At 71.1% G+C, this 57,671-nt stretch carries 40 protein-coding genes, 3 rRNA genes and 3 pseudogenes (1 of these 46 running past the window's edge); 16 read left to right on the forward strand and 30 right to left on the reverse strand.

The genetic code is table 11. The features are described from left to right. Positions 1-3,252: 3,252 nt before the first annotated feature. A pseudogene (pyrG, locus tag ABD946_RS18215) lies at positions 3,253-4,620 on the reverse strand (CTP synthase); the annotation flags it as partial. Positions 4,621-5,265: 645 nt separating this feature from the next. Here pyrG and ABD946_RS18220 point away from each other — a divergent pair. Next, entirely contained in the window at positions 5,266-7,233 is a 1,968-nt protein-coding gene (locus ABD946_RS18220) for a glycoside hydrolase family 15 protein (RefSeq protein ID WP_345284829.1), read from the forward strand. Positions 7,234-7,299: 66 nt separating this feature from the next. Here the strand turns inward: ABD946_RS18220 and ABD946_RS18225 are convergent, their stop codons facing one another. Then, entirely contained in the window at positions 7,300-7,929 is a 630-nt protein-coding gene (locus tag ABD946_RS18225) for a TetR/AcrR family transcriptional regulator (RefSeq protein WP_345284831.1), read from the reverse strand. Positions 7,930-8,017: 88 nt separating this feature from the next. Here ABD946_RS18225 and ABD946_RS18230 point away from each other — a divergent pair, with 88 nt between their 5' ends. Then, positions 8,018-9,538 (forward strand): MFS transporter, encoded by a 1,521-nt coding sequence (locus ABD946_RS18230; protein ID WP_345284833.1) that lies wholly within the window; start codon positions 8,018-8,020, stop codon positions 9,536-9,538. 152 nt (positions 9,539-9,690) lie between these two features. Here the strand turns inward: ABD946_RS18230 and ABD946_RS18235 are convergent, their stop codons facing one another. The 3 genes from ABD946_RS18235 to yczE all read right to left on the reverse strand — a co-directional run bounded on the left by ABD946_RS18235 (position 9,691) and on the right by yczE (position 13,437). Beyond that, on the reverse strand, positions 9,691-10,854 hold the full coding sequence (locus tag ABD946_RS18235) for a glycosyltransferase family 4 protein (protein WP_345284835.1): 1,164 nt from the start codon (positions 10,852-10,854) through the stop codon (positions 9,691-9,693). Positions 10,855-10,965: 111 nt separating this feature from the next. Continuing rightward, entirely contained in the window at positions 10,966-12,699 is a 1,734-nt protein-coding gene (recN, locus tag ABD946_RS18240) for a DNA repair protein RecN (RefSeq protein ID WP_345284919.1), read from the reverse strand. An 87-nt stretch (positions 12,700-12,786) separates the two neighbouring features. Further along, positions 12,787-13,437 (reverse strand): membrane protein YczE, encoded by a 651-nt coding sequence (gene yczE, locus ABD946_RS18245; RefSeq protein WP_345284836.1) that lies wholly within the window; start codon positions 13,435-13,437, stop codon positions 12,787-12,789. 110 nt (positions 13,438-13,547) lie between these two features. On the opposite strand from yczE, the gene yczR reads away from it, so the two are divergent. Further along, on the forward strand, positions 13,548-15,023 hold the full coding sequence (yczR, locus tag ABD946_RS18250) for a MocR-like transcription factor YczR (RefSeq protein WP_345284838.1): 1,476 nt from the start codon (positions 13,548-13,550) through the stop codon (positions 15,021-15,023). 196 nt (positions 15,024-15,219) lie between these two features. On the opposite strand, the gene ABD946_RS18255 is transcribed toward yczR, so the two are convergent. From ABD946_RS18255 to ABD946_RS18270, 4 genes are all read right to left on the reverse strand, one after another. Further along, on the reverse strand, positions 15,220-16,122 hold the full coding sequence (locus ABD946_RS18255) for an NAD kinase (protein ID WP_345284840.1): 903 nt from the start codon (positions 16,120-16,122) through the stop codon (positions 15,220-15,222). Positions 16,123-16,237: 115 nt separating this feature from the next. Beyond that, positions 16,238-17,044, reverse strand: coding sequence for a TlyA family RNA methyltransferase (locus ABD946_RS18260; protein ID WP_345284921.1), 807 nt, complete (start codon positions 17,042-17,044; stop codon positions 16,238-16,240). A 20-nt stretch (positions 17,045-17,064) separates the two neighbouring features. Further along, on the reverse strand, positions 17,065-17,244 hold the full coding sequence (locus tag ABD946_RS18265; protein WP_345284842.1) for a hypothetical protein: 180 nt from the start codon (positions 17,242-17,244) through the stop codon (positions 17,065-17,067). Beyond that, a complete protein-coding gene (locus ABD946_RS18270; RefSeq protein ID WP_345284844.1) occupies positions 17,237-17,887 on the reverse strand; it encodes a hypothetical protein in 651 nt (216 codons plus the stop codon). Before ABD946_RS18270 ends, ABD946_RS18265 begins: the two co-directional genes overlap by 8 nt. A 106-nt stretch (positions 17,888-17,993) precedes the next feature. On the opposite strand from ABD946_RS18270, the gene ABD946_RS18275 reads away from it, so the two are divergent. Beyond that, positions 17,994-18,341, forward strand: coding sequence for a sterol-binding protein (locus tag ABD946_RS18275; RefSeq protein ID WP_345284846.1), 348 nt, complete (start codon positions 17,994-17,996; stop codon positions 18,339-18,341). 61 nt (positions 18,342-18,402) lie between these two features. Here ABD946_RS18275 and ABD946_RS18280 read toward each other — a convergent pair whose 3' ends face one another. Further along, the gene (locus tag ABD946_RS18280) at positions 18,403-18,981 is read right to left on the reverse strand and encodes a TetR/AcrR family transcriptional regulator (RefSeq protein ID WP_345284848.1); all 579 of its coding nucleotides are present in this window, start codon (positions 18,979-18,981) and stop codon (positions 18,403-18,405) included. Positions 18,982-19,053: 72 nt separating this feature from the next. On the opposite strand from ABD946_RS18280, the gene ABD946_RS18285 reads away from it, so the two are divergent. Further along, a complete protein-coding gene (locus tag ABD946_RS18285; protein ID WP_345284850.1) occupies positions 19,054-19,632 on the forward strand; it encodes a dihydrofolate reductase family protein in 579 nt (192 codons plus the stop codon). A gap of 55 nt (positions 19,633-19,687) precedes the next feature. Here ABD946_RS18285 and ABD946_RS18290 read toward each other — a convergent pair whose 3' ends face one another. Next, the gene (locus ABD946_RS18290; protein ID WP_345284852.1) at positions 19,688-20,716 is read right to left on the reverse strand and encodes an HAD-IIA family hydrolase; all 1,029 of its coding nucleotides are present in this window, start codon (positions 20,714-20,716) and stop codon (positions 19,688-19,690) included. Between the two features lie 56 nt (positions 20,717-20,772). Next, positions 20,773-21,231, reverse strand: coding sequence for a tetratricopeptide repeat protein (locus ABD946_RS18295; RefSeq protein ID WP_345284854.1), 459 nt, complete (start codon positions 21,229-21,231; stop codon positions 20,773-20,775). Positions 21,232-21,326: 95 nt separating this feature from the next. Here ABD946_RS18295 and ABD946_RS18300 point away from each other — a divergent pair, with 95 nt between their 5' ends. Then, the gene (locus tag ABD946_RS18300) at positions 21,327-22,679 is read left to right on the forward strand and encodes a DUF1015 family protein (RefSeq protein WP_345284856.1); all 1,353 of its coding nucleotides are present in this window, start codon (positions 21,327-21,329) and stop codon (positions 22,677-22,679) included. 83 nt (positions 22,680-22,762) lie between these two features. On the opposite strand, the gene ABD946_RS18305 is transcribed toward ABD946_RS18300, so the two are convergent. The 6 genes and pseudogenes from ABD946_RS18305 to ABD946_RS18330 all read right to left on the reverse strand — a co-directional run bounded on the left by ABD946_RS18305 (position 22,763) and on the right by ABD946_RS18330 (position 31,865). Then, entirely contained in the window at positions 22,763-23,683 is a 921-nt protein-coding gene (locus ABD946_RS18305) for a tetratricopeptide repeat protein (protein WP_425558651.1), read from the reverse strand. A gap of 486 nt (positions 23,684-24,169) precedes the next feature. Then, positions 24,170-24,991 (reverse strand): annotated as a pseudogene (locus tag ABD946_RS18310) (hypothetical protein); the annotation flags it as partial. Between the two features lie 219 nt (positions 24,992-25,210). After that, positions 25,211-25,327: ribosomal RNA gene (gene rrf, locus ABD946_RS18315) — 5S ribosomal RNA — on the reverse strand. 87 nt (positions 25,328-25,414) lie between these two features. Next, a 23S ribosomal RNA gene (locus ABD946_RS18320) occupies positions 25,415-28,537 on the reverse strand. Positions 28,538-28,810: 273 nt separating this feature from the next. Further along, positions 28,811-30,332 (reverse strand): 16S ribosomal RNA (locus tag ABD946_RS18325). Together the 16S, 23S and 5S rRNA genes form the textbook arrangement of a ribosomal RNA operon. Positions 30,333-30,860: 528 nt before the next feature. Then, complete coding sequence (locus tag ABD946_RS18330; RefSeq protein ID WP_345284858.1) at positions 30,861-31,865, reverse strand: stage II sporulation protein M; 1,005 nt, start codon at positions 31,863-31,865, stop codon at positions 30,861-30,863. A gap of 146 nt (positions 31,866-32,011) precedes the next feature. Here ABD946_RS18330 and ABD946_RS18335 point away from each other — a divergent pair, with 146 nt between their 5' ends. Continuing rightward, entirely contained in the window at positions 32,012-32,998 is a 987-nt protein-coding gene (locus tag ABD946_RS18335; protein ID WP_345284860.1) for an RDD family protein, read from the forward strand. Here ABD946_RS18335 and ABD946_RS18340 read toward each other — a convergent pair. The 7 genes from ABD946_RS18340 to ABD946_RS18370 form a co-directional block, all read right to left on the reverse strand. Continuing rightward, entirely contained in the window at positions 32,995-33,627 is a 633-nt protein-coding gene (locus ABD946_RS18340; RefSeq protein WP_345284862.1) for a hypothetical protein, read from the reverse strand. The genes ABD946_RS18335 and ABD946_RS18340 overlap by 4 nt on opposite strands. Positions 33,628-33,751: 124 nt before the next feature. Beyond that, a complete protein-coding gene (gene ahcY, locus ABD946_RS18345) occupies positions 33,752-35,185 on the reverse strand; it encodes an adenosylhomocysteinase (protein WP_345284864.1) in 1,434 nt (477 codons plus the stop codon). 273 nt (positions 35,186-35,458) lie between these two features. Continuing rightward, on the reverse strand, positions 35,459-36,424 hold the full coding sequence (locus tag ABD946_RS18350; protein ID WP_345284866.1) for a cation diffusion facilitator family transporter: 966 nt from the start codon (positions 36,422-36,424) through the stop codon (positions 35,459-35,461). Positions 36,425-36,564: 140 nt separating this feature from the next. Continuing rightward, on the reverse strand, positions 36,565-37,782 hold the full coding sequence (locus ABD946_RS18355) for an SIS domain-containing protein (protein WP_345284868.1): 1,218 nt from the start codon (positions 37,780-37,782) through the stop codon (positions 36,565-36,567). Between the two features lie 130 nt (positions 37,783-37,912). Continuing rightward, the gene (locus ABD946_RS18360) at positions 37,913-38,098 is read right to left on the reverse strand and encodes a Trm112 family protein (protein ID WP_345284870.1); all 186 of its coding nucleotides are present in this window, start codon (positions 38,096-38,098) and stop codon (positions 37,913-37,915) included. A gap of 96 nt (positions 38,099-38,194) precedes the next feature. Next, complete coding sequence (locus tag ABD946_RS18365) at positions 38,195-39,577, reverse strand: phosphomannomutase/phosphoglucomutase (protein ID WP_345284872.1); 1,383 nt, start codon at positions 39,575-39,577, stop codon at positions 38,195-38,197. 102 nt (positions 39,578-39,679) lie between these two features. Further along, positions 39,680-40,096, reverse strand: a complete 417-nt coding sequence (locus ABD946_RS18370) for a DUF3499 domain-containing protein (protein ID WP_345284874.1) — start codon at positions 40,094-40,096, stop codon at positions 39,680-39,682. Positions 40,097-40,175: 79 nt separating this feature from the next. Here ABD946_RS18370 and ABD946_RS18375 point away from each other — a divergent pair, with 79 nt between their 5' ends. Then, the gene (locus ABD946_RS18375; RefSeq protein ID WP_345284876.1) at positions 40,176-40,625 is read left to right on the forward strand and encodes a metallopeptidase family protein; all 450 of its coding nucleotides are present in this window, start codon (positions 40,176-40,178) and stop codon (positions 40,623-40,625) included. A gap of 71 nt (positions 40,626-40,696) precedes the next feature. Here ABD946_RS18375 and ABD946_RS18380 read toward each other — a convergent pair whose 3' ends face one another. The 3 genes and pseudogenes from ABD946_RS18380 to ABD946_RS18395 form a co-directional block, all read right to left on the reverse strand. Beyond that, positions 40,697-42,400: a DUF5719 family protein gene (locus ABD946_RS18380; protein ID WP_345284878.1), complete on the reverse strand. Its 1,704-nt coding sequence runs from the start codon at positions 42,398-42,400 to the stop codon at positions 40,697-40,699. Between the two features lie 9 nt (positions 42,401-42,409). Continuing rightward, a pseudogene (locus ABD946_RS42780) lies at positions 42,410-46,172 on the reverse strand (glycosyltransferase). A 258-nt stretch (positions 46,173-46,430) separates the two neighbouring features. Next, the gene (locus ABD946_RS18395) at positions 46,431-46,703 is read right to left on the reverse strand and encodes a WhiB family transcriptional regulator (protein ID WP_145790473.1); all 273 of its coding nucleotides are present in this window, start codon (positions 46,701-46,703) and stop codon (positions 46,431-46,433) included. Between the two features lie 674 nt (positions 46,704-47,377). On the opposite strand from ABD946_RS18395, the gene ABD946_RS18400 reads away from it, so the two are divergent. The 4 genes from ABD946_RS18400 to ABD946_RS18415 are packed head-to-tail and all read left to right on the forward strand — an operon-like array spanning position 47,378 to position 50,614. Further along, positions 47,378-47,989: a cysteine dioxygenase gene (locus tag ABD946_RS18400; RefSeq protein WP_345284882.1), complete on the forward strand. Its 612-nt coding sequence runs from the start codon at positions 47,378-47,380 to the stop codon at positions 47,987-47,989. A 44-nt stretch (positions 47,990-48,033) separates the two neighbouring features. Beyond that, on the forward strand, positions 48,034-48,993 hold the full coding sequence (cofD, locus tag ABD946_RS18405) for a 2-phospho-L-lactate transferase (protein WP_345284884.1): 960 nt from the start codon (positions 48,034-48,036) through the stop codon (positions 48,991-48,993). A gap of 5 nt (positions 48,994-48,998) precedes the next feature. Next, positions 48,999-50,312, forward strand: a complete 1,314-nt coding sequence (locus tag ABD946_RS18410; RefSeq protein WP_345284926.1) for a coenzyme F420-0:L-glutamate ligase — start codon at positions 48,999-49,001, stop codon at positions 50,310-50,312. Next, positions 50,309-50,614 carry a VOC family protein gene (locus tag ABD946_RS18415; protein WP_345284886.1) on the forward strand — a complete coding sequence of 102 codons (306 nt, stop codon included), beginning with the start codon at positions 50,309-50,311 and terminating at the stop codon, positions 50,612-50,614. The genes ABD946_RS18410 and ABD946_RS18415 overlap by 4 nt, the downstream gene beginning before the upstream one ends. On the opposite strand, the gene ABD946_RS18420 is transcribed toward ABD946_RS18415, so the two are convergent. Together ABD946_RS18420 and ABD946_RS18425 are read right to left on the reverse strand one after the other, a co-directional pair. Further along, positions 50,586-51,494, reverse strand: coding sequence for a DNA-3-methyladenine glycosylase family protein (locus tag ABD946_RS18420; protein WP_345284888.1), 909 nt, complete (start codon positions 51,492-51,494; stop codon positions 50,586-50,588). The two genes, ABD946_RS18415 and ABD946_RS18420, sit on opposite strands and share 29 nt — an antisense overlap. Before the next feature lie 180 nt (positions 51,495-51,674). After that, complete coding sequence (locus ABD946_RS18425) at positions 51,675-52,739, reverse strand: peptidoglycan recognition protein family protein (RefSeq protein ID WP_345284890.1); 1,065 nt, start codon at positions 52,737-52,739, stop codon at positions 51,675-51,677. A 101-nt stretch (positions 52,740-52,840) separates the two neighbouring features. On the opposite strand from ABD946_RS18425, the gene ABD946_RS18430 reads away from it, so the two are divergent. From ABD946_RS18430 to ABD946_RS18445, 4 genes are all read left to right on the forward strand, one after another. Next, on the forward strand, positions 52,841-53,635 hold the full coding sequence (locus ABD946_RS18430; RefSeq protein ID WP_345284892.1) for a TIGR03089 family protein: 795 nt from the start codon (positions 52,841-52,843) through the stop codon (positions 53,633-53,635). Positions 53,636-53,671: 36 nt separating this feature from the next. Continuing rightward, positions 53,672-54,952 (forward strand): LCP family protein, encoded by a 1,281-nt coding sequence (locus ABD946_RS18435; protein WP_345284894.1) that lies wholly within the window; start codon positions 53,672-53,674, stop codon positions 54,950-54,952. 132 nt (positions 54,953-55,084) lie between these two features. Next, the gene (locus ABD946_RS18440) at positions 55,085-56,752 is read left to right on the forward strand and encodes an LCP family protein (RefSeq protein WP_345284896.1); all 1,668 of its coding nucleotides are present in this window, start codon (positions 55,085-55,087) and stop codon (positions 56,750-56,752) included. A gap of 134 nt (positions 56,753-56,886) precedes the next feature. After that, positions 56,887-57,671, forward strand: partial view of an LCP family protein gene (locus ABD946_RS18445; RefSeq protein WP_345284899.1) — the 5' portion only. Its footprint extends 763 nt past the window's final position; only the first 785 of its 1,548 coding nucleotides appear in the window; it begins with the start codon at positions 56,887-56,889; the stop codon falls past the right edge of the window.

Raw genomic sequence — 57,671 nt, forward strand, 5'->3', positions numbered from 1 at the left:
CGCGAGAATGACCAAACAGAGGACCTTAGAACAGCCGTGGGTGGAAGTCACACAGACCACTAGTAACCGCTACGAAAGCACACCTGGTGCGAGGATCAATCCCCACAATAGTGCATAGGACGTAGCCCAAGTTTTGCAAAGCTATTACAGAAGCACTGGACAACTAGTGCGTCATGTCAATGGGGAACTGCGCGTACATAAAAATTAAGTGGCCGGAATAATCTATTAAGCGGGTCTTATACAACGTATAGTACACAGGATTGAAGTGGGAAACCCGACTTAAGAAGCCGACGACAGGCAGCGTGTCGAAGTAGTCAATTGGTCCGGAGTTTGTAAGGGGATAAGCGAGACTGTGGTGTGCGCGGCGTGGTGACTGCAGATACATACTCACCGACCTGTCTTGTGCTGCAGACGATGGTATGGACAAAAGAAAGGCCAATGGTGAGTAATGAAGTGGCGCCCTCCTACGCAGGTTCTACAGGACGCCGGCTAGGTGCCATCAGAGGGTGGTTCAGGGACAGGCGCCTGGTGGAAGGTCTGGGTGGGATAAAGCTGGAGGATATAACGTTCATGGGTCACGAAAGAAGTTAAGAAGTGGATGCGGCGACCGTGTCGCAACCGTGTAAGATGCCACGGGCAGTCACAGAAGGACTACCTGAGACCGAGGGGCTCGGTGACAGCTGTGCACTCAGAGAGCGAGCCAGATACGCTGTGTGAGGGATCTGCCGAAGAGAAACACATTCGCTTCCATGTCCGGAACAAAAGGGCCACCTAGCAGGCTGGAGGAAGATTAACGTTTCAAGCGCACAGAAGAACAGGTGGGCAGGCTCAAAGGTACACCGTGGCCCTAAATTGGTGACGGCGAGTAGCCGCGTAGCGGTACTAGAGGGAAATTTTAAATGGCCACAACCGCGTGCGCCTAAGACCTGAGTGTATCTTACTGGAAAGCCCTAGGTCTGCGTATTCAAGGCGACCCAAGCGTGCCCACGAATGCACATGAATAGTCGTGTGTTAAGGTTAGGATTAAGTCAGAGCAAAAAATGAGAAACACTAAAGACTACTAGAGCAGGTGTATCTCATTGAAGTACAAATTAATGATAAGCAGGCCAAGTTGTAGACAGCGACAAAAAAATAAGGAGGGTTACTGAGCACGCGAGTGCGTAGGGTTCCTGCGGAGAGGAGCGCTGGGCCGCGTTGGCGCGGTACGAGTCGGGATTAATCCGAGCGTTTCGGTAACGGAGTCTTCCAGTGAGGCGCGAAGGCACAGAAAGCGGAGAGTGACGAGTGGCCACGTTCCGCCGCCGACAGCCTGAATCGATGGCGGGATGGACGCTTTCATGAACGGAATAAGAAACCGGCAGCTGTGCAAACATCGAGTTCCGTTCCGTACACGCAGCAATGCGGCCTCGGCCAAGAGTTAGTAAGCAGAAGAAAAAAAAAGTGAATGTCATTGACCGAGGGAAAATGACAGAAGGACCTATTACGCCGATCTCGGGACACAGACTCTATTTCGCGAGTGGGCTACTTCAGAAACCAGCAATAAAAGTAGGCTTTGTGCACCTCCCCGCTGGAAGCGGCGTGCAAAAAGAAGCTTACCGGGGATTTCAGATCTCCACCGTGCACGAAAAGCATGAGTATGGACGAAAAAGGCAACACAGGGGCTAGGATTGGGCCGCACGGCGGTCCTAACGGGAGGCTACGCTGTCAAAACCGCCAGCCTGGGCCTAGGAGGACTCAAACTCAAGCGGAACGGGCCAGTTGCCAGTTTGACTACGACTGCTCGACGGTTAGGAGCGGATCAGGCCCATCAGAGAAACACGTCGCCGAGTCTACTCTGAGTTATATCCAGACCATGGACTATAATGCAATTATATGCCTAATATCGCGACGCACACTATTGGGTGGGAGCGTGTTAGTCGTGTGCAACGTGCACTTGGGCATGTAGGCTGGTAGGCTGCCAGTCACACGGCTTGTCAGTGCCAGGAGGACAGAAAAAATACTGGCGCGAGTCCTGGTCACAGCCAAAGCGTGACGCAGAAAATTCGATGCACCCCTAGGCTCCTTCTCTACGGAAAATGGTGCCGGAGTAGTCTGTCCTGATTCGACTGGGGGGGGAGGGGGGGACATTCTAATCGTTATCCTGTCAACTACGTTAGGTAGTAGTTAAAATGAGTGAATGGTGTTCCTCCGGTTACCAGATTCGTAATCAGTGAAAGGATACGAGTATATGCCTCCTCGAAAGAAATAACTAAGTGTTAAGACATGTATTAAATAAAAGGAAACGAATAGCGAAGTAAGTATGTGTCCACGAAAGAGTGGATAATGATTAACACCACCCGTTCAGCTGTGCGGGACTGAACCTTCGTCACTCAGACATTACACCCCAACATCTAACGTCTGGCCGTAAATGGCGCTACAACGCCAAGGCGGCCAGACTAAGTCCCCGCCGCACTACCGTAGATTAGAACAGCGCTACCCAGGCGTTGGGGATACATCCTGTTGATGAGTTTCTCGTAATGATAATAGCAAGACGACTTCTAGATGTAAAGTATTCAAACCACGTGTGCCAGAACTGACTCCAGCGCGTACATACGTGGTTCATTAAGGATCTTGATGGCCAGTGAGCGGCCAACCAAAGACATAAACGGCAGGCGAGAAGAGCAGGGGTGCGGTGGCGGGATACGTAGGCGGGAACTATGATACAGGCTCGGGGCGACGTATCGGCCTAGGGGTGGCGGACCATTGTAGCGGGGGTTGGACCATCAAGCGCGCGTGGAGGTGAAGCGAATAGTCGTGTGCCCGTATATCCGTCAGGCAACACCCATGAGTCAACTCCTTCGAGAGGAGAGAGGAACCATGGAAGAGACTGGACTAGACCTAAAGGAGACCGGGCAGGATACATACTAAATTCTCGGGGGGTTATCAAGGGTACGCGGGGTAAAGGCGTTTTGTTGCGAGAGAGCTGTCCGTCGTGAGAGGTAGTGCGATTCTGTGCGTGTAATTGGGTGGCGCATCAGATTATAGAGTCTCAGACGGTATCTAGAAGAAGAGCTGAGCATCCAGCTGCTCGACCATGTGACGCCCAAAAAGATCTAGGTTAAAAAAAAAGCGGAGACGGATCGAGAAGGACCCATTGATAATATCCAGGCACCCAATCTATAGGACCGGGACCGTGACGTTAAAGGTCAGCAGTAAGTAAGCGCGGTCTGCCTACGGACGCATTCAAGATGCACGAGGGGTGGAGGGGGGGGGGGGGTACCGGGGGCGGGGGGGGGAGGGAGGCAGGTCGCCCTTGCCGTCGACGATCGCCAGCTGCTCGGCCATGGTGGAGACGACCGGGTACTTGGCGGCCGCGTCGAACTCGGTGGAGTTGGCGTCCGGCAGGCCGGCCAGGTTCCGCGCCGCCTCGATGACCACGCACTGCAGGCCCAGGCACAGGCCCAGCAGCGGGATGCGGTTCTCGCGGGCGTAGGTGATGGCCGCGACCTTGCCGTCCACACCGCGGTCGCCGAAGCCACCGGGGATGCAGATCGCGTCCACGTCGCCGAGCTGCTCCTGCGCGCCCTCGGGGGTCAGGCAGTCGTCGCTGGTGACCCACTTGATCTCGACCCGCGCGTTGTTGGCGAAGCCGCCCGCGCGCAGCGCCTCGGTGACCGAGAGGTAGGCGTCCGGGAGGTCGATGTACTTGCCGACCAGCGCCACCTTGACGATGTGCTGGGGCTCGTGGACCCGGCGCAGCAGGTCGTCCCAGGTGGTCCAGTCCACGTCGCGGAACGGCAGGTCCAGGCGGCGCACCACGTACGCGTCCAGGCCCTCGCCGTGCAGCACCTTGGGGATGTCGTAGATCGACTTGGCGTCGATGGCCGCGACCACGGCCTCCTCGTCCACGTCGCACATCAGCGAGATCTTGCGCTTGATGGCCTGCGGGACCTCGCGGTCGGCGCGCAGCACGATCGCGTCCGGCTGGATGCCGATGTTGCGCAGCGCGGCGACGGAGTGCTGGGTCGGCTTGGTCTTCAGCTCGCCCGAGGGGCCGATGTACGGCAGCAGGGAGACGTGCACGAAGAAGACGTTGTCCCGGCCGACCTCGTGGCGGACCTGGCGGACGGCCTCCAGGAAGGGCAGCGACTCGATGTCGCCGACGGTGCCGCCGACCTCGGTGATCACCACGTCGACGTCCTCGGTCGCCATCCGGCGGATCCGGGACTTGATCTCGTTGGTGATGTGCGGGATGACCTGGACGGTGTCGCCCAGGTACTCACCGCGGCGCTCCTTGGCGATGACCGTCGAGTACACCTGGCCGGTGGTGACGTTCGCCGAGCCGTGCAGGTTGGTGTCGAGGAAGCGCTCGTAGTGACCGATGTCGAGGTCGGTCTCGGCGCCGTCGTCGGTGACGAAGACCTCACCGTGCTGGAACGGGTTCATGGTGCCCGGGTCCACGTTGAGGTACGGGTCGAGCTTCTGCATCGTCACGCGCAGGCCGCGTGCCTTGAGCAGGGCACCGAGGCTGGAGGCGGTGAGGCCCTTGCCGAGCGACGAGGCGACACCCCCGGTGACGAAGAGGTGCTTGGTCGTCACGGCGCGGCCGTTCGCTGCCTTGCCGGAATGGGGCTGTGCCAAGAGGGGGCTCCCGTGGGTCGCGTGTCGAGGTGTAACGCCGGTGGAGCGGCCACCGGGGGAGCCGGCTCACGACGAGGAGTTCGCACTCGGCCGGGAGCCTCTCGGCTGCTCCGGCGGGGTCGTCGGGGTCGGCGGTTCCGGGGCGTCTGCCCACCAGTCCACGGGATACCAGGGTATCAGCGGGCCGGACCTGACGGCGTCCCGGGCGGTGTGGCCCGTCCGTGTGACGTTCATCCACCGTTCCCTCGACACTGAACGGACTGGCCCGGAAGGATCAACTCCGGGTGGTCCGTGTGGATCATCCGGGCTGACCCGTTCGGACCAGTTTGCGGGCAATCAGTGGGACTGCGTCGGGTTCGGGCGACTTGCGCGTGCCCTGCCCGAGCCGCCCGAAGTATCCTGCACGGACGCATCGCCGACAGCACAGCACGCGGAGGGCGAGGGGGCCGGACGACGCCCTTTCGGTCCCCGATGCGCGACCGGATCCTCCCGCACCAGTTCTCGCCCGTCCCAGGCCAGGGGCCCACCACGGCCCCGCCCCGGTGGCCACTAGCCGCCCGCCCGGGACGGCTCCGGTCCCGCAGCGGCCGCGCGCGCCCGTCGCCGGTGCCCGCCGAGCACATCTTGCGAACTGGAGAACCGAACGTGGCCGGCCGTATCGAGGACTACGCACTCATCGGGGACATGCAGACCGCCGCCCTGGTCAGCAGGGACGGGGCCGTGGACTGGCTCTGCCTTCCCCGGTTCGACTCGCCGGCGGTGTTCGCCGGGCTGTTGGGCACGGACGAACACGGCTTCTGGCGGATCGGCCCCGCCGAGCCGGTCGGCGCCGCCGCCGTCCCCGCCTCCGCCGCTCCCGTCCCCCGTTCGGCCCACTCCTACCCGGGCGAGGAGAAGCAGCCCCCGGCGACGGCCGCCGCCCCCGCGGTGCCCGCCGACCGGCGCCGCTACCGGGGCGACTCGCTCGTCCTGGAGCAGGAGTGGGACGCCCCGGGCGGGACCGTCCGGGTGATCGACTTCATGCCGCCCCGTCCGCTCACCGGGCCGGACGCGGTGCCCCAGATGATCCGGATCGTGGAGGGGGTCTCCGGCCGGGTCCGGATGCGCTCGGCGCTGCGGATGCGCTTCAGCTACGGCCGGGTGGTGCCCTGGGTGCACCGGGTCGAGCAGGCCGACGGCGGGCACCGCACGGTGGCGGTGGCCGGGCCCGACTCGGTCTGGCTGGACGGCGAGGCCGAGACCTACGGCCGGGACCTGACCACCTACGCCGACTTCACGGTGACCGAGGGCGAGCGGATCGCCTTCGCGCTCACCTGGCAGGCCAGCCACCTGCCCGCCCCCGACGCCCCGGACGCCGAGGCCGCGCTCAAGCACACCGCCGAGTTCTGGCGCGAGTGGGTCGCCCAGTGCACCTACCAGGGTCCGTACCGGGAGCCGGTGGTCCGCTCGCTGATCACCCTCAAGGCGCTCACCTACGCCCCCACCGGCGGCATCGTGGCCGCCCCCACCACCTCGCTGCCCGAGGACATCGGCGGCGAGCGCAACTGGGACTACCGCTACACCTGGCTGCGGGACGCCGCGATCACCCTCTCCTCGCTGCTGCGCACCGGCTACCGCGAGGAGGCCCGGGCCTGGCGCGAGTGGCTGCTGCGGGCCGTCGCGGGCGACCCGGAGAACCTGCAGATCATGTACGGCATCGCCGGCGAGCGGGAGCTCAAGGAGTTCGAGCTCGACTGGCTGCCCGGCTACGAGGGCTCCCAGCCCGTCCGGGTCGGCAACGGCGCGGCCAACCAGCTCCAGCTGGACGTCTACGGCGAGGTGGTCGAGGCCCTGCACCTGGCCCACATGACCGGCCTCACCCGCAACGACCACGCCCACCTGCTGCAGCTCAAGCTGATCAGCTACATGGAGCAGCACTGGCGCGAGCCGGACGAGGGCATCTGGGAGGTGCGCGGCCCGCGCCGGCACTTCGTGCACTCCAAGGTGATGGCCTGGGTCGCGGTGGACCGCACCATCAAGCTGATCGAGCAGACCCCGACCGAGGGCCCGCTGGAGCGCTGGAAGCAGCTGCGCGACGAGATCCACCGGGACGTCTGCGAGAAGGGCTACGACCCGGAGCGCAACACCTTCACCCAGTACTACGGCGGCAAGGAGCTGGACGCCTCGCTGCTGCTGATCCCCCAGGTCGGCTTCCTGCCGCCGGACGACAAGCGCGTCATCGGCACCATCGAGGCCATCCAGCGCGAGCTCTCCACCGAGGACGGCTTCGTGCTCCGCTACCCGACCCACGACGACCAGGGCAACAACGTGGACGGCCTCTCCGGCCACGAGGGCGCCTTCCTGGCCTGCTCGTTCTGGCTGGCCGACGACCTGGCGATGATCGGGCGGGTGCAGGAGGCCCGGGAGCTGTTCGACAAGCTGCTCGCGCTGCGCAACGACCTCGGGCTGCTGGCCGAGGAGTGGGACTCCCGCGCCCAGCGGCAGGTCGGCAACTTCCCGCAGGCCTTCAGCCACGTCCCGCTGATCGACACCGCGCTGCGGCTGACCGCCTGCGCCGGGGCCTACCTCTCGGCCCAGCCGGACGGGCGGGAGCGGGAGCAGGCCACCCTCTGACGCCCCCTCAGGAGTGACCCCCGGGCGCCCGGCCGACGACTCGCCGGGCGCCCTCCCCGTGCCCCCTCAGCCCTCCGGGTCGGTGATCATCCCCAGCCGGCGGACCAGCTGCTCCACCGTGTCGGTGGGCGGCCAGGGGAAGTCCGGCAGCGCGGCCCGCAGGGTGACCTGGCCGTGCAGCGCCGTCCAGAGCGCGATCGCGTCGCCGAACGGGTCGGTGCTGGCCGAGCGCCCGGCCTCGACCACCGCCTCCAGGTTCCGCACCAGCGCCATCAGGGCGTCCAGCCCGTTCGGCCCGTCCTGCCGCTCACAGGCGCCGGCCGTGATCTTGTGGGAGCCGAAGACGATCCGGTAGCAGGCCGGCTCCCGGATGCCGAACTCCACGTACGCGGCGCAGCCCGCCAGCAGCCGCTCCACCGGGTCGGTCACCCCGGCCGTGGCCGCCCCGGTCATCGCGCCCAGCCGGCCCAGCGCCTCGGTGACCACGGCCTCGACGATCGCCTCCCGGTCGGGGAAGTGCCCGTAGATCGAGGGCGCGGCGATGCCGACCTCGCGGGCCACCGCGCGCAGGGTGACCGCCTCCTTGGAGCCCTCGCGCTCGATCACGGCGATCGCCGCCGTGACGATCTCCTCGCGCAGCCGGGTGCCCTCACCCCGGCGGTTCCTGGGCCTGGCCGGTGCCTCCTGCTGCTCCATGGGCGTGACTTTACACCCGTTAGGTCAGCGCGCTAGCGTCTCCGACGACAGCTAACAGCCGTAAGGTTACGAGAGTTAGGGGACTCCCGTGAGCACGTCCGCCCTGCCCGACCCACGCCGTTGGCGCGCCCTGGCCGCGCTCTGCTCCTCGCTGGTGGTCGTCACCATCGACAACACGGTGCTCAACACCGCCCTGCCGGCGCTCGCCGATGCCCTGCACGCCTCCACCGCCGACCTGCAGTGGATCAACAACGCCTACACCCTGGTCTTCGCCGCGATGCTGATCACCGCCGGCGGCCTCGGCACCCGGATCGGCCAGCGGCGCTCGCTCACCGCCGGGCTCGCGGTCTTCGCCCTGGCCTCGGCCGTCGCCGCCCTCTCCGACTCGGCCGCGCAGCTGATCGCCCTACGGGCCGTGATGGGCCTGGCCGCGGCCTTCGTGATGCCCGCGACCCTCTCGGTCATCGTGACGCTCTTCGACGAGCGCGAGCGGCCCAAGGCCATCGCCGTCTGGTCCGCCACGGCCGGGCTCGGCATCGTGATCGGCCCGATCGCGGGCGGCCTGCTGCTGGAGCACTACTCCTGGAGCAGCGTCTTCTGGATCAACGTCCCGCTGGTCGCCGCCGCCCTGGCCGCCGCCCTGCTGCTGGTCCCGGCCCTGCCCGGCCGCCCCACCGGCCGGCTGGACGTGCCCGGCCTGCTGCTCTCCGCCCTCGGCCTGGCCGCCCTGGTCGACATGATCATCCAGGGCCCGGAACGCGGCTGGCTCTCCGCCACCTCCCTGCTGGAGGCCGCCGCCGCGGTGGTCCTGCTGGGTGCCTTCGCCCGCTGGGAGTTGACCACCCCTCAGCCGATGGTCGACCTGCGGATGTTCGCCGTCCGCTCGGTCAGCCTGGCCGGGGCGATGCTCGCGGTCACCTTCTTCGCCCTGTTCGGCCTGCTCTTCGTCTACACCCAGTACCTCCAACTGGTGCACGGCTTCAGCCCGTTCAAGGCGGGCCTGGGCGCCCTGCCGTTCGCCCTGGCGATGGCCGCGACCTCCGCCACCAGCGCCGCCACCGCCGCCCGCTTCGGCACCCGGCTCGCGATCACGGGCGGCCTGCTGCTGATGGCCCTCGGCCTCGCGGGCATCTCACTCACCGAGGTCGACACCCCGTACGGGCTCCTCTGCGTCGCGATGGCCGTGGTCGGCGCCGGGATGGGCCTGGTGATGGCCCCGGCCAGCGCCACCGCAGTCGCCGCGATCCCCCGGGAGCGGGCCCCGATGGTCAGCGCCTTCAACGGGGTGGCCCGCGAACTCGGCGGCGTGCTCGGCATCGCCGTGGTCGGCACCGTGGTCTCCGCCGCCTACCGCGACCGGCTCCCGGACGTCCCGGCCCCGGCCGCCGCGGACCTCCCCTCCGCCCACGCCGTCGCCGCCCACCTCCCGCCCGAGGCCGCCGCCCGGCTCACCTCGGCCGCCGACCACGCCTTCACCACCGCCATGCACAGCGGCACCTGGACCTGCGCCGCCATCGCCATCGCCGGAGCGGCGGCCGCGTACGCGTTGATCCGGCCGGACCGCGCGGTGCCCGTGCCGGAGCCCGACGTGGCTGCCGCGCGGCGTTAGGTGGTGGTCACCCCGGGGGCGCGAGGAACTGCGCGCTGCGGGAGGCGTCGACCTGGTTGCCGGGTACGGAGGCTCACGTGCAACTGAGTCTCCGCACCCGGCACTTGGGTCATTTTCTTCCGATTCGCGCAGTTCCTCGCGCCCCTGGTGGCTCAGCTCCGCTGTACGAGCTCGTCGTACGTGCTGAGGACCTGGGCGACGGTGTCGGACTCCTCGGGCCAGGTGGCCGCCTGCTGGTGGGCCGCCTCGACCAGGGCCGCCCGCCGGGCCGGGTCCGCGAGCAGGCCCCCCACGGCACCGGCCAGGGCGGCGGGGTCCCCGTACGGCACCAACGCCACGGCCTCGCCGACCAGTTCGGGGATCCCACCGACCGAGGTGGCGACCACCGGGACGCCGGCCCGGACCGCCTCCTGGACGACCAGCGACCGCGCCTCCCAGCGGCTGCTGACCACCACCAGGTCGGCCGCCGCCAGGAGGTCCGGCACGTCCGTGCGGTGCCCGAGCAGCTCGACCGGGAGCTTCTCGGCGGCGATCCGCTCCCCCAGCTGCTCGCGCTCCGGCCCGTCGCCGGCGATCAGCACCAGCGGGTCGCCCTCGCCGAACTCCGGCAGCCGCGCCGCGTCCAGCAGCAGCCCGAAGGACTTCTGCGCCACCAGCCGCCCGATCGCCAGCACCAACGGCCGGTCGGGCCCGCCGCCGAGCAGCGCGGCCCGCGCGGCCTCGCGGCCGAGCTCGGCGGGCGGCATCGGCGGCGCCGCCACCGGCCCCAGCCGGGCGTCGGTGGCGCCCAGCTCACGCGCCCGGGCCACCAGGTCGGACGAGGCCCCGAGCACCAGGTCCGCGGAGCGGGCCACCCGACGCTCCATCAGGCGCTGCAGCCGCCGGTCGAGTCCGGTGGCCAGCATCGCGTGGTGGGAGGTCACCACCAGCGGCGTCTCCGGCCGCAGGCCGGGGAAGCGGCCGGCGGTGCGCAGCGCCAGGTCGGAGAGCAACCCGGCGCGCAGGCCGTGCGCGTGGACGATGTCCGCGCCGGTGAAGGCGCGCCGGAGCTCGCCGATGGCGGTGGCGTCGCTGCGCGCGCCGGAGGTGGGGGTGATGTCGACCGGGTGGAAGCGCGCGCCGGTGCGCCCGAAGCCGAACAGCGCGTCGGTGCCGGCGGGGGCGCAGACGGTGACCACCACGCCGTGCGCGACCAGGCCCTGGGCCAGCGAGCGCACATGGGCGCCGATGCCCCCGCTCCCTGCGGAGAGCACCAGCACCACGTGCAGCTGCCCCGTCTCGGTGCCCTTGGTGGCGCGGGTGGCGGAATGGTCCACGTCGTCTCGCTCCGACTCGATCACGGCCTGGTCAGTCAGTGTCCAGCCGCCACCATGCCAGGTAAGGCGCCCCTTTGGACAGTCGGCGGCTCCCGTGTCGACCACACCCCGTCAGTGCTGCCGGGGCCCCCGGGCGGCCGCGAGCAGTTCCTCCGCATGGGCACGGCCGAGCTCGGAGTCCTCCAGACCGGCCAGCATCCGGGAGAGTTCGCGCACCCTCTCCTCGTCGGAGAGCACCTTGACGCCGCTCCGGGTCACCGTGCCGTCGTTGGTCTTCTCGACCACCAGGTGCCGGTCGGCGAAGGCCGCGACCTGCGGGAGGTGGGTGACCACCACGACCTGGGCGGACTCGGCGAGCTTGGCCAGCCGGCGGCCGATCTCGACCGCCGCCTTGCCGCCGACACCGGCGTCCACCTCGTCGAAGAGGTACGTCGGCACCGGGTCGGCGCCGGCGAAGACCACCTCGACCGCGAGCATCACCCGGGAGAGCTCACCGCCCGAGGCACCCTTGGCGATCGGCCGGGGCGAGGCGCCGGGGTGCGGGGCGAGCAGCACCTCGACCTCGTCCACCCCGTGCTGGCCGAACGCGACGGTGCGGCCGTCGAGTTCGAGCCCGTCCGGGTCGTCGGCGCGGCTGAGGTCGAAGGTGACCCGGGCGTGCGGCATGGCCAGCTCGGCCAGCTCGGCCGAGACCGCCTCGGCGAAGCGGCCGGCCGCGGCCTGCCGGGCGGCGGACAGCTCGGCCGCCAGATCGGTGAGCCCTGCCCGCAGTTCCGCGTGACGCTCCGTCAACTCGACGATCCGGTCGTCGTCGCCGTCCAGCTCCGCCAGCCGGGCTGCCGAGGTCTCGGACCACTCCAGCACCTCGGCCAGGGTGTTCTCCTCACCGGCGTACTTGCGCAGCAGCTGGGCCAGCACGGCCCGGCGGTCCTCGACGGCGGCGAGGCGGACCGGGTCGGCGTCCAGGTCGTCGGCGTAGCCGGCCAGGTCCTGGGCGACGTCGGCCAGCAGGTAGCCGACCTCGTTCAGCCGGTCGGAGAGCGCGGCGAGGCGCTCGTCGTGGTGGCGGACGGCGTCCACGGCGCGGCGGGCCTGGCCGAGCAGGGTGCCCGCGTCCACGCCCTCCGGGTCGGAGGGGTGGCCGGTGAGGGCGGCCTGGGCCAGCGCGGCGGCCGAGCTGAGCGCGTCGGCGTGGCCGAGCCGCTCGGCCTCGGCCGCCAGCTCGACGTCCTCCCCGGCCACCGGCTCGGCGGCGGCGATCTCGTCCAGCCCGAAGCGCAGCAGGTCCGCCTCCTGGGCCCGCTCGCGGGCCCGGGTGGTGAGCTCCTCCAGGGTCGCGGCCACCTCGCGCAGCTCGCGGTAGGTCTCCCGGTAGCGGGCCAGCGGGCCGGCCACCGAGGCGCCCGCGTAGCGGTCCAGTGCGCCGCGCTGGCGGGACGGGCGCAGCAGCCGCTGCTGGTCGGTCTGGCCGTGCACGGCGACCAGGTCCTCGCCCAGCTCGGCGAGCAGGCCGACCGGCACCGAGCGGCCGCCGACGTGGGCGCGCGAGCGCCCCTCGGCGGAGACCGTCCGGCTGATCAGCAGTTCGCCCTCGTCCAGTTCGGCCCCGGCCTCCACGGCCCGGGCCAGCACCGACGAGCCGACGGGCAGCGACAGCCGCCCCTCGACCACGGCCCGCTCGGCCCCGCGCCGCACCAGGGCCGGGTCCGAGCGGCCGCCGAGCAGCAGCCCGAGGCTGGTCACCACCATGGTCTTGCCCGCCCCGGTCTCGCCGGTGACCGCCGTGAATCCCGGCGCCAGCTCGACCACCGCGTCGTCGATGACGCCAAGATCCCGTATCCGCATCTCGTCCAACACGGTGACGACCTTACGAGGTTCCACCCCCACAGCGCGACGAGCGCCCGCCCCGGACCGCGAAGTCGCGGACCAAGTTCATCCCTTCCGGGCGTCCTCGGGCACCGTGCACCGGCGCAGGAAGAACTGTGCAAGCGGCCCGATCGCCAGAGCGTAGGCGACGGTACCGACACCGACCGATCCGCCCAGCGCGACGCCGACCAGCAGCACGGTGACCTCGATGCTGGTGCGGATCAGCCGGATCGAACGGCCCGTCAGCCGGTGCAGGCCCGTCATCAGGCCGTCCCGGGGGCCCGCGCCCAGCCGGGCACCGATGTAGAGGCCGGTGGCCAGGCCGTTGAGCAGCAGGCCGGAGACGAACAGGGCGATCCTCGCCGCCCAGGCCTCCGGGGCGTCCAGCAGACCGAGGGTGACGTCCATCGCGATGCCGAGCACGACCACGTTGCCGACCGTCCCGACGCCGGGCACCTGCCGCAGCGGGATCCAGAGCAGCAGCACCAGCGCGCCGACGATGGTTACCCAACTGCCCATGCTCAGGCCCAGGTGATGTCGCAGGCCCTGGTTGAGCACGTCCCACGGATTGACGCCCAGTGAGCCGCGCATCATCAGCGCCAGGCTCGCCCCGTACAGCCACAGGCCCACCAGCAGCTGCGGCACCCGGCGGCCCAGCCGGCCCGTGGTCCAGACGCGCGGGCTGGCGGTCGGGGTCGCTTCGGTGAAAGTGGCCATGGCAGGGCGCTCCTCGGGAGGGTGGATGCTGGCGGCCGAGCGGCCGCCCTGCCATCATGGGGAGTCCACCTGAGGCCTCGACAGGGCCAATCCGATGGAAGTGGACTGAAATGGCCGAGTGGCAGAGCACCGTCTCCCCTATCGCCCTGGCCCGGCAGCTGCGCACCGCGCACCTGCCCGGCCCGGACGGCCACCGCCCCGCCTACCGCGAACTCGCCGGACAGGTCCGCCTGCTGGTCTCCGAGGGCCGCCTGGCCGTCGGCACCCGGGTCCCCGCCGAACGCGAGCTGGCCCAGGCCCTGGCCCTCAGCCGCACCACCGTGGCCGCCGCCTACGAGGCGCTGCGCGCCGACGGCTACCTGCGCAGCCGCCGCGGCTCCGGCAGCTGGACCACCCTGCCCGAGGGCAGCAGCCCGCCCAGCGACGCCCTGCACCCCGTCCCGCCGGACGAGAGCGGCCGCACCCTGGACCTCGGCATCGCCGCCCTGCCCGCCCCGCAGCCCTGGCTCGGCCAGGCCGCCGCCCGCGCCGTCGAGCAACTGCCCGCCTACGCCGCCGGCCACGGCAACTTCCCCACCGGCGTCCCGGTCCTGCGCGAGGCCATCGCCCGCCGCTTCACCGAACGCGGCCTGCCCACCACCCCCGACCAGATCCTGGTCACCACCGGCGCCATGACGGCCCTTCAGCTCGTCCACCACGCGCTGCTCTCCCGCGGCGACCGGGTCGCCGTCGAGGCCCCCAGCTACGCCCACACCCTGCGCGCCCTCCAGCGCGCCGACACCCGCCTGGTGCCCGTCGCCCAGCACGGCGGCCGCTGGGACCTGCCCGAGTGGCAGCGGGTGCTGCGCGACGCCGCGCCCCGGCTCGCCTACGTCATCCCCGACTTCCACAACCCCACCGGCGCCCTGATCGACGAGGACCAGCGGCGCGCCCTGCTGGCCGCCGCCCGCACCTCCGGCACCACCGTCCTGGTCGACGAGACCCCCGCCGAACTCGGCTGGAACACCACGGAGATGCCCCGCCCCACCGCCGCCCTGGACCGCGGCGCCCAGGTGGTCACGGTCGGCTCCGCCAGCAAGATCCTCTGGGGCGGCCTGCGGATCGGCTGGGTCCGCGCCGCCCCCGGCCTGATCCGCCGGCTGGCCACCGACCGGGCCTTCACCGACATCGGCAGCCCCGTCATGGAGCAGCTGATCGCCGCCGAACTGCTCACCGAACACCTCGCCGAGGCCCGGGCCGACCGGCACCAGCGGCTGCGCTCCAGCGCAGAGGCCCTGCTGGCCGCCCTACGCGATCAACTCCCGCGCTGGCAGGCCGAGCTGCCGCCCGGCGGCCTCACCCTCTGGGTCTCCACCGACGGCCTCTCCGGCGCAGCCCTCGCCCAGGCCGGCGAACACACCGGCGTCCGCATCGCGGCCGGCTCCCGCTTCGGCGTGGACGGCGCCTTCGAGCACCACATCCGCATCCCCCTCACCGTCCCGCCCGCCGCCGCCCCCGACGCCGCCGCCCGTCTGGCCACCACCGCCGCCCTGGCCGCCACCGGCCACTGGCCCGGCCTCGACTCGGCCCTCCCGCTCGCGGTCTGACACGAGAGTGGTTGCACCCGGGGCGCGAGGAACGTACGTGGTTACGCCGGGGGCGCGAGGAACTGCGCGAGTACGGAAGGCGGACCACCGCAAGATCGGGGCACGTCAGCCAGTTGCACGTGCTGCCGTTCCCCCGCGCGCAGTTCCCCGCGCCCCTGGGGCCCTTCGGGCCCCGAGGTCGCTGCCCTTCCGCCCGTCAGCAGGCCCCGCCGCGCCCCCGCCACCCCGTGACCGGCAGCGCGAACTTCGCGACCAACCGGTCCGTGAACGGCGCCCGGTGCAGCCGGGCGAGCCGCACCGGCGTGCTCCCCCGCCGCACCTCCACCCGCGCCCCCGCCGGCAGCTCGAACGATCGCCGCCCGTCGCACCAGAGGATCCCGTTCTGCGTCTTCGGCTGGACCTCCACCGCCAGCACCGAGTGCGGCGAGGTCACCAACGGCCGCGCGAACAGCGCGTGCGCGGAGATCGGCACCATCAACAGCGCCTCCACCTCCGGCCACACCACCGGCCCGCCGCCCGAGAACGCGTACGCCGTCGACCCCGTCGGGGTGGAGAGCACCACGCCGTCGCAGCCGAAGTTGGACACCGGCCGCCCGTCCACCTCGGTGACGACCTCCAGCATCCGCTCCCGGGACGCCTTCTCGATCGAGGCCTCGTTCAACGCCCAGTCCTCGTACAGCACGTCCCCGTTGGTGCGCACCACCACGTCGAGGGTCATCCGGTCCTCGATCTCGTAGTCGGCGTCCACCACCCGCTCGACCACCACCGCGAGGTCGTCCCGCTCGGCCTCCGCCAGGAAGCCCACCCGGCCCAGGTTGATGCCGAGCATCGGCAGCCCGGACTCCCGGGCCAGCTCGGCCCCGCGCAGCAGCGTGCCGTCCCCGCCGGCCACCAGGATCAGCTCGCAGCCGTCCGCCGCACCGTGCCCGCCGCCGACCAGCTCCACCCCGTCGGGCAGGTCGAGCCCGACCGCCTCGGCGGAGAGCAGGCGGATCCTGATCCCCGCCTTCAACAGGCCGTGCACCAGCGCCTCGACGCTGCGCAGCGCGGTCTCCCGGCCGGTGTGCGCGATCAGGAAGACCGTACGTTCGTCGCTCATGCTGCTGCCCTCTCCCTCACACCTGCCCCCGCTGCGGCGCAACGGACCGGACGCCTGCGGAGCACCCTATCCGGGCACCCGCCCACCGGAAGTGGTGAAACCGGCCACGCGCGCCCTACTGCGGGCCCTCCGCCACCGCCCGCTCCGCGTCCGCCGGGTCCAGCTGCGGCGCGTCCCGGCGCATCCAGAGGAAGTACTCGACGTTCCCCGAGGGCCCCGGCAGCGGGCTGGCGGTCACCGCGCGCACCCCGAGCCCCAGCTCCCAGGCGTGGCCCGCCACCTGACGGACCATCTCGGCGCGCAGCTGCGGGCTGCGCACCACCCCGCCGCTGCCGAGCCGGTCCTTGCCGATCTCGAACTGCGGCTTGACCATCAGCACCAGGTCGGCGTCGGGCGCGCAGCAGCCCGCGAGCGCCGGCAGCACCAGGCCCAGCGAGATGAACGACAGGTCGCCCACCACCAGGTCGACCGGCTCGCCGCCGATCTGTTCCAGCGTCAGCTCCCGCACGTTGGTGCGGTCCATCACCGTCACCCGCTCGTCGCTCTGCAGCGACCAGGCCAGCTGCCCGTAGCCGACGTCCACCGCCAGCACGTGCCCGGCCCCGCTCCGCAGCAGCACGTCGGTGAACCCGCCGGTGGACGCGCCCGCGTCCAGCGCCCGGCGGCCCTCGACCACCAGCCCCTGCGGCACGAAGGCCGCGAACGCCCCGGCCAGCTTGTGCCCGCCGCGCGAGACGTAGTCCGGGTCGTTCTCGTCCTTCGCCACCACCACGGCCGCCGCGGTCTCCACCTGGGTGGCGGGCTTGGTCGCGGTGGTGCCGCCGACGGTGACCCGCCCGGCCGCGATCAGCTCGCTCGCGTGCTCACGCGAACGGGCCAGCTTGCGGCGGACCAGCTCCGCGTCGAGTCGGCGTCGTGCCACTGCCACTGGGGTTCCATCTCCTACTGCCGGTCGAGCGCGGCCAGCACGTCCGCCAGCCGCTGCTGTACATCTTCGTACACCGCGACCCGCTCCCCGGTCTCCGCCCCGGCCGACTCGGCGAGACGGGCCAGCTCGGCGTCCACCTCGGGGAGCCCGGTGGGGTCGTACGATTCGTCCTCCAGCACCGCCGGGTCAGTCATCGGCGGGCTTCTTCTTGGCGGGCGCGGCCTTCCGGGCGGTAGTCTTCTTCACCGTCGCGGTCCGCTTCACGACCGTCTTCTTGGCCGCCGTCTTCTTGGCCGCCGCCTTCTTGACCGGAGCGGTCTTCTTCGCCGCCGCCTTCTTCGCCGCCTTCTGCACCGGAGCGGCCACCACCTGATCCGGCTCGGGCTCCTCGTCCTCACCCGGCACGAACCACGCGTCCGGTCCCGGATCGGTCTCCTCCTCCAGCTCCGGCTCCCACTCGGGCTCCGGCCGGCGGACCTCCTGCTCCCACCCCTGGTCGAACAGCCCCGCCGCCCTGGGCTCCTGCGGCTGCTCGGGCTCCGGCGCCTTCTCCGCCTCGGCCCCGCCGACCAGCTGATTCTCCAGGTAGCTCAGCACCACGCCGACCTTCACCACCTGGTCGCCGACCTTCTCGAAGACCTTCTCGGCCTCGGCCCGGGTCACCCCGACCGCGAGGTCGATCCCGGCCCGTCCGGCCGTCACGGCCTCCCCGGCCAGGGTCTCCACCCGCTTCACCACCGGCGGCAGCTGCTCCAGCAGCACCACCGCCCGCTTGCCCGCCTCCTCGGCGACCTCGGTGGCCACCACGACCACCCCGCGCACCAGATCCCGCAGCATCTCCGCCTCCTCCGTGCCGTTCCCGCCCTCGCCGACGACGCTACCCGAGGGAGGCCGTCGGCACTGCGATAGCGTGGGCCGCCGAACCTGACGGGAGATCACAGCGATGGCCAGCACCGAGGAGTGCCGCACGGCACTGGAACAGCTCAGCCGCAACCTCACGGGCGCCGACGGCGACGTGCGGCAGGCCGCCGCCCTGGACCGTTCGCTCAGCTGCCGGCTCACCGACCTGGACGTCACCTTCACCGGCCGGCTGCGCGGCGGCGAGATCGCCGACCTCACCGAGCACCCCGGCCCGCCCGCCACCAAGGCGGAGATCCGCCTCACCATGACCAGCGACGACCTGGTCGCGATGGTCGGCGGCTCCCTGAAGTTCGCCTCCGCCTGGGCCTCCGGCCGGGTCAAGCTGGAGGCCGGCTTCCGCGACCTGCTCCGCCTGCGCTCGCTGCTCTGACCGCGCCCCACCTCCGCGGCAATCGCTTTCCCGGCCACCTGACGACAGCTCCGACGCGCCGTCAGACGGCCGGGACGATCCGCTCCACGGCGGCCGTGACCAGCCGCTCCCGCTCCTCCTCGGAGAACACCCCCGGCAGCGTCAGCTGCTCGACGATCAGCCAGTTGAAGGCCAGGTAGAGCAGCCGCACCGCCTCCGCGTCCCCGGGCAGCCCGGAGGCCTCGTGGTAGGTCACGTTGGCGTCCACGTCGGCCCGCACCCGCTCGGTCAGCACGTCCCTCAGCCCGGGCCGCCGGGTGGCCTCCAGGCGCAGCTCCAGCAGCGCCAGGTAACCGGTCCGGAAAGCGCTTACCCGGCCCACCAGTTCCCGCATCAGCGCGGCGTACGTCTCCCGGTCCGGCTTCGCCGCGCGCTGGCGCGCCACGGTCTCCTCGTCGGGCTGCAGCCGCTCGTAGACCCGGGCCCCGGCCTGGGTGAGCAGGTCGTCCCGGTTGGCGAAGTAGTTGGAGGCCGTCCCGGGCGGGACGGCGGCCGCCGCGTCGACCGCGCGGAAGGTCAGCCCGCGCGCGCCCTCCGCCGCCAGCACCTCGATCGCCGCGTCCACCAGGGCCGCCCGCCGCCCCTCGTTCCTGCGCGCCATTGACACCACTCCATCCGTAGTACTACGGTCTGACCACTTCAGTCAGAGTACTCCAAAGAAAGTGGTACCAGTTTGCGCAAGCTCGTCTACTACGTCGGCGTCACCATCGACGGCTACATCGCCGGTCCCGGCGGCGAGTACGACTTCTTCCCGCTGAACGACACCTACAGCACCTGGATGAACGGCCACCTCCCCGAGACGGTGCCCACCCCGATGCGCGCCGCCCTCGGCCTCGCCGAGACCCCCGGCGCCCGCTTCGACACCGTCCTGATGGGCCTCGGCACCTACCGACCCGCCCTCGACGCCGGCCTCACCGACCCGTACGCCCACCTGCGCACCTACGTCGTCTCCAGCACCCTGGCCCCCGACACCGACCCGGCCGTCACCGTGGTCAAGGACGACCCGCTCGCACTCGTCCGCGAGCTCAAGCGGCAGGACGGCCGGGACATCTGGCTCTGCGGCGGCGGCCGGCTGGCCGGCGCCCTGCTCCCCGAGATCGACGAACTGATCGTCAAGAGCTACCCCGTGCTGGCCGGCTCCGGCATCCCGATGGTGGCCGGCGGCTTCGCCCCCACCCTCTTCACCCCGACCGACCGGAAGTCCTTCGACACCGGAACCACCGTCACCTGGCTCACCCGCACCACCAGCTGACGGAACGACGGAGGGCGGCGGCCACCGGCCACCGCCCTCCGCACCACCGGGCCCCTCAGAGCCCCAGCTCCTCCAACGCCTTCCGCCCGTCCACCGGACGCTCCGCCGACCAGGCCGCGCCGCACAGCGCTCGCAGCCCGTCGTAGACGTCCTCGCCGCCCCCCGCCAGCCGCAGCACGCCGTCCTCCGCCCAGGCCCGCCAACCCCCGCACTCGAAGCCGCCGTCCACCGCGACCGCCTCCCGATGGGCCGTCAGCAGCCCGCGCAGGTCCGCCGCCAGGTACGTCGGCCGGTGCTCCGGCGGGGCCGCCAGCAGCAGCGCCGGGGTGGTCACACCGGTGAAGACCAGCAGGCTGTCCACCCCGCCGTTCCACGCCCCCTCGATGTCGGTGTCCAGCCGGTCACCCACCACCAGCGGCCGCTTCGCACCCGTCCGGATCACCGTCTCCCGGTGCATCGGCGGCAGCGGCTTGCCCGCCACCTCCGGCTCCACCCCGGTCGCCGTCCGCACCGCGGCCACCAGCGTCCCGTTCCCCGGCGCGATGCCACGCGCCGTCGGCACCGTCAGGTCGGTGTTCGAGGCCACCCACGGCAGCCCCGAGGCCACCGCGTACGAGGCCTCCGCCAGCTGCGGCCACCCCACCGACGGGTCGTAGCCCTGCACCACCGCCAGCGGCTCCTCCTCCAGCGAGCGCACCGCCACCAGCCCGTGCTCGGCCAGCGCCTCCACCAGCCCGGCCCCGCCGACCACCAGCACCTTCGCCCCGGCCGGCACCTTCTCGGCCACCAGCCGGGCGGCCGCCTGCGCCGAGTTGATCACGTCCTCGGGCGCGGCCGGCACGCCGAGCTCGGTCAGGTGCTCCGCCACCACCCGCGGCGGACGGGAGGCGTTGTTGGTCACGTACGCCAACCGCATCCCGCCCGCCCGGGCCACGTCCAGCGAGGCCGCCGCGTGGTCGATCGCGTACGGGCCCGCGTACACCACCCCGTCCAGGTCCAGCAGCGCCGTGTCGTACGCCTCGGCCAGCGGGAGCCCACTGCCCCCGGGCGCCGTCCGGGCCGTACCGTTCGCGGTCTGGGTCATGCTGCTGCCACCTCGTGCTCGTCGTCCTCGGTCCGTCACCCCGTCGCGCGGAGTCGTCAGGCGGAGTCCTGCCCCGGCTCCCGGTACCCGGGCGCCCCCGGCAGCAACGGCCCGTACGCCCCGGCACGGGCCGCCAGCGTCGCCTTGGTCTGCCGCAGCGCCGCCCGGTAGTGCTCCGCCTCCGGGCGCATCGCCACCGCCAGCGCCAGGTGCTCGGCCGAGCCCTCGAAGTCACCCAGCCGGGCCGCCGTCAGGCCCCACCCGAACTGAGCGTAGTCGTCCGAGGGATCGGCCTGCGCCACCGCCTTGAAGTTCTCCAACGCCTCCCGGTACAGCCCCGCCCCGTACTGCGCGCGGGCCAGCGCCTCCCGCACGCTCCGCGAGTGCGGCTCGGCCTCCGCCGCCCGCACCAACAGCTGCACCGCCGCCGCCGGATGCCCCTGCTCCAACAGCTGCGCCCCGCGCCGGTACCAGTCGTAGACCTCGCCCTCGGGCACCCCGTCACCGTTGCTCATACCGTCCCCGCTCCCTCCGGCCAGTGCACGAAATCTGACACAGCCTCCAGCCACTGTGATCACTCAACAGCACATACCCGGTTACCATGCCCAGGATGACGACACCCAGTGCACCCAGTGGAGCAGGTGTCCCGTCGGGCGGCCCCGGAGACCCCGGACAGGTCGCCACGGCGGGGCTGTCCCTGTCCCCGTTCCGCGCCCTCCGTTACCGCCCGGACCGGGTCGGCAACCTGGCCGCCGTCACCTCGCCGCCCTACGACGTGGTGGACCCGAACCGGCGGCTCGACCTGGAGACCTCCGACCCCCACAACATCGTCCGGCTGATCCTCCCCCGCCCCGAGCCCGAGGACAGCGGCGACCGCCCCGACCGCGACACCCGCTACCGCCACGCCGCCCGGCTGCTCGCCGACTGGCAGCGCGAGGGCGTGCTCGCCGCCGACCCCGAGGCCGCGCTCTACGTCTACGAGCAGACCGCCGGCGGCATCCTCCAGCGCGGCCTGATCGGCTCCCTCGCCGTCAGCGGCAAGGAGGCCGGCGTCGTCCTCCCGCACGAGGACGTGATGCCCCGTCCGGTCGCCGACCGGGTCGGCCTGATGCGCACCACCAAGGCCAACCTCGAACCCCTGCTGCTCACCTACCGGGGCAGCGGCGGCGCGGCCGGCGTGATCGAGCGCACCGTGCTCGGCGAGCCCCTGCTCACCACGACCACCACCGACGGCACCCACCACCGCCTGTGGGCCGTCACCGACCCGGCCGAGCTGGCCGCCGTCACCCGCGACCTGGCCACCTGCCGCGCCCTGATCGCCGACGGCCACCACCGCTGGGAGATGTACCTGCGCCTCCAGCGCGAGCACCGCCACCTCCCCCGCAGCCCCTGGGACCGCGGCATGGTCCTGCTGGTGGACACCGCCCGCTACCCGCTCCGGGTCCGCGCCATCCACCGCGTGCTCTACCGCCTGCCGCTCGCCGACGCCCTGACCGCCCTCGGCGAGCAGTGGCGGGTCAAGGAGGTCCCCGGCCCGCTGGAGCACGCCCTGGCGGCCCTCGCCGAGGCCAAGCGGCACGGCGGCAACGCCTTCCTGCTCACCGACGGCGGCGGCTCCTTCCACCTGCTCACCGATCCGGACCCGGCCCTGCTGGACGCCCACGTCCGCGCCGACCGCCCCGAGGAGTGGCGCCACCTGGACGCCACCGTCCTCCACTCCGTCCTGCTCGACCACACCTGGCGGGTGCCGGACGGCCCCGACGACATCGGCTACCTGCACGCCTCGGCCGCCGCCGAGCGCGAGGCCGCCCGCACCGGCGGCACCGCCGTACTGCTGCACCCCGTGGACGAGAGCGTGGTCCGCCGCCTGGCCGAGCAGGGCGTCACCATGCCCCGCAAGTCCACCTCCTTCGGCCCCAAGCCGGCCACCGGCCTGGTGATCCGCAGCCTCGAACTGGGCTGAACCGGCGTCAGGCCCCGGGCCCCGAAACGCAGAAGGCCCCGACCACCTCTCGGTGGCCGGGGCCTTCTGACGTTCACTCAGCCTCAGCGACGGTCGCCGCCGTTGCCCTTGCCGTCGCGGAGCTCGTCCTCGTCCGCCTCGTCGATCTCGAGGTCGTCCTCGTCGTAGTACTCCTCGACGTCCTCCTCGTCCTCGTAGATGACCCGGTCCTCGCCGGTGTCGTCCACGGAGACCCGGCGGCGCGGCTTCTCCTCGACCGGAGCGTCCTCGACGCCCTCGTCAGCCGCGTCGGCCGCGTCACCCTCGGCCTCGTCCTCGACCTCCGGGTCCATGGTGTCCGTGAACTCCAGGCCGTCGATCTCGGCGAGCCGCTCCGAGGCGTTGGTCGCCCCGTCGGTGTCCGCCTCGGCCGCCTTGGCGAACCACTCGCGCCCCTCGTCGGCACGGCCGGCCGCGATCAGAGCCTCGGCGTAGGCGTACCGCAGACGGGCGGTCCACGGGTGCACCGCGTTGGAGGCCAGCTCCGGGCTCTGCAGGGTCACCACGGCCGCGTCGAACTGGCCCATGTCGCTGCGGGCACCCGCCGCGACCAGACGCATCTCGACCTGACCGGCCTTGTCCAGCTGCTTCACCTCGGGCTCACCGGCCATCGCCAGCGCCCGCTCCGGACGGCCCAGACCGCGCTCGCAGTCCGCCATCACCGGCCACAGGTCCACCCGGCCGGTCATCCGCTTCGCGGCGCGGAACTCGGTCAGCGCCTCCGAGTAACGCTGCGTCATGTACGAGGCGAAGCCCGCCGCCTCGCGGACCGAAGCCACGCGGGAGGCGAGGCGGAGCGCCACGCGGGAGTACTGGTAGCCCTCCTCCGGGTCGGTGTCGAGCGTCCGGGCCACCATGACCAGGTTGCGCGCCACGTCGTCGGCGAGGGTCTTCGGCAGGCTCTTCAGGTCCTGGCGGACGTCCGCGTCCAGCTCGAAACCGGTCACGTCCTCCGGGATCGGCAGCCGCTTGACGGGCTCGTAGTTGCCCCGGCGGTCGTCGTAGTCCGACCGCTCCTCACGCCGCGGCCCACGGTCCCCGAACGACGGCCGGCCACCACGGTCACCGTAGGACGGACGGCCACCGCGGTCGTCCCGGCGGAAGCCACCACGGTCGCCGCCGCGGTCGTCCCGACGGGGACGGTCGTCGCGGTTCCCGTACGACGGACGGTCGCCACCACGGTCGTCCCGGCGCGGGCCACGGTCACCGTAGGAGGGGCGGTCGCCACGGTCGCCGAAGGAGGGACGGCCGCCGCGGTCGTCACGGTTGCCGTACGAGGGGCGGTCGCCACGGTCGCCGTAGGACGGGCGGCCTCCGCGGTCGTCGCGGTTGCCGTAGGACGGACGGTCGCCACGGTCGTCCCGGCGGAATCCGCCACCGGACGGACGGTCACCGTAGGACGGACGGCCACCGCGGTCGTCACGGTTGCCGTACGACGGACGGTCGCCACGGTCATCCCGGCGGAAGCCACCACCGGACGGACGGTCACCGTACGAGGGACGGCCACCGCGGTCATCGCGGTTGCCGTACGACGGACGGTCGCCACCACGGTCGTCGCGACGCGGGCGGTCGCCGAAGGCCGGCCGGTCGTCACGACGCGGGCCACGGTCACCGTAGGAGGGGCGGTCGCCACGGTCGCCGTAGGACGGACGGCCGCCGCGGTCATCACGGTTGCCGTACGAAGGGCGGTCGCCACGGTCGTCCCGGCGGAATCCGCCACCGGACGGACGGTCACCGTAGGACGGACGGCCACCGCGGTCGTCACGGTTGCCGTACGACGGGCGGTCGCCACCACGGTCGTCGCGACGCGGGCCGCGGTCGTCGCGGTTGCCGTAGGAGGGGCGGCCGCCGCGGTCATCACGGTTGCCGTACGACGGACGGTCGCCACGGTCATCACGGCGGAAGCCACCACCGGACGGACGGTCACCGTAGGACGGGCGGTCGCCACGGTCGTCACGACGCGGGCCACGGTCGTCACGGTTGCCGTACGAGGGACGGTCACCACGGTCACCGAAGGACGGACGGCCACCACGGTCGTCACGGTTGCCGTACGAAGGGCGGTCGCCACCACGGTCGTCGCGACGCGGGCCGCGGTCGTCGCGGTTGCCGTAGGACGGGCGGCCGCCGCGGTCATCACGGTTGCCGTAGGAAGGACGGTCGCCACGGTCATCCCGGCGCGGACCCCGGTCGTTGGACCAGCCGCCACGCGACCGGGGCTCGTAGCCACGGCCGTCGTCGCGACGGTCCGGGCGGTCCTGGGGAGGATTCGACATCGTGGTGACTCCTGTCTGCTGCTTCAGCTCAACCGCGCGGCCTGGACGGGACTTCCCGTCCGGTGCGGTCTGGCGGCGACCCGCGTGGCCACACACCAGCTCCATTGTCCGGCACCGGGACCGTCCCCGCTGTCGGGCGGGAGCCGGCTCGATGCCATCGGGAAAAACAAAAAGGCCGTGGCTCCAGCTATTCGCTGGGGCCACGGCCTTTGAAGAATTGTTCGGCGGCGTCCTACTCTCCCACAGGGTCCCCCCTGCAGTACCATCGGCGCTGTGAGGCTTAGCTTCCGGGTTCGGAATGTAACCGGGCGTTTCCCTCACGCTATGACCACCGAAACACTATGAAACTGTCAACCGCACCACCCCCGTGACCAAACGGGGTGGGGTCGTTGTTTCAGAACAACACAGTGGACGCGAGCAACTGAGGACAAGCCCTCGGCCTATTAGTACCGGTCAGCTCCACCCCTTACAGGGCTTCCACATCCGGCCTATCAACCCAGTCGTCTACTGGGAGCCTTACCCTCTCAAGGAGGTGGGAGTGCTCATCTCGAAGCAGGCTTCCCGCTTAGATGCTTTCAGCGGTTATCCCTCCCGAACGTAGCCAACCAGCCATGCCCTTGGCAGGACAACTGGCACACCAGAGGTTCGTCCGTCCCGGTCCTCTCGTACTAGGGACAGCCCTTCTCAACACTCCTACGCGCACAGCGGATAGGGACCGAACTGTCTCACGACGTTCTAAACCCAGCTCGCGTACCGCTTTAATGGGCGAACAGCCCAACCCTTGGGACCTACTCCAGCCCCAGGATGCGACGAGCCGACATCGAGGTGCCAAACCATCCCGTCGATATGGACTCTTGGGGAAGATCAGCCTGTTATCCCCGGGGTACCTTTTATCCGTTGAGCGACGGCGCTTCCACAAGCCACCGCCGGATCACTAGTCCCGACTTTCGTCCCTGCTCGACCCGTCGGTCTCACAGTCAAGCTCCCTTGTGCACTTACACTCAACACCTGATTGCCAACCAGGCTGAGGGAACCTTTGGGCGCCTCCGTTACTCTTTAGGAGGCAACCGCCCCAGTTAAACTACCCACCAGACACTGTCCCTGATCCGGATCACGGACCCAGGTTAGACATCCAGCACGACCAGAGTGGTATTTCAACGACGACTCCACCCAAACTGGCGTTTGGGTTTCAAAGTCTCCCACCTATCCTACACAAGCCGAACCGAACACCAATATCAAGCTATAGTAAAGGTCCCGGGGTCTTTCCGTCCTGCTGCGCGAAACGAGCATCTTTACTCGTAATGCAATTTCACCGGGCCTATGGTTGAGACAGTCGAGAAGTCGTTACGCCATTCGTGCAGGTCGGAACTTACCCGACAAGGAATTTCGCTACCTTAGGATGGTTATAGTTACCACCGCCGTTTACTGGCGCTTAAGTTCTCAGCTTCGCCACGACGAAATCGTGACTAACCGGTCCCCTTAACGTTCCAGCACCGGGCAGGCGTCAGTCCGTATACATCGCCTTACGGCTTCGCACGGACCTGTGTTTTTAGTAAACAGTCGCTTCTCGCTGGTCTCTGCGGCCGGCCCCAGCTCAAGGAGTAAATCCCATCACCAGTTCCGGCCCCCCTTCTCCCGAAGTTACGGGGGCATTTTGCCGAGTTCCTTAACCATAGTTCACCCGAACGCCTCGGTATTCTCTACCTGACCACCTGAGTCGGTTTGGGGTACGGGCCGCCATGAAACTCGCTAGAGGCTTTTCTCGACAGCATAGGATCATCCACTTCACCACAATCGGCTCGGCATCAGGTCTCAGACTATGTGTGAGGCGGATTTGCCTACCTCACGTCCTACACCCTTACCCCGGGACAACCACCGCCCGGGCTGGACTACCTTCCTGCGTCACCCCATCGCTCAGCTACTACCACCTTGGTTCGACGGCTCCACCACTCCCCTTTGCCCGAAGGCTCCGGGGCGGCTTCACGGTCTTAGCATCAGAAGGTTCGCCGTTGGCGCTTCAAAGCGGGTACGGGAATATCAACCCGTTGTCCATCGACTACGCCTGTCGGCCTCGCCTTAGGTCCCGACTTACCCTGGGCAGATCAGCTTGACCCAGGAACCCTTGGTCAATCGGCGCAAGAGTTTCCCACTCTTGTATCGCTACTCATGCCTGCATTCTCACTCGTGAACCGTCCACAACTGGATTCCTCCGCTGCTTCACCCGGCACACGACGCTCCCCTACCCATCACAGCAGGCGTTGGCCCTATTGCTGCAATGACACGACTTCGGCGGTGTACTTGAGCCCCGCTACATTGTCGGCGCGGAATCACTTGACCAGTGAGCTATTACGCACTCTTTCAAGGGTGGCTGCTTCTAAGCCAACCTCCTGGTTGTCTCTGCGACTCCACATCCTTTCCCACTTAGCACACGCTTAGGGGCCTTAGTCGGTGTTCTGGGCTGTTTCCCTCTCGACCATGGAGCTTATCCCCCACAGTCTCACTGCCACGCTCTCACTTACCGGCATTCGGAGTTTGGCTAAGGTCAGTAACCCGGTGAGGCCCATCGCCTATCCAGTGCTCTACCTCCGGCAAGAAACACGTGACGCTGCACCTAAATGCATTTCGGGGAGAACCAGCTATCACGGAGTTTGATTGGCCTTTCACCCCTAACCACAGGTCATCCCCCAGGTTTTCAACCCTGGTGGGTTCGGTCCTCCACGAAGTCTTACCTCCGCTTCAACCTGCCCATGGCTAGATCACTCCGCTTCGGGTCTTGGGCATGCAACTCAACCGCCCTATTCGGACTCGCTTTCGCTACGGCTACCCCACACGGGTTAACCTCGCTACACACCGCAAACTCGCAGGCTCATTCTTCAAAAGGCACGCAGTCACGAGATGCACAGCAAGCTGCACATCCGACGCTCCCACGGCTTGTAGGCACACGGTTTCAGGTACTATTTCACTCCGCTCCCGCGGTACTTTTCACCATTCCCTCACGGTACTATCCGCTATCGGTCACTAGGGAATATTTAGGCTTAGCGGGTGGTCCCGCCAGATTCACACGGGATTTCTCGGGCCCCGTGCTACTTGGGAGAAGCTCAAGCGAGCCGCACAGATTTCGTCTACGGGGGTCTTACCCTCTACGCCGGACCTTTCGCATGTCCTTCGACTATCCATACGGTTTCTGACTCGCCCAGCCGCCGGCAGACGACTGAAGAACTTTCCCACGACCCCACGATGGCAACCCCTGCCGGGTCTCACACCAACGCGGTTTAGCCTCATCCGGTTTCGCTCGCCACTACTCCCGGAATCACGGTTGTTTTCTCTTCCTGAGGGTACTGAGATGTTTCACTTCCCCTCGTTCCCTCCACACACCCTATGTGTTCAGGTGCGGGTGACAGCCCATGACGACTGCCGGGTTTCCCCATTCGGAAACCCCCGGATCAAAGCCTGGTTGACGGCTCCCCGGGGACTATCGTGGCCTCCCACGTCCTTCATCGGTTCCTAGTGCCAAGGCATCCACCGTGCGCCCTTAAAAACTTGGCCACAGATGCTCGCGTCCACTGTGCAGTTCTCAAACAACGACCAGACACCCAAACTCAACGCTCTCTCCGAGCGCCTCGCATGAGGCCGGCATCTCTGAGGCAACACTCACGCCGTTCCCTCAGGACCCAACAACGTGCCCGACACACCAGACAGCTGTCCGTGTTCCACGCCGAAGCAGTACTAACAGGGCCTACCTGTGTGCCGAATAGTCAACGTTCCACCCATGAGCAACCGTGTGAGACATTCGCTCACATCCGGCTATGTGCTCCTTAGAAAGGAGGTGATCCAGCCGCACCTTCCGGTACGGCTACCTTGTTACGACTTCGTCCCAATCGCTGGTCCCACCTTCGACGGCTCCCTCCCAAGGGTTAGGCCACCGGCTTCGGGTGTTACCGACTTTCGTGACGTGACGGGCGGTGTGTACAAGGCCCGGGAACGTATTCACCGCAGCATGCTGATCTGCGATTACTAGCAACTCCAACTTCATGGGGTCGAGTTGCAGACCCCAATCCGAACTGAGGCCGGCTTTTTGGGATTCGCTCCGCCTCGCGGCATCGCAGCCCTTTGTACCGACCATTGTAGCACGTGTGCAGCCCAAGACATAAGGGGCATGATGATTTGACGTCGTCCCCACCTTCCTCCGAGTTGACCCCGGCAGTCTCCTGTGAGTCCCCATCACCCCGAAAGGCATGCTGGCAACACAGAACAAGGGTTGCGCTCGTTGCGGGACTTAACCCAACATCTCACGACACGAGCTGACGACAACCATGCACCACCTGTATACCGACCACAAGGGGGCGCCCATCTCTGGACGTTTCCGGCATATGTCAAGCCTTGGTAAGGTTCTTCGCGTTGCGTCGAATTAAGCCACATGCTCCGCTGCTTGTGCGGGCCCCCGTCAATTCCTTTGAGTTTTAGCCTTGCGGCCGTACTCCCCAGGCGGGGAACTTAATGCGTTAGCTGCGGCACCGACGACGTGGAATGTCGCCAACACCTAGTTCCCAACGTTTACGGCGTGGACTACCAGGGTATCTAATCCTGTTCGCTCCCCACGCTTTCGCTCCTCAGCGTCAGTAATGGCCCAGAGATCCGCCTTCGCCACCGGTGTTCCTCCTGATATCTGCGCATTTCACCGCTACACCAGGAATTCCGATCTCCCCTACCACACTCAAGCCTGCCCGTATCGAATGCAGACCCGGGGTTAAGCCCCGGGCTTTCACACCCGACGTGACAAGCCGCCTACGAGCTCTTTACGCCCAATAATTCCGGACAACGCTCGCACCCTACGTATTACCGCGGCTGCTGGCACGTAGTTAGCCGGTGCTTCTTCTGCAGGTACCGTCACTTGCGCTTCTTCCCTGCTGAAAGAGGTTTACAACCCGAAGGCCGTCATCCCTCACGCGGCGTCGCTGCATCAGGCTTTCGCCCATTGTGCAATATTCCCCACTGCTGCCTCCCGTAGGAGTCTGGGCCGTGTCTCAGTCCCAGTGTGGCCGGTCGCCCTCTCAGGCCGGCTACCCGTCGTCGCCTTGGTAGGCCATTACCCCACCAACAAGCTGATAGGCCGCGGGATCATCCTGCACCGCCGGAGCTTTCCACCTTCAACCATGCGGAAGAAGGTCATATCCGGTATTAGACCCAGTTTCCCGGGCTTGTCCCAGAGTGCAGGGCAGATTTCCCACGTGTTACTCACCCGTTCGCCACTGATCCACCCCGAAGGGCTTCACCGTTCGACTTGCATGTGTTAAGCACGCCGCCAGCGTTCGTCCTGAGCCAGGATCAAACTCTCCGTGAATGTCTACCGGTAATCCGGCAAGCACCCGCGTTGAGCGGCACGGCAACCACCGGAATAGGGCGGTCCCGCGCACTGCGTCCTCGCTAGTGTTTACTTCATAAAGGAATCTCCAACCCCACCGAACGGTGAGGCCGGGGATGTCAACATATCTGGCGTTGACTTTTGGCACGCTGTTGAGTTCTCAAGGAACGGTGGCTTCCTTCGGGCTGCTTTCCAGCAGGCCCTCCGGGCGCTTCGTTCTTTCGTGTTTCCCAGCCTACCAGAAGAATTTCGGCCGTTTTACCGGCTTCATTCGTTCTGAATTCCCGCTGGGAGGGATTCGCCGATCCGCACGGGCACCTTTCGGCGCTCACCGCTTGGGCTTGGCGTTGTCGTAGACATTAACGTCTGACCGCGACCGTTGTCCAGTCGCTCTCAACCGTTCAAACCTACTCGCGTACTCCAACCGAGTCAATGGTTTTTGTGCGCTGATCATGAGACTACCAGGTCGGGAGGGGTTCTCCCGACCACCGGCGGGCGCCGCGCCGGTCAGGCGGCGACCGGGTGACGGTCCTCGCGGTCGGCGGCTTCGAGGTCGCCGGCCTCGCCGGTGGCTGCGGCGCGGCGGCCGAGGACGAGGGCGTAGAGGAGGAAGAGGACCTCGGCCACGGCGCCGATGGTGATGCGGGCCCAGGTGGGGAGGGGGGACGGGGTGACGAAGGCTTCGAGGAGGCCGCTGACGAAGAGGACGACGGTGAGGCCGATCGCCATGCCGATGACGGCGCGGCCCTCCTCCGCGAGGGCGACGAGGCGGGGGCGGGGGCCGGGGTCGATGACCGTCCAGCCGAGGCGCAGGCCGAGGCCGGCTGCGACGAAGACGGCGGTCAGTTCCAGGAGGCCGTGCGGGAGGAGGAGGCCGAGGAAGAAGTCGAGGCGGCCGGCGGAGGACATCAGGCCGAGGGCGATGCCGAGGTTCATCACGTTGCCGAGCAGGACATAGAGGACCGGGAGGCCGAGCAGGACGCCGAAGATCAGGCACTGGGCGGCGATCCAGGCGTTGTTGGTCCACACCTGGGCGGCGAAGGAGGTGGCGGGGTGGTCGGAGTAGTAGGTCTCGTACTCGCCGCCCTCCTTGGTCATCTCGTGCAGGCCCTCGGGGGCGATGATCGAGTCGCGGACCTCGGGGTGGGTGGAGACCCACCAGGCGATCAGGGCGGAGAGCAGGATCGAGAGGACCGCGATCGGTATCCACCAGCGGCGGGAGCGGTAGAGGGCGGCCGGGAAGCTGACGGCGAAGTAGCGGCCGGCGTCGCGCCAGGAGGAGGAGCGGCGGCCGGTGACGGCACTGCGGGCGCGGGCCACCAGGGTGGTGAGGCGGCCGACCAGGGTCGGGTCGGGGGCCGTGGACTGCACCTGGGCCAGGTGGCTGGTGGCGCGCTGGTAGAGGGTGACGAGCTCGTCGGCTTCCTCCCCGGTGAGGCGGCGGCGCTTGCTCAGGGCCTCCAGTCGGTGCCACTCCGCCTGGTGGGCGGCGACGAAGACGTCCAGGTCCATGGGGCGGCTCTCCTGCTGGGCGGCGGGTGCTCGGGCGGGTCGGGGCTCAGCATGCCAGAGGGGTGGGCCGCCCTTCCTGTGGGTTCCGGGGGCCCGTATGTTGGCGGACTGTCGGCGGTGCGGATCAGGACGGGCGGGGGACGGCAGTGAGCGAACTGGTCACGGGTGAGGCGGTGGTGCTCGGGCTGCGGTCCGCCAAGCTGCCGAGCCGGATGCTGGCGATCGGGCTGGACCTGCTCGCCCAGGTGCTGCTGATGATCGTGCTGATGCTCGGGATGACCCTGTCGGTCATCGAGGTCGACGACGCGGCCGGGGCCGCGATCGGGCTCGGTCTCATGGTGTTCTGCCTGGTGATCCTGCCGGTGCTGGTGGAGACGCTCTCCGGGGGACGGTCGCTGGGGAAGCTGGCGTTCGGGCTGCGGGTGGTGCGGACGGACGGCGGGCCGGTGCGGTTCCGGCACTCGCTGGTGCGGGGGCTGGTCGGGTTCGTCGAGCTGCCGATGCTGATGGGGGTGCCCGCGCTGATCAGCTCGATGGTCTCGCCGGAGGGGCGGCGGCTCGGGGACGTGTTCGCGGGGACGCTGGTGGTCCGGGAGCGGGTGCCGGGTGCGGGCGGGGGCCGGGACGCGCTGCCGCCGGTTCCGCCGGAGCTGCTGGCCGGGATCGGTGGCGGGCTGGTCTCGCTCGACCTGTCGGCGGTGCCGGATCCGCTCTGGCTGGCGATCCGCCAGTACCTGAGCCGGATCGGGCAGTTGGACCCGGCGGTGGGCTTCGGGATGGCGCAGCGGCTGGCCGGGGACCTGGTGGCGTACACCGGGCAGGCGGCACCGCAGGGGGTGCATCCGGCGCAGTACCTGGGGGCGGTGCTGGTGGAGCGTCAGCGTCGGGACTGGGAGCGGTCGGTGGCCGGGCAGGCGCAGGGCGGGTACCCGGTGGCGCAGCAGGTACCGGCGCAGGGCGGCGGGCAGCAGCAGCCGTTGGAGCGGGCACGGCGGTACGAGGCTCCCGTCGCCCCTCCCCCCGCGGCACCGGCGGCACCGGCACCCGTCGCACCGCCCGTGCAGGCACCGGCACCCGTCGCACCCCCCGCGCAGGCACCGGCGGCCGAGGGCGGGTTCGCTCCGCCGGCCTAGGGGCTGTACTCGGTGGGCCACTGGTTGGGCGGGGACTCGAGTTCTTCGAGGGCGAGGCCGGGGGCGTCCAGGACGACGTCGCCGGCCAGGTGGACGATCTGCTGTTCGCCGGTCTCCAGGTCGGCTACCTGGTAGCGCTCGACCAGCAGCGGGCCGGTGTCGGTGGGGTGGGTGTCGACGGCTTCGAGGAGCCAGCCCTGGTCGAAGGTGCGGGGGGCCAGCACCGGGTCGGTGAAGGAGACCAGGCGCAGGCGGGCCGAGGCGCCGGGTTCCAGGCGGAGCAGGCGGGCGGCGGCGATCAGGAAGGCCGGGGAGGATCCGGCGAAGGCGTGGGCGCGGTCGTGGCCCTCGGCCGCGTCGGTGCCGGAGCCGTCGGCGGCGGTGCGGACCCAGCTGACGCCGTCGAGTGCGCCGCCGCGGACCTGCCAGCCGCCGGAGCGGAGTTCGAGGCGCAGCGGGCGGTTGCGGGAGTCGAGGGTGAGGTCCGCGGTGCGGAGCACGGCGCCGTCGGGGGCGTAGGTCTTGGAGACGTAGCGCCAGCCGGCGGGGCCGGGGGCGCAGCTGAAGCGCTCCTCGCCGAGCGGGGTGCCGTCGTGCGGGTCGGTGAGGGAGTAGCGGCCGTTCGGCATGGCAGCAGCCTACGTGCCTGCGGCCTCCCGGTGGCCCGGCCGCTTCGGCCCCGGTGGGCGGGAACGGCCGTGCGGCCGGTGCCACGGGGCACCGGCCGCACGGCCGTTCAGCGCTGACGCGGGATCAGTAGCGGTACTGCTCCGGCTTGTACGGGCCCTCGACCGGGACGCCGATGTAGTCGGCCTGCTCGGGGGTGAGGGTGGTGAGCTTGACGCCGAGGGCGTCGAGGTGGAGGCGGGCGACCTTCTCGTCCAGGTGCTTGGGGAGGACGTAGACGCCGATCGGGTACTGCGAGGTCTTGGTGAAGAGCTCGATCTGCGCGATGGTCTGGTTCGCGAAGGAGTTCGACATCACGAAGGACGGGTGGCCGGTCGCGTTGCCGAGGTTCAGCAGGCGGCCCTCGGACAGCATGATGATGGTGTGGCCGTCCGCGAAGCGCCACTCGTGGACCTGCGGCTTGACCTCGGTCTTGACGATGCCCGGGAGCTTCGACAGACCGGCGATGTCGATCTCGTTGTCGAAGTGGCCGATGTTGCCGACGATCGCCTGGTGCTTCATCTGCTCCATGTGCTTGGCAAGGATGATGTCCTTGTTGCCCGTGGTGGTGATGAAGATGTCGGCGATCGAGACGACCTCCTCCAGGGTGGTGACCTGGTAGCCGTCCATGGCGGCCTGCAGGGCGCAGATCGGGTCGATCTCGGTGACGATGACGCGGGCGCCCTGGCCGCGGAGGGACTCGGCGCAGCCCTTGCCGACGTCGCCGTAGCCGGCCACGACCGCGACCTTGCCGCCGATCAGGACGTCGGTGGCGCGGTTGATGCCGTCGATCAGGGAGTGGCGGCAGCCGTACTTGTTGTCGAACTTCGACTTGGTGACGGCGTCGTTGACGTTGATGGCCGGGAACAGCAGGTTGCCGTCGCGGTGCATCTCGTACAGGCGGTGCACGCCGGTGGTGGTCTCCTCGGTGACGCCCTTGATGGTGGCGGCCATCTCGGTCCACTTGGAGGGGCTGTCCTTGAGGGTGCGGTTGAGCACCTCGAGGATCAGGCGGTACTCCTCGTTGTCCGCGGTGGACGGGTCCGGGGCCTCGCCGGCCTTCTCGAACTCGACGCCCTTGTGGATCAGGAGGGTGGCGTCACCGCCGTCGTCCAGGATCATGTTCGGGGTCTGGCCGTCGGGCCAGGTGAGCGCCTGCTCGGTGCACCACCAGTACTCCTCCAGCGTCTCGCCCTTCCAGGCGAAGACCGGGACGCCCTGCGGGTTCTCCGGGGTGCCCTCCGGGCCGACCGCGATGGCGGCGGCCGCGTGGTCCTGGGTGGAGAAGATGTTGCAGGAGCACCAGCGGACCTCGGCGCCGAGGGCGGTGAGGGTCTCGATCAGCACGGCGGTCTGCACGGTCATGTGCAGCGAGCCGGTGATGCGCGCGCCGGCCAGCGGCTGCGAGGCGGCGAACTCCTTGCGGATCGACATCAGGCCGGGCATCTCGTGCTCGGCGAGCTGGATCTCCTTGCGGCCGAAGGGGGCCAGGGAGAGGTCGGCGACCTTGAAGTCGGACATGTCTGCTGCTCCTCGCTGCATGCGGGGTCGGGTCGGTTTACGGGTGTGCTGAGCGGCGGGACGCCCGACGGGATGCGGGGCTCCGCTGCTGCGGCACAATCCGTCGGAGGACCTCTCTCCCTCGACCGCACCGCCCGGCGTGCCGGGGGTGCCGATCGACCGCCATCAGCAGCGACGATTTGGCTCTGCTGACGAATCTACACCGGCGGCGTGATCGCACGGGATTCGTTCGAGCGGATTCGGCCGTTCCCCGACCGGTTCCCTGACGGCGCGTCAGTGGGACGGGCCGCCCGGGGTGGCCTCGCGGTCGGGGCCGGCGGCCTCCTTCTCGGCGGAGTAGATGTCCGGCTCCAGGTAGATCACCCGGGCGATCGGGACGGCCTTGCGGACCCGGGCCTCGGCCAGGTCGATGGCCTGGGCGACCTGGGTGGCGCTGTCCTCGGCGTTGACGCCGATCTTGGCGGCGACCAGCAGCTCCTCGGGGCCGAGGTGCAGGGTGCGCATGTGGATGATGCGGGTGACCGAATCGTGGTCCACCAGGGCGGCGCGGATCTTGGCGACCTCGGTCTTGTCGGCGGACTCGCCGATCAGCAGCGAGCGGGTCTCCAGGGCGAGCACCACCGCGATGCCGACCAGCAGCAGGCCGATGGAGAGGGTGCCGACGCCGTCCCAGACGCCGTCCCCGGTGATGACGGTGAGGCCGACGCCGAACAGCGCGAGGATCAGGCCGATCAGCGCGCCGAAGTCCTCCAGCAGGACCACCGGCAGCTCCGGGGCCTTGGCCCGGCGGACGTACTCGACCCAGCCGAGGGCGCCCTTGGACTTCTTGCCCTCGCTGATCGCGGTGTAGAAGGACCAGCTCTCCGCGATGATCGCGAAGACCAGCACGCCGACCGCCCAGTACCAGCCGTCCAGCTCGTGCGGGTGGCGGATCTTCTCCACGCCCTCGTAGACGGCGAACAGGCCACCGACCGAGAACAGCACGATGGAGACCACGAAGGCGTAGATGTACCGCTCGCGCCCGTAGCCGAAGGGGTGGGCCTCGTCCGCCTCGCGGGCCGCCCGCTTGCTGCCGACCAGCAGCAGCACCTGGTTGCCGGAGTCGGCGACGGAGTGCACGCCCTCGGCCAGCATCGAGGAGGAGCCGGTGAAGGCGAAGGCGGTGAACTTGCTCACCGCGATCGCCAGGTTCGCGGACAGCGCCGCTACGAGGGCCTTGGTACCGCCTTCGGTGCTCATGCTGGGATGGGGTCCCTCCGGACTGGGCCGGTACCCGTGCACCGGCCGACGCTCAGCTCTGTCGACCGCACACAGTATCCCGATCGGGCAAAGGACCTGAGGTGCGGTCAGCAGGTGGGCGGCGGCGCGTCGTGCTCCGTTCAGTCCTGGCCGGCGGCCAGGCCGAGGTAGACGGCGGCGAAGTCGGTGAGGGCGGTCAGTTCGGCCAGGGCGTGCAGCGGATCGGCCTCCACCGAGCGGAGCTCGGTGAAGCGGACGCCGTGCGCCTCGGCCAGGCGGTGGGCGCGGCGGACCGGGTGGCTGGGCTCGGCGAAGCCGTTCTCCTCCTCCTCGGCCGGATCGGCGGCGCGGCCCGGGGTCTGACGGAGCAGCAGCACCTGGAGCAGCAGCGGATCGGGCTCCTCGACCCGGTCGCGGAAGAAGTCGTCCGGGTCGGCGCCGGAGCCGAACTGGCCGACGAACATGCCCCGGTGGGCGGTGAGCACCTGCGGCAGCGCCCCGGGCAGCGCGGGGCGCCCGGCCCGGTCGGCCAGCATGGCGGCGAACCGGCCGGCCACCGCGGCGGCCACCGGGCCGTCGGTCCACAGCAGCGGGACGGTGCCGGAGAGGTGGGCGGCCAGGTCCTTGGCCGGATTGACGTAGGCGGCGGCGTCGGGGCGGCAGCGGACCGCCACCTCGTCCAGCCGGTCGGCGACGCCCCGCAGGGAGCCGGCCGGGAGCTGGGTGACGCCGAGCTTCTCGGTGAGGGCCAGCAGCGGGAGCAGCATGGCCCAGAGCGCGCCCGGGTCGAGCGCGGGCAGGTCGGGCTCCTCGGCCTGGTGGTCGTCCTCGACCGCGGTCGGCACGTACTGCAGCGGCAGGCCGCGGACCTGGTGGGCGGCCTCGGTCAGCGGGCTCTCCGGCGGGGCGATCACCACCACCGTGCAGCCGCGTGCGTACGCCTGCTGGGCCAGGCCGACCAGACCCTCCTCGTGGCCGTCGGCGGAGGCGATCACCAGCAGGTCGAGCGGACCGACCCAGCCCGGGAGCTGCCAGCGCAGGCCGGCGGTGAACGGCGGGGCGGCCACCGTCCGGTCGCGCGGGGCGGGCTCGGCGTCGGTCGGCGGGAGCGGGAGCACCTGGGTGGACTCGACCGCGAGCGCGGCCAGCGCGGGGCCGACGGCGAGCGCGCTGCCGTAGCCGGCCACCAGCAGGGAGCGCGGGCGGCCGTCGGGGCGCAGCGCCGCGACTCCGGCCTCGTCGGCCAGCCGGAGGGCGGTGCGGATCCTGGCCCCGGCACCCGCCAGCGCGAGCAGCGCGTGGTCCCGGTCGGCGCGCTGGAGGGCGGCCGGGTCGTCGAGCAGGACGTCGTCGATCATGCGGCTGGCCTCCGGCCTCGCGCTGGACGGACGGTGGGGTCGGTCGGGGAGGTGCGGGGTGCGCCCGGCGTGCGGGCGCGGGGGTGCGGCGCGGGGCGCCCGGGTGGGGCCGGGCGGGCCTGACGCGGCGTCAGGAGGGGCGGCGGGCCTCGTCGACCAGGAGCACCGGGATGCCGTCGCGGACCGGGTAGACCAGGCCGCAGGTCTCACCGGTGCAGCGCAGCTCGTGCGCCTCGCCCTGGGTCTGCTCGTCGAGCGCCGAGTGGCACTCCGGGCAGACCAGGATCTCCAGCAGGAAGGACGGCAGGTTGCTCATGGGGTGTCAGGCTCCTGGGTGCGGTGGGGTACGGCGCCGGTACAGCGGTGCCCCGGCCGGTGGCAACCTTACCGGCCGGGGCTGGGGCTGGTGGTGTCAGGCGCGGACGATGCCCAGGACGGTGTCGCGGACCTGCTCCATGGTGGCCTGGTCCTTGGCCTCCACGTTCAGGCGCAGGAGGGGTTCGGTGTTGGAGGCGCGGAGGTTGAACCACCAGGTGGGGCCGGTGACGGTGACGCCGTCGAGGGTGTCGACGGTGATGTCGTCGCCGGTGTAGTGGGCCAGGACGGCCTGGGTGCGCTCGTCCTGGTCGGCGACGGTGGAGTTGATCTCGCCGGAGGCCGCGTAGCGGTCGTACTGCGCGGTCAGCTGCGACAGCGGCTGCTGCTGCCCGCCCAGGGCGGCCAGGACGTGCAGGGCGGCGAGCATGCCGGTGTCGGCGCGCCAGAAGTCGCGGAAGTAGTAGTGCGCGGAGTGCTCGCCGCCGAAGACCGCGTCGGTGACCGCCATCTCCTGCTTGATGAAGGAGTGCCCCACCCGGGTGCGCACCGGGGTGGCGCCCAGCTCGCGGACCACCTCCGGCACGGTGAGGGAGGTGATCAGGTTGTGGATGATCGTGGGGTTGTCCTCGCCGCCGGCCTTCGCGCGGGCGATCTCCCGGGCCGCGACCAGCGCGGTGATCGCCGACGGCGAGACCGGATCCCCCGCCTCGTCGACGACGAAGCAGCGGTCCGCGTCCCCGTCGAAGGCCAGACCGATGTCCGCGCCGACCTCGCGCACCTTCGCCTGCAGGTCCACGATGTTCGCCGGGTCCAGCGGGTTCGCCTCGTGGTTGGGGAAGGTGCCGTCCAGCTCGAAGTACATGTCCACCACCTCCAGCGGCAGACCCGCGAACACGGTGGGCACGGTGTGGCCGCCCATCCCGTTGCCCGCGTCCACGACCACCTTCAACGGCCGGATCGCCGACAGGTCCACCAGCGACAGCAGGTGGTCCGCGTAGCCGCGCAGCGTCTCCTTCGCCGAGATCGAACCCGGCTTCACGTCCAGCGCCGGCACCGTGACCGTGCCGTCCGCGCCCGTCCACGACTCCACCAGCTCACGGATCTGCGACAGGCCCGTGTCCTGGCCCACCGGCGCCGCACCCGAGCGGCACAGCTTGATCCCGTTGTACTGCGCCGGGTTGTGCGAGGCGGTGAACATCGCGCCCGGCAGGTCCATCGACCCCGACGCGTAGTACAGCTGGTCGGTGGAGCACAGCCCGATCTCCACCACGTCCGCGCCCGAAGCCGCCGCACCCTCGGCGAACGCCCGCGACAGCGACGGCGAGGACGGACGCATGTCGTGACCCACCACGATCGCCGACGCACCCACCACCCGCACGAACGCCGCACCGAACGCCCGCGACAGCACCTCGTCCCACTGGTCCGGCACCACACCCCGGACGTCGTACGCCTTCACCAGCTGCTTCAGGTCACGCACAACCGCTCCAGTTGTTGGGTACTCAGACCAGGGCAGCGTACCGGGAGGTGATGGACGGTCGGTGAACACGGCGACGTACGTCAGCTCGGCGGACGCGGGCCGTCAGCTCTCCGGCGAGCGCAGGACCCTCAGGTGGCCGCGGCGGCCGGCCTCGGTGGACTCCGGCTCCCTGGAGGGGGCCTGACGGGGCGTCTGGGGGCGGGCGGCCTCGCGAACGGCGTTGGCCAGCGCCTCCAGGTCGTCGCTGCTGCGGCGGAGCGGATTGGTGTCGGCGGCCAGCCTGACGACCTCCCAGCCGCGCGGGGCGGTGAGGCGCTCGGCGTGCTCGGCGCACAGGTCGTAGCAGTGCGGCTCGGCGTAGGTCGCGAGCGGGCCCAGCACGGCGGTGGAGTCCGCGTAGACGTACGTCAGCGTCGCGACGGCCGGACGGCCGCACGCGGTCCGCGAACAACGACGTACAGAGCTCACGAGGGTGGACGGTACCGCACTCCTGACCAGGCCGCGAAGACCCGCCCCCACCGAGTGTCACGTGTCGCCGACATGGGCGTCACCGGGGTGGTCCACTTCCGGGGCTCCAAGGACTACGCTCGACACTGATATGGACAGCTCCGCACCCCGACCTCCGGCGGACCAGCCCCGCTTCCGGCGCCACCGCGACCGGCACGGCCGTGGCCTGCGCGGACCCCTGGCACCGCCCCAGGTGCCCATCTCGCTCACCCGCTCCGAGTTGTTCGACGACTACGTCCGCGAGTCGGTGGAGCGCCTGGAACGGCGCTGGCCCCAGCTGATGGACGTCGAGTTCGCCGTGCAGGAGGTGCCGACCCCCGGCGAGGAGGACGACGAGGAGGGCGGCGTGCCGCTCGGACGGCTGGTGCCGGCCGGGCAGGGCCGCAAGAGCCGGATCGTCATCTACCGGCGGCCGGTGGAGATCCGGGCCAAGAGCCGGGACGACCGGGCCGCGCTGGTGCACGAGATCCTGATCGAGCAGGTGGCCGACCTGCTCGGCCTCTCCCCCGACGCGATCGATCCGCGCTACGACGAGGAGTGACGACGGAGCCCCCGGCCGGTGGTCCGGCCGGGGGCTCCGTCGTGCTCCTGTCGGTGCGTCAGGCGCCGGGGTCAGTGCAGCAGGACCGCCGGATCGGGCTGGGACTGCGGGATCCTGACGGTGGAGTGGTCGTCGCGGAAGGCCTGGACGGTGAAGCCCGGGACGTCCTTCACCGTCGCCGTGAGCATCCGCGCGGCCGTCACCGGGCCGCCGGAGACCGTCTCCACGGTCAGGCCGAAGACCCCGTTCAGCCCGGCCGGCTCGGGGGCCGGGAGGGCCACCGTGGCACCGGCGGGGATCGAGACCTCCTTGGTGGCGGGGGTGCCGCCGCCGCTGCCGGCCGAGGCGGTGACCTTCACCTTGGCCTCCTGCTCGCCCGTGGAGGTCAGGTAGAGCGTGGTGGCGTTGCCACCCCGGTTGTCGGCGATCGAGGCGCGCTGGCCGACCGGCACCGCGCCGGTGATCCAGGCCGCGTCCGACTTGCCGTTCTGGGCGCGGTCCAGCCGCAGGGCGGCCACCACCGGGGTGGGGTGGCTCGGGTCGCTCGGGCTGAGCCGCAGCGCGCCGGGCTCGCCCCGGGTCACCTGGCCGAGGTCGACCGCGTTGACCATGCCGGCCTTGACGTGGATGGTCTCGAAGCCGGCCGGGGTGAACCAGCCGTTGCGGCCGGAGACCTGGATCTTCAGGTCCGCGTCCTCCTCGCCGGGGGCGGCGACCACCAGCCGGGCGGCCGAGGTGTCGGCCGCCAGGCCGGGCAGCACCTGGGTCGGGGCCGGGGTGGCGGAGGGCGGGATCCAGTCCGAGCCCTTGCTCCCGTCGGCGGCGTGCACGGCCGCGCCGATCCGGCCGCTGCGGGCCACCACGTGGACGGCCAGGTCCTTCTGGTCCTTCGTCAGGGAGGGCAGCCGGATCGCCTGCGAGGTGCCGGGGCCGAGCGCGATGCCCTCGGCCGCCGGGTTGTCGATCGCGCCCTTGTCCCCGAAGAGCTTGAGGTCGACCACGGCCGGGACCACCGGGTCGGGGTTGACCAGGCTGACGTAGTCCACCCGGTCCCCCGCCGTGCTGGCGCCGGAGAACCAGAAGCCGGTGCCGGTCGGCGTGCAGCTGAAGCCGGACAGGCCGCGGCCCTGCTCGTCGGTGACGGTGGTGGTCTGGGAGACCGTGAAGCCGGGGGCGTACCCGCCGGTGGCCACCGCGGTGCTGCCGGGGGCGGTGTCGGCGTTGGCGGCCGGGCCGCTGACCGGGACGCCGGGCTTGGCCAGCACCACCCGGGCGTCCGCCGGGGCCGCGTCGGCCGGAGCGGGAGCACCGGAGGCGGCGGCGGACGGGGCGGCTGACGGGGCCGCCGAGGGAGCGGATGACGGGGCGTCGGCCGCCGGGGCGTGCGGGACCACGTCGGAGAGCGCGCCGTAGCCGCCCGTCCCGGTGTCCTGCGGGGAGAACAGCGTGAGCGCGGTCGAACCGGTCAGGCCGTGCAGGGGCTGCGGGCAGACCAGCGCGGTGCGCTCGACCTTGGCACTGGCGGCGGCGGCCGGGGCGGCCGCCGCCGGATCGGCGGGCGGGCGCAGCTCGGCGACGCCGAAGACCACGCCGATCGCCACCGCGCCGGCCAGCAGCGAGACGCCGGTGCGGCTGCCGGCCGACGCCCCCGGGCCGGAGGCCTGCGGGTCGCCGGGGGCGCCCGGGTCGTCCGCCCCGGGGGCGGACCTGCCGAGCTTGGGGGCCCTGAGGGCCGGGGCCTTGAGCTTGGGGGCCTTGAGAGTGGGCTTCTTCATGACGGCGGGTCAGCTCCCCGATCCGGGCCGGTAGTGCTGGCCGTAGGGGTCGTTGGGGTCGTAGTAGGGCTCCTGCTGCGGCTGCCCCGGCACCCAGGGCTGCTGCTCCGGCTGGTCGTAGCCCGGGTACTCGGGCTGCGGCTGCTGCTCGTAGCCCTGCTGGTAGGGGTCGTAGCCGTAGGACTGCTGCTGCTCGTAGCCGTAGGGCACGGCGGCGGGCTGCTGGACGGCGTACTGGTCCCAGCCGTACGGGTCGGCCTGCTGGTACGGGTCCTGGTACTGCCCGTCCGGGGCGGCGGGTTCGGGTTCGGCGGCGGTCTGGGCCGGGATGGCGGCGTAGACGCCGGTCTCCTCGGCCGCGGACTGCTCCTCGCCCTCTCCGCGCTCGGCCATCCGGCGGGCCCGGCGGCTGCCGGGGGCCGGGGCCTGCGCCTGGGCGGCGGCGGCCAGCGCGGCGGCGGCCACCACCTCCTCGGGCAGGTCGTCGTCGTTGTGGTTGCGTCGGCCGGGCAGCGCCAGCACCAGGACGGTGAGGCCGAGCAGCACCTGGGCCCAGATCCAGCCGGTGTGCAGCAGGCTGCCGCTGCGGGTGACGTCCAGGGTGCCGCCGCCGGCCGGGAGCTTGAAGCCCTGCGCCCAGCCGTCCAGGGTGACCGGCTCCAGCTCGGTGCCGTCCAGGGTGGCCTTCCACTCGGGGGCGGCCTCCTCGGCCAGCCGCAGGGTGCGGCCGGCCTCCCCGGCCGGGAGCTTGCCGTGGACCTCGCGGACCCCGGCCGGGAACGGCTTGGCCGTGCCCTTGGCGTCCACCACCGCGGCGCGGGTGGCCGTGGCACCGGTGACCTGCCAGAGGCCGATGCCGTCCTCCTCGCTGAGCTTGGTCAGGCCGGGGGTGGTGTCCAGCACGTCCCGGGCCTTGCCGGTGAGCGGCTGCTTGAGCTCGACGTAGCCGATGCCGCGGGCGGCCAGGGCCTTGGCCTGCTCGCCGCCGGAGCCGCCGAGCAGCTTGCCGACCAGGCCGTCCAGCGCGCCCTTCGGGTCGTCGTCGAGGGCCACGGTGCCCTCGGCCTGACCGAGCGTCAGGCCGGAGCCGCGGACCAGGGCGTAGCGCACGGTGTCGCCGTCCCCGGTGACCACCAGGGTGCGGGCCCGGTCGGTGGTGCCGGCCTCCTCCGCGATGAAGGCGGGCACCTGGGCGGCGTCGCCCCGGCGCAGCGGGCCGTCGGCGCCGGTGACGGCCCACCAGACGGCGGTGCCGAACGGGGCCAGCACGGCGGTGGCCAGCACCAGGGCGGCGACCGGCTGGCGCCAGCCGAAGGCGATGCCGGAGACGCGGGCGTTGGCGCCGTCGGCGCCGATCGCGGCGGCGGCCAGCAGGGCCACGCCGGCCAGCAGGGTGGCCGGGCCGGCCCAGGCGGCGACCGGGACTCCGCCGGAGGCCGGGGTGACGCTGGTACCGGCCACCACCACGGTGAAGATCATTCCGGCCAGGGCGGCGCCCCAGGCCGCCAGTACGGCGCGGCGGCGGTCGGCGCGCAGCAGTGCGGCGAGGGCTGCCAGCACCACGCCGGCGGAGAGCCAGACCGGCGGCACCCCAACGCCGCCGGGGTTGACCAGGGCCAGGCCGAGCGGGCTGGCCGCCGGGCCCTCCAGGCCGGGCAGCCCGGCCTCCAGCAGCAGCCGGGACGGGTGCGCGAGCACCTCCAGCGACCAGGGGGCGAGCACCAGCACGGGGGCGCCGAGGATCACCAGGACGCGCAGGCCGAGCAGCCGGACGGCCTCGCCGCCGGAGCCGTAGGCACCGCCGCGCAGCACCGCGTGGGCCAGTGCCGCCAGGCAGAGCGGGAGGGCGATGGCCCAGGTGAGCGGGACGAAGGCGGTGCAGACGGTGAGCATCAGCACCGTCATCCAGGTGGACCGCCAGCCGGGGCGGGCGCCCTTGGCGGCGGTCTCGGCACGGATGCCGAGGCCGGCGCTGATCGCGGCGGCGCGGGCCAGCGGCGGCAGCAGCACGGCGAGCACCGCGGTGCCGATCCGGCCCTGGGCCAGCGCGCCGGTGGCGGCGGGCAGCAGGGCGTACCCGGCGCTGGCCCAGGCGCGGACCAGCTTGGACTCGATCAGCGGGCGGGAGACCAGGTAGGCGCTGACCGCGGCGAGCGGGATGGCCAGCACCAGCAGCAGGGCGACCATCAGGTCGGCGTTGCCGAGCAGCAGCCAGGAGAGCACCGCGAGCACGCCCAGGTAGGGCGGGGGCGGTGGCGGTGGAGCCGCCGCCGACCGGGTGCCAGGCGTCCGCGTACATCGACCAGAGGCCCGACGCACCGTCAGCGGCGGGCAGCAGCGCGCCGCCCAGCAGGCCGCCACCGCCGAAGAGGTTGCGGCAGGCGATCACGGAGACCACCAGCAGGGCGGTGAAGAGCAGCGGGGCGGGGCGCCGGGCTAGCTTCTTGATCAGGGCGAACTGCTCGACCACCAGGTCGTCGGCGTCCTCGTCGCCCGGGCCGGACTCGGCCGAGCCGTGCCGGCCGGCGCCCGGGTCCTCGCCGCCGCCGATGCCGAGGGCGCCGATCATGCCCTCGACCGCGAGGCGGGTGGTGGCGCCGGGGGCCGGGAAGAGCGTGCGGTCGTCCAGCGGGTCGCCGGACCTGGTCCTGGCCCGCCGTTTGCGGGCGGCCAGCAGGCGGGGCAGCCGGACCAGCTCGTGGCCCAGGCCCGCCAGCTCGTCGAACGCCTGCTTGGGGTCCTTGCCGACCACGTTGACCAGCATCCGGAGCAGGGTGCCGAGCACCAGCCGGAGCAGCACGTACGGGAGCAGCAGGCCCTTGGAGTTGGCCAGCAGGGTGTAGACGGCGCCGGCCTTGTCGACCCGGTGCGGGTGGGCGGAGCCGCAGTCGATCTGGCGGCGCTCACGGCTGGCCGCCTCGGCGTGCCGCAGCACCGCGTCGGGGGCGACCACGACCCGGTGGCCGGCGGCGTTGACCCGCCAGCAGAAGTCGGTGTCGTCCCGCATCAGCGGGAGGGCCTTGTCGAAGCCGCCGAGCTCCTCGAAGACGTCCCGGCGGACCAGCATGCCCGCGGTGGAGACGGCGAGCACCGGACGGACCTGGTCGTGCTGGCCCTGGTCCTGCTCGCGGCGGTCCAGGCCGGTCCAACGGCGGCCGGAGCGGGCGATGGTGACGCCCACTTCGAGCAGCTGGCGGCGGTCGTACCAGCTGCGCAGCTTGGGTCCGACCACGGCGGCGGTCGGAGTGGAGTCGGCGACCTGGAGCAACCGGCGCAGGGCGTCGGTCTGCGGCTCGCAGTCGTCGTGCAGCAGCCAGAGCCACTCGACCGGCTCGGTCTCCCGCGGGCCGCCGCGGCCGAGCTCGTCCTCGGCGCCCAGCGGGTCGCCGAAGTCGTCCCAACCGCCCGTCACCGGGTCGTACCCGGAGGGGTCGAGGCTGTACGGGAGGTCCTCGGGGCGCAGCGGCGGGGAGTTGAAGACGGCCTGGCCCACGGCGTTGCCGAAGCCGGAGCGGCGGCCGAGGACCAGCGGACCGCTCTCCGGCAGCCAGTCGCCGAGGGTGTCCCGGAGCAGCTGGGGGGAGGTGTCGGTGGAGCCGGTGTCGACGGCGAGGATGCGCTGGACCGGACGGTCCTGCCCGAGCAGGCCGGCCAGGGCCTGCGGGAGCCACCGGGCACCGTCGTGGGAGACGATCACGGCGGTGACCAGGTGGCGCGGGTATGCGGGAGGCCGGGCAGCGGAGAAGCCGCTCTGGTGGCTGTAGACGGTCATCGAGTGCGTGAGCCCCAAGCTTCTCGGTGCGGCCAAGGGAGTTGGCGCACCACACTAACGGCTCCGGGTGGCGGCCTCGTCCCCGGTGTACCGCCGAGCACGTGCGGAAGCGGGGGAAAAGGGATGGCATGACCGTGCGGCGAGGCCCGGACGCCGGGTGCCGTCGGCACATTCGGGAGTTGTGCGGGAATCGGGCCGGAAATGCGAAAGCGCCCCACCGTCTCAGGTGAGGCGCTGCACGAACTCGAGAACGGCCGGTCAGACCGCGCTCTTCTTGAGGCGACGGCGCTCGCGCTCGGAGAGACCGCCCCAGATGCCGAACCGCTCGTCGTTGGCGAGGGCGTACTCCAGGCACTCGGAGCGGACCTCGCAGGCCAGGCAGACCTTCTTGGCCTCGCGGGTGGAGCCGCCCTTCTCCGGGAAGAAGGACTCCGGGTCGGTCTGGGCGCAGAGCGCCCGCTCCTGCCAGCCGAGCTCCTCTTCGTCCTCTTCGATGCCCTCACCGATCAACAGCTCAAAGAGCTCGCTCATCTCTGGCGCCTCCTCTGCCCCTTTTGGCGTCCCCGTGGTGTTGCCGTTGCCTGGAGCGGCGGAACGACACGAGTGAAATTACATGTGCGTCACTCTGGCCCAGTCAAGCCGAGCTCTGGTATTGGGCCGAGGATTCACTCCCCGGAACCAAGGCACTACGGCAAGTGTACATATCCGGACATGATGGTCTTACTGCCCTAAACGGACCAATCAGCCGGAACCACCCACTGCCTGACACGCAGTCAACCTGACGCCCCCTCAGCCCCACCACCCCCCGAACGGGTGGACGCGGGCCGCGGCGCACTCGGTTGCCGCTGGTCACCGGCTGCCTTCCCGGCGATCTTCACATCGAAACATAGAGGGTGATTTATCACCCCATCCGGTGGTTCATGCTCGAAGTTCCCCAAATGCCCGGGGGATCAGGTTGACACTGGGGCCCCTCTTGCGGTCTCCTTGCCCTCATGTCAGAGTTCGCCACCCTCGTGAGCCGCCGCCAGGCGCTGCTCCGTCGTGCCGCGAGCTCCCTCTGTTGTCGCCTCTGTTCCTGTATCTAGGCGCACGCGTCCCACCGCGCGCCGCCCAGGAACACCGAGGCCGCCCGCGCGACAGTCCCCCCTGAATCCCCGCGGACCGGCTGAACACCCGCCGATCTCCGCATCCGAGGATTCCGCCCCATGCGAATGCCCCGCCTCCGCAAGCGCAACCGTGACCGCGCCCGGCAGCAGCGTCTGCTCGCAGCCGCCACCGTGCCCGCCCCGCGCTGGACCGACGGCCTGAGCGACGTCTCGATCGCCGGTGACCCGACCGCGTTCCAGCACCTGGCCCGCACCGACCTGCCCGCCCACCCGACCACGGTGGCCGGCTACGCCCGGCTGGTCCGCGAGATCGCCGCCGACCGCTCCCGCTGGGAGCCGCTGGTCCGCTACGACGCCCTCACCCGCTGGTACTCCCGGCTGGAGACCGGCCCCGGCTACGAGGTCTGGCTGCTCAGCTGGCTGCCCGGCCAGGGCAGCGGCTTCCACGACCACGGCGCCTCCTCCGGCGTGATGACGGTGGTCCGGGGCGAGCTGGTCGAGCGGGCGCTGACCCAGGACGGCGAACAGCAGCGGCCGCTCCCCGAGGGCACCCGCCGGGTGTTCTCCTCCGGGTACCTGCACGAGATGGTGAACGCCTCGCTGGAGCCGGCCGTCTCCATCCACCTCTACTCGCCGGGCCTGGTGGAGATGAACCAGTACGGCGCCGCTCCCACCACGGCCGCGACCGAGCACCGGATCGACGCGCACTGACGGCCCGTGGCCTCGCGGCGGGTGCCGCCTGGCAGGATGGGCGCATGCGCATCGTGGCACTGGCAGGCGGCATCGGTGGGGCGCGCTTCCTGCGCGGGCTCCGGGAACTGACCGGCCCTCAGGACGAGATCACCGTCATCGGCAACACCGGGGACGACATCCACCTCTTCGGGCTGAAGGTCTGCCCCGACCTGGACACCGTGATGTACACCCTGGGCGGTGGCATCCACGAGGAGCAGGGCTGGGGCCGGGCCGACGAGACCTGGTCGGTCAAGGAGGAGATGAAGGCCTACGGGGTCGGCCCGGACTGGTTCGGGCTGGGCGACCGGGACTTCGCCACCCACATCGTGCGCACCCAGATGCTCGCCGCCGGGTACCCGCTGAGCGCCGTCACCGAGGCGCTCTGCGCCCGCTGGCAGCCCGGCGTGCGGCTGCTGCCGATGAGCGACGACCGGGTCGAGACCCACGTGCGGATCACCGAGGACGGTGCGCCCCGCGTCGTGCACTTCCAGGAGTACTGGGTGCGGCTGCACGCGGCGGTGGACGCCGAGGCGATCATCGCGGTCGGCGCCGACACGGCCAAGCCCGCCCCCGGCGTGCTCGAGGCGATCGCCGCGGCCGACGTCATCCTGCTGCCGCCGTCCAACCCGGTGGTCTCGATCGGCACCATCCTGGGCGTGCCCGGCATCCGGCAGGCGGTGGCCTCGGCCGCCGCCCCGGTGGTCGGGCTCTCCCCCATCATCGGCGGCGCCCCCGTGCGCGGGATGGCCGACAAGGTGCTGGCGGCGGTGGGCGTGGAGGCGAGCGCCGAGGCGGTGGCGCTGGACTACGGCTCCGAGCTGCTGGACGGCTGGCTGGTGGACACCACCGACGCGGCCGCCGTCGAGACGGTGGAGGCGGCCGGGATCGCCTGCCGGGCGGTGCCGCTGCTGATGACCGACGTGGCCGCGACGGCCGGGATGGCGCGGGCGGCGCTGGAGCTGGCCGAGCAGGTGCGGGCGTGACCACGGTGGGGCCCGGGGCTGGGCCGGGGGCGTTCTCCGTCCTGCCGGTGGCCGGGCTGCCGGAGATCGAGCCCGGCACGGACCTGGCCGAACTCATCGCCAAGGCGGGCGAGTTCGAGGACGGCGACGTGGTGGTGGTCACCTCGAAGATCGTCTCCAAGGCTGAGGGCCGGATCGTCGAGGCCGCCGACCGGGAGGCCGCGATCGACGCCGAGACCGTCCGGGTGGTGGCCCGGCGCGGCCGCTCCCGGATCGTGGAGAACCGCAACGGCCTGGTGATGGCCGCCGCCGGCGTGGACGCCTCCAACACCGCACCCGGCACCGTCCTGCTGCTCCCGCTCGACCCCGACGCCTCGGCCCGCGCCCTGCGGGCCCGGCTGCGGCAGCTGACGGGCCGCCGGCTGGGCGTGCTGGTCACCGACACCTTCGGGCGGCCCTGGCGCAACGGGCTCACCGACGTGGCGATCGGCGCGGCCGGGGTCGCGGTGGTCGAGGACCACCGGGGCCGGCGGGACAGCCACGGCAACGAGCTCACCCTGACGGTGACCGCCACCGCCGACGAACTGGCCGCCGCCGGCGACCTGGCGAAGGGCAAGGCCAGCGGCGTGCCGGTCGCCGTGGTGCGGGGCCTCGGCGGCGTGGTCACCGAGGAGGACGGCGACGGGATCCGGCCGCTGCTGCGGCCGGTGGTCGACGACCTGTTCCGGATGGGGACCTCGGAGGCGCTGCGGGAGGCCGTCACGCTGCGGCGGACCGTACGCTCCTTCACCGCCGAACCGGTGGACCCGGAGGCCGTGCGGCGGGCGGTGGCGGCGGCCGTGACGGCCCCGGCCCCGCACCACACCACGCCGTGGCGCTTCGTGCTGGTGGAGACGGCGGAGGCCCGGGAGCGGCTGCTGGACGCCATGCTCGCCGCCTGGCGGCACGACCTGGCCGAGCTCGACGGCTGGGACGAGGCGAAGATCGCCCGGCGGACGGCGCGCGGCAACGTGCTGCGGGCCGCGCCGTACCTGGTGGTGCCGTGCCTGGTCACGGACGGCTCGCACGACTACCCCGACGCGCGGCGGGCCGCGGCGGAGCGGGAGATGTTCGTGGTGGCGATGGGGGCGGCCGTGCAGAACCTGCTGGTCACGCTGGCCGGGGAGGGCTACGGCTCGGCCTGGGTCTCCTCGACGATGTTCTGCCGCGACACCGTGCGGGAGGTGCTCGACCTGCCGGACGGGTGGGACCCGATGGGCGCGGTGGCGGTCGGGCGGCCGGCGGAGGAGCCGAGGGCGCGTCAGGCGCGTTCGGCGGACGCCTTCCTGACGGTGCGATGAGCGGGCTGGGGCTGCTGGTCGTCTACACGGCCCGGCTCGCGGAGTGCGTCGACTTCTACCGGGGGCTCGGGCTGCGGTTCACCGCGGAGCGGCACGGCACCGGGCCGGAGCACTACGCGGCGGAGCTGGCCGACAGCACCGTCCTGGAGCTCTACCCCGCCCGGGCCGGTCGCGAGACGGGCGCCCTCCGGCTCGGCCTGACCATCGAAGGCGCGGACGGGGTAAGGCTGTTGACCGATCCGGACGGCCGGACGGTGGAGGTGCGGGGACCGCTCAGCGGTGGCGGTGGTCGTTCGGGGTGAGGCGGGGTCCGTAGCGGGGGGCACGGGCGCCGGTCAGACCGATCAGGCGGCAGACCCGGTGGCGGTGGCCCGCGTACGGGGCCAGCAGCGCGAGCATCTGGGCGTCGTCGCTGCGGGGGCGGCCCGCGAGGGCCCAGCCGACCAGGTTCGGCAGGTGGAAGTCGCCGACCGAGACGGCGTCCGCGTCGCCGTTGCTGCGCTGGAGGGTCTCGGCGGCGGTCCACGGGCCGATGCCGGGGACGGTGGTGAGGCGGGCGATCGCCGCCTCGTGCGGCAGGGCTGACGCCTCTTCGAGCCGGGGTGCGAGACGGACCGCCCGGACGACGGTCGCGGCGCGCTTGGGGTCGACGCCGGCGCGGTGCCACTCCCAGGACGGCAGCATCGCCCACTCCCGGGCGGAGGGCGTGACCCGCATGCCCTCGGCCGGGCCCGGGGCCGGGGTGCCGAAGTCCTTGAGGAGGGTGCGCCAGGCGCGGTACGCCTCGTCGGTGGTGACCTTCTGTTCGAGGATCGCCGGGATCAGGGACTCCAGGACCAGGCCGGTGCGGGTGAGGCGCAGGCCGGGGTGGTTGCGCTGGGCCTCACGGAGCGGGCCGGGGGGCAGGTGGAGTCCTGACGGGTCGTCGGAGGCACCGAGGAGTTGCGGGACGCGGTCCAGCAGCCATTCGGCGCCGGGGCCCCAGGCGTGGGCCTCGACGGCTCCGGCGCTCTGGGCCAGACGGAGGGTGCCGACGCCGGCGGGGGTGCGGGAGGCCCGCCAGACGGCGCCGTCGCCGCTGGTGCGGTACGCCGGGTCGGCGGGACCACGGCGCAACGGCAGCAAGGTCCGCCCCAGGTCCAGCGGGAACCCGGGCTCCCAACGACGCACCGCCTCCGACACCTTGCCGCACCTCCGAGGCGAGGATACGCGGCGGGGATTCGGTCACACCGGGGGCGCGAGGCCCTGCGCGCGGGGGAACGGCAGCACGTGCAACTGGCTCGCGTGCCCCGATCTCACGCTGCTCCGCCTTCCGGTTCGCGCAGTTCCCCGCGCCCCCGGTGTCACCACTTCCGCCCAGGGTCACCTTCCCTGGAGGTGGGTGGACCAGGTGCGGATGGCGGGGAGGCGGGTGTAGAGGGCGGTCCCGGGGCATTCGGTGTTGAAGGCGTCGCGGTGGCCGGAGACGGTGTCGAAGGTGGCGGTGGTGCCCTTGGGGTAGCGGCTGCCGTCGGAGGCGGAGGTGAGTTGGGTCTTGCCGTTGGCGGGCTGGCCGGTGAGGCCGAGCTTCCAGGCGGCGAGTTTGGCGATGCCGTCGATCTGGGGTTGGGGGACGGCGTCGGCCGTGTAGCGGCCGAGGGCGGCGACGCCGGCGGTGTCGGTGTTGAAGCCGAGGGTGTGGGCGCCGAGGACGGCCTGGGCGACTCCGCCGGCGCGGCCCTCGTAGACGGTGCCGCAGCGGTCGACCAGGAAGTTGTAGCCGAGGTCGCGCCAGCCGTTGCTCTTGACGTGGTACTGGTAGATCGACCGGATGACCTTGGGCGCGTCGGAGCAGGCGTAGTCGTTGGCGGTGTCGGTGTGGTGGACGAAGACCGCGCGGACCGGGCCGGTGTAGGTGAAGTCGGGCTCGCGGATGGACTCGTCGGCGCCCCAGCCGGCCCGGGTGACGATGCCCGGCCGGGGTGCGGCCCCGCCCGCGCGGCGCAGCGGCACGTCCTGCCCGGGGTCGACCAGCTCCGCGCGCAGGCCGCGCGGGGCGGTGCCGGTGAAGCGGACCTCGACCCCGTCGCTGGGGCCGACCCAGAGCGGGGAGGTGGCGCCGCGCCGGGCGGCCTCGGGGCCCTCGGGGTCGGGGCGGTCGTCGGGTTCGACGGCCAGCGGGTGCCAGGGGCTCCAGTCGCCGCCGACGGCGCGGGTGCGGACCTCGACGGTGCCGTCCGGGGTGGCGGCGGGGTCGTCCCAGCTGACGCCGACCAGGGAGAACGGGGCGGTGCCCTGCTGCGGCAGTCCGCGCTGACCGTTCGTCAGGGGGATGGTCCTGACGCTTCCGGAGGAGCCCGCAGCGGGGCCCTCGGCGAGGGCGGGCGAGGGGAGCAGGAGGAGGGCGCTGGTGGCGGCGGTGGCGGCGGCGAGCAGAGCGAGGCGCATGAATGGGATATTGAGGGCAAAACGGTTCTGACGCCACGTCGGTTCCGCCGGGCGGCCGCCTCTCCCCCGCCGGACGGGGAGGTCGTAGGCTGGGGCGCACCATGACTGCGCCATTCGCTGCCGACGCCCGCACCCCCGCCGAGCTGCTGCACGCCTACCTGCGCCCGGGGGCCCTCGACGCGGACCCGACCCGTCCGCTGGTCACGTTCTACGACGACGCGACCGGCGAGCGGGTGGAGCTCTCCGCCAAGACCTTCGACAACTGGGTCGCCAAGACCGCCAACCTGCTCCAGGACGAGCTGAACGCCGGTCCGGAGGACCGCGCCGCGCTGCTCCTGCCGGCCCACTGGCAGAGCGCCGTCTGGCTGCTCGCCTGCTGGTCGGTGGGCGTGGTCGCGGTGCCCGGCGGCGCCCCGGCCGACGCCGACCTGGTGGTGAGCGGCCCGGACGGGCTGGACTCCGCCAAGGACTGCTCCGGCGAGCGGGTGGCGCTCGCGCTGCGTCCGCTCGGCGGGCGGTTCCCGGCCCGGCCGGACGGCTTCCTGGACTACGCCGCCGAGGTGCCGGGGCAGGGCGACCGGTTCGCCCCGTACTCGCCGGTGCACCCGCAGGCGATGGCGCTGGAGACGGTGGTGGAGGACGGGCTGCCGCTGAAGCTGACGGGGGAACAGACCGTGGCGCTGGCCCGGGAGGGCGCGGCCCGGCTCGGCCTCGACACCTCCAGCCGGGTGCTCAGCACGCTCTCGTACGACGACTGGGCCGGGCTGGAGGCCGGGCTGCTGGCCCCGCTGGTGGCCGGTGCCTCGGTGGTGCTCTGCCGGAACTCGGGCGGGCTGACCGAGGAGCAGTGGGCGAAGCGGATCGAATCCGAACGAGTGACTCTGCGTCTGGGCTGATCCGCCCGGACCGGCGACCGGGTAGGAATCCCGGTCATGGCCGAGGACGATGACCAGAGCGAGCGCCCCCCGACCGTCCGCGGCGGGGGGCGCCGCCGCATCCTGCTGATCCTCTCCGGGGTGCTGGCGCTGCTGCTGGTGGCCGGAGGCGTGGTGGCCTGGATCGGCTACCGGAAGCTGGACGGCAACATCGGGACCGACACCGCCACCGGGCAGCTGCTGCGGCACGACGAGTCGGAGCGGCCCGAACGGGGGCCGCAGCAGGCCAGGAACATCCTGCTGATCGGCAGCGACGACCGCAGCGGGGCCAACGGCGAGTACGGCTTCGCGGGCGGGCAGCGCTCGGACACCACGATCCTGCTGCACCTGGCGGCGGACGGGGAGCACGCCACCGCGGTCTCCATCCCCCGGGACGCGATGGTCCGGGTGCCGGCCTGCGAGCTCCCGGACGGGACGCGCTCGACCCCCCGGTTCGTGCAGTTCAACTGGGCCTTCGAGCTGGGCGGTCCGGCCTGCACGATCCGGACCGTGGAGCGGCTCAGCGGCATCCGGATCGACCACCACCTGATCCTGGACTTCACCGGCTTCAAGAAGATGGTGGACGCGGTCGGCGGGGTGGAGGTGTGCGTGCCCCGGGCGATCCACGACCGCAACGCCAAGCTGGACCTGCCGGCCGGGCGGCAGGTGCTGGGCGGGGAGCAGGCGCTCGGGTACGTCCGGGCCCGGGAGACCCTCGGGGACGGCAGCGACACCCAGCGGATGGGGCGTCAGCAGGAGTTCCTGGCCTCCATGGTGCGCAAGGTGCAGTCCACCGGGGTGCTGCTCAACCCGACCCGGCTCTGGCCGCTGCTGAACGCCGCCACCGAGGCGGTCACCGCGGACGAGGGGCTGAGCCGGCTGGGCGCGCTCTACGACCTGGCCCAGGACCTGCGCTCGATGCCGACCTCGAACGTGGTCTTCCTGACCACCCCGCGCCGCCCCTACCCGGGGAACTGGGACCGGGACCAGCTGGTCCAGCCGGACACCGACCAGCTGTTCGCCGCGCTGCGGTCCGACCGCGCGGTGAGCGTGCGGGCCTACCAGGTGCCCGCGTCGCCCTCGCCCACCCTGCTGGCCGACGGGGCGCCCTCGCCGCTCCTGCGCGACCCCTCGGTGGACGGCTCCACCGCGCACGAGCCCCCGCCGGGCGCCTCCGCCGGCCCCTCCCCGGACGACCTCGGCGGCTGGACGCCGTCGGCCGGCCCGACCGCCCTGCCGACCGCCGAACCGACCCTGGAGGGCCGGACCGCCGACCAGGAGGTCTGCTCGATGCACTGACCGCGGCGGTCGGGGGCGGTCGGCCCCGGTCCGACGGGGCGTGAACTTTGCCCGTTTTCACGGTGTTTGACCACCGTGGCAACGGTCACAGTACGACCGGATCATGACCGGAGCTCGTCTAGGGTGTCCGGGGTGAACAGCGGAAACCGGCACGACGGACACCTCGCGGACCAGACCCCGGCCGCAGTGGACCCGGCCGACCAGTGGGTGCTCGACCCGGCCACCGGGGAGTTCCGGCTGGACCTGGACGCCGCACCGGCCCCCGCCCAGGCCACCGTGCCCCGCCCGCGGGCCGCCCGGGCTCCCGCAGCCCGGCCCGGAGCCGCCGCACCGCCGGCCGGCCGACGGGCCTCGCGCCGCCACACGGGCGGCGGCGGTCGCCGACGCGCCGTCAAGTGGACCGCCGGGGTGGCCGCACTGGTCCTGGTGGCGGGCTGCGGCGGGGCGCTGTACGCCTACCAGCGCCTGAACGGCAACATCTCCTCGGTGAACGTCCAGGTCGGCCCGGACTCCGAGCGCCCGCAGGCCGCCGCCGGGGCGATGAACATCCTGGTGATCGGCACCGACAGCCGCAAGGGCCTGGGCCGCGAGTACGGCGACGAGGGCAGCCCCGGCCACGCCGACACCACCCTGCTGATGCACGTGGCCAAGGACCGCAGCAACGCGACGGTGATGAGCATCCCGCGCGACCTGATGGTCACCATCCCGGAGTGCGAGACGGACGGGAAGAAGATCCCGGGCACCGCCAGGACGCTGTTCAACGAGAGCCTGGGGCAGGAGGGCCGTGACCCGGGCTGCACCTGGCGGACCGTCGAGAAGATGACCGGCATCCGGATCGACCACTTCCTGATGGTGAACTTCGAGGCGGTGAAGACCCTCTCCACCGCCGTCGGCGGGGTGGAGGTCTGCGTGGCCAAGGACATCAACGACACCGGCTCGCACCTGAAGCTGACCAAGGGCCGGCACGTGGTGCAGGGCGAGGACGCGCTCGCCTTCGTCCGCACCCGGCACGCCGTCGGCCAGGGCAGCGACCTGTCCCGGATCGAGCTCCAGCAGCAGTTCCTCAGCTCGATGATCCGCAAGATGAAGAGCGGCGACACCCTGACCAGCCCGACCAAGCTGTTCAACCTGGCCGACGCCGCCACCAAGGCGCTCACCGTGGACGCGGGCCTGAAGAGCGTGGACAAGCTCAAGGACCTGGCGCTGGACCTCTCCAAGGTGGACACCAAGCACATCACCTTCGCCACCGTGCCGGTGCTGGACGACCCGAAGAACAAGGGCCGGGTCATCCTGAACGAGAAGCCCGCCGAGCAGCTGTTCGCGATGGTCGCGGCCGACCGTTCGCTGACCGAGGTGGCGGCCGCGGCCGCGGCGCCCTCCGCCGAACCGTCCCCGGCCCAGGCCTCGGCCCCGCCGGCCGCCACGGTGGACGCGGCCGCCGTCCGGGTCACCGTGCGGAACGGCTCCGGCACCCCCGGCCAGGCCACCAAGGCCGTCACCGCCCTGAAGGGGAAGGGCTTCGCCCAGGCCGGCACCGGCAAGGACACCGCCGCCGCCGCGACCACCACGGTCTCCTACCCCAAGGGCCGGGCCGAGCAGGGCGCCGCCCTGGCCGCCGCGCTCGGGCTGCCCGCCGAGGCCGCCAAGGAGAGCACCGCGATCGCCGCCGGGGAGCCGCTGCTGCTGGTGCTCGGCAAGGACTTCACCGAGCTCGGCAAGCCCGCCGCGCCGGTGCCGACCGAGGCGCCCAAGGACCTCCAGCGGGTGCAGGCGGACGACGCCGACGTGTGCGCGAAATAGGCGGAGATGGTCAAACTCACAGTCATACGATCGTTCTGACTGTGTAACAGATCCGCGATCGACGTGGTGGCGTCGGGTAGGTTCCGAACAGGTGGCCTACGGGGGGCTGCTCACGACGAGTGGTGGTGCTACCGATGACGAACGTCCGGACACGGCCGTCCGAAGGGCGCGCCGCCTCCCGGCAGGCCGCCGAGCAGCGGCGGGGCGGACGGCGCGTGCTGCGGTGGCTGGCCCTCGGCCTGGCCTTCCTGCTGCTGGCCGCCTGTGGCGGCGGCTACTGGTACTACCAGCACCTGAACGGCAACTTCGACTCCGGCGAGCGGAACCTCAGCGACGCCTCCGGCGCCAGGACGGCCCCCAACGCGGCCGGCCAGACGCCGATCAACATCCTGATGATCGGCACCGACAACCGCGGCTCGGCCAAGAACATCGCCCTCGGCGGCTCGGCCGACGACGCCGGGCGGCCCGGCCTGGCCGACGTCCAGATGCTGCTGCACGTCTCCGCCGACCGCTCCAACGCCTCGCTGATATCCATACCCCGCGACACCCTGGTGACCATCCCGGCCTGCCGCAGCGAGGACGGGAAGACCACCAAGCCCTCGGTCCGCAGGACGATGATCAACGAGGCGCTGGCCCGCGGCGGCCCCGGCTGCCTGCTCGGGACCTGGCAGGCCATCACCGGCCTGTACATCGACCACTACATGATGATCGACTTCGCCGGCGTGGTGGACATGGCCGACGCGGTCGGCGGCGTGCCGGTCTGCGTCAACATGAACCTCTACGACCGCTACCGCAAGGGGCACGGCGGCACCGACCTCAAGCTCGCCAAGGGCACCCACCGGATCCAGGGCGAGCAGGCGCTGCAGTGGCTGCGCACCCGCGACGCCTGGGGCGACGACATCGGCCGGACCAAGGCCCA

This window comes from Kitasatospora albolonga (assembly GCF_039535905.1).
In the GTDB taxonomy this organism is placed as follows: Bacteria; Actinomycetota; Actinomycetes; order Streptomycetales; family Streptomycetaceae; genus Kitasatospora; species Kitasatospora albolonga.

Coding starts and splice junctions, on each gene's coding strand:
- ABD946_RS18430 (WP_345284892.1), top strand. CDS start 52,841: ATGACTGCGCCATTCGCTGCCGACGCCCGCACCCCCGCCGAGCTGCTG.
- ABD946_RS18375 (WP_345284876.1), top strand. CDS start 40,176: ATGGACAGCTCCGCACCCCGACCTCCGGCGGACCAGCCCCGCTTCCGG.
- ABD946_RS18425 (WP_345284890.1), bottom strand. CDS start 52,739: ATGCGCCTCGCTCTGCTCGCCGCCGCCACCGCCGCCACCAGCGCCCTC.
- ABD946_RS18400 (WP_345284882.1), top strand. CDS start 47,378: ATGCGAATGCCCCGCCTCCGCAAGCGCAACCGTGACCGCGCCCGGCAG.
- ABD946_RS18330 (WP_345284858.1), bottom strand. CDS start 31,865: ATGGACCTGGACGTCTTCGTCGCCGCCCACCAGGCGGAGTGGCACCGA.
- ABD946_RS18435 (WP_345284894.1), top strand. CDS start 53,672: ATGGCCGAGGACGATGACCAGAGCGAGCGCCCCCCGACCGTCCGCGGC.
- ABD946_RS18225 (WP_345284831.1), bottom strand. CDS start 7,929: ATGGAGCAGCAGGAGGCACCGGCCAGGCCCAGGAACCGCCGGGGTGAG.
- ABD946_RS18355 (WP_345284868.1), bottom strand. CDS start 37,782: ATGATCGACGACGTCCTGCTCGACGACCCGGCCGCCCTCCAGCGCGCC.
- ABD946_RS18415 (WP_345284886.1), top strand. CDS start 50,309: ATGAGCGGGCTGGGGCTGCTGGTCGTCTACACGGCCCGGCTCGCGGAG.
- ABD946_RS18255 (WP_345284840.1), bottom strand. CDS start 16,122: ATGAGCGACGAACGTACGGTCTTCCTGATCGCGCACACCGGCCGGGAG.
- ABD946_RS18395 (WP_145790473.1), bottom strand. CDS start 46,703: ATGAGCGAGCTCTTTGAGCTGTTGATCGGTGAGGGCATCGAAGAGGAC.
- ABD946_RS18350 (WP_345284866.1), bottom strand. CDS start 36,424: ATGAGCACCGAAGGCGGTACCAAGGCCCTCGTAGCGGCGCTGTCCGCG.
- ABD946_RS18300 (WP_345284856.1), top strand. CDS start 21,327: ATGACGACACCCAGTGCACCCAGTGGAGCAGGTGTCCCGTCGGGCGGC.
- yczE (WP_345284836.1), bottom strand. CDS start 13,437: ATGGCCACTTTCACCGAAGCGACCCCGACCGCCAGCCCGCGCGTCTGG.
- ABD946_RS18280 (WP_345284848.1), bottom strand. CDS start 18,981: ATGGCGCGCAGGAACGAGGGGCGGCGGGCGGCCCTGGTGGACGCGGCG.
- ABD946_RS18295 (WP_345284854.1), bottom strand. CDS start 21,231: ATGAGCAACGGTGACGGGGTGCCCGAGGGCGAGGTCTACGACTGGTAC.
- ABD946_RS18265 (WP_345284842.1), bottom strand. CDS start 17,244: ATGACTGACCCGGCGGTGCTGGAGGACGAATCGTACGACCCCACCGGG.
- ABD946_RS18275 (WP_345284846.1), top strand. CDS start 17,994: ATGGCCAGCACCGAGGAGTGCCGCACGGCACTGGAACAGCTCAGCCGC.
- ABD946_RS18340 (WP_345284862.1), bottom strand. CDS start 33,627: ATGCCGAACGGCCGCTACTCCCTCACCGACCCGCACGACGGCACCCCG.
- ahcY (WP_345284864.1), bottom strand. CDS start 35,185: ATGTCCGACTTCAAGGTCGCCGACCTCTCCCTGGCCCCCTTCGGCCGC.
- cofD (WP_345284884.1), top strand. CDS start 48,034: ATGCGCATCGTGGCACTGGCAGGCGGCATCGGTGGGGCGCGCTTCCTG.
- ABD946_RS18270 (WP_345284844.1), bottom strand. CDS start 17,887: ATGCTGCGGGATCTGGTGCGCGGGGTGGTCGTGGTGGCCACCGAGGTC.
- ABD946_RS18360 (WP_345284870.1), bottom strand. CDS start 38,098: ATGAGCAACCTGCCGTCCTTCCTGCTGGAGATCCTGGTCTGCCCGGAG.
- ABD946_RS18380 (WP_345284878.1), bottom strand. CDS start 42,400: ATGAAGAAGCCCACTCTCAAGGCCCCCAAGCTCAAGGCCCCGGCCCTC.
- ABD946_RS18290 (WP_345284852.1), bottom strand. CDS start 20,716: ATGACCCAGACCGCGAACGGTACGGCCCGGACGGCGCCCGGGGGCAGT.
- yczR (WP_345284838.1), top strand. CDS start 13,548: ATGGCCGAGTGGCAGAGCACCGTCTCCCCTATCGCCCTGGCCCGGCAG.
- recN (WP_345284919.1), bottom strand. CDS start 12,699: ATGCGGATACGGGATCTTGGCGTCATCGACGACGCGGTGGTCGAGCTG.